General features: G+C 41.7%; 41 protein-coding genes (1 of these 41 cut by a window edge). 11 read left to right on the top strand and 30 right to left on the bottom strand.

Going from position 1 to position 46,381, the window contains the following annotated elements; translation table 11 throughout:
• The 13 genes from J3P43_RS15240 to J3P43_RS15300 form a co-directional block, all read right to left on the bottom strand.
• On the bottom strand, nt 1-351 hold the 5' portion of the coding sequence (locus tag J3P43_RS15240; protein ID WP_255903942.1) for a hypothetical protein. The gene continues 78 nt to the left of window position 1, outside the view; only the first 351 of its 429 coding nucleotides appear in the window; the start codon lies at nt 349-351; the stop codon falls past the left edge of the window.
• Between the two features lie 3,841 nt (nt 352-4,192).
• The gene (locus J3P43_RS15245; RefSeq protein ID WP_255903944.1) at nt 4,193-5,335 is read right to left on the bottom strand and encodes a type II secretion system F family protein; all 1,143 of its coding nucleotides are present in this window, start codon (nt 5,333-5,335) and stop codon (nt 4,193-4,195) included.
• Nucleotides 5,336-5,356: 21 nt separating this feature from the next.
• A complete protein-coding gene (locus tag J3P43_RS15250; RefSeq protein ID WP_255903946.1) occupies nt 5,357-5,833 on the bottom strand; it encodes a PulJ/GspJ family protein in 477 nt (158 codons plus the stop codon).
• Nucleotides 5,823-6,185 (bottom strand): hypothetical protein, encoded by a 363-nt coding sequence (locus J3P43_RS15255; protein WP_255903948.1) that lies wholly within the window; start codon nt 6,183-6,185, stop codon nt 5,823-5,825. Before J3P43_RS15255 ends, J3P43_RS15250 begins: the two co-directional genes overlap by 11 nt.
• Entirely contained in the window at nt 6,173-7,414 is a 1,242-nt protein-coding gene (locus tag J3P43_RS15260) for a hypothetical protein (RefSeq protein WP_255903950.1), read from the bottom strand. The genes J3P43_RS15255 and J3P43_RS15260 overlap by 13 nt, the downstream gene beginning before the upstream one ends.
• A gap of 27 nt (nt 7,415-7,441) precedes the next feature.
• The gene (locus tag J3P43_RS15265) at nt 7,442-8,122 is read right to left on the bottom strand and encodes a toxin-antitoxin system YwqK family antitoxin (protein WP_255903952.1); all 681 of its coding nucleotides are present in this window, start codon (nt 8,120-8,122) and stop codon (nt 7,442-7,444) included.
• A 3-nt stretch (nt 8,123-8,125) separates the two neighbouring features.
• Complete coding sequence (locus J3P43_RS15270; protein WP_255903954.1) at nt 8,126-8,629, bottom strand: hypothetical protein; 504 nt, start codon at nt 8,627-8,629, stop codon at nt 8,126-8,128.
• A complete protein-coding gene (locus J3P43_RS15275; RefSeq protein WP_255903956.1) occupies nt 8,630-9,586 on the bottom strand; it encodes a fibronectin type III domain-containing protein in 957 nt (318 codons plus the stop codon).
• A 77-nt stretch (nt 9,587-9,663) separates the two neighbouring features.
• On the bottom strand, nt 9,664-10,122 hold the full coding sequence (locus J3P43_RS15280) for an immunity 26/phosphotriesterase HocA family protein (RefSeq protein ID WP_255903958.1): 459 nt from the start codon (nt 10,120-10,122) through the stop codon (nt 9,664-9,666).
• 336 nt (nt 10,123-10,458) lie between these two features.
• Nucleotides 10,459-10,836 (bottom strand): hypothetical protein, encoded by a 378-nt coding sequence (locus J3P43_RS15285; RefSeq protein ID WP_255903960.1) that lies wholly within the window; start codon nt 10,834-10,836, stop codon nt 10,459-10,461.
• Nucleotides 10,837-11,292 carry a hypothetical protein gene (locus J3P43_RS15290; protein ID WP_255903962.1) on the bottom strand — a complete coding sequence of 152 codons (456 nt, stop codon included), beginning with the start codon at nt 11,290-11,292 and terminating at the stop codon, nt 10,837-10,839.
• A gap of 106 nt (nt 11,293-11,398) precedes the next feature.
• A complete protein-coding gene (locus J3P43_RS15295) occupies nt 11,399-12,046 on the bottom strand; it encodes a hypothetical protein (protein WP_255903964.1) in 648 nt (215 codons plus the stop codon).
• Nucleotides 12,047-12,276: 230 nt separating this feature from the next.
• Nucleotides 12,277-12,699: a hypothetical protein gene (locus tag J3P43_RS15300; protein ID WP_255903966.1), complete on the bottom strand. Its 423-nt coding sequence runs from the start codon at nt 12,697-12,699 to the stop codon at nt 12,277-12,279.
• Between the two features lie 452 nt (nt 12,700-13,151).
• Here J3P43_RS15300 and J3P43_RS15305 point away from each other — a divergent pair, with 452 nt between their 5' ends.
• On the top strand, nt 13,152-13,535 hold the full coding sequence (locus tag J3P43_RS15305; protein WP_255903968.1) for a hypothetical protein: 384 nt from the start codon (nt 13,152-13,154) through the stop codon (nt 13,533-13,535).
• A gap of 54 nt (nt 13,536-13,589) precedes the next feature.
• Here J3P43_RS15305 and J3P43_RS15310 read toward each other — a convergent pair whose 3' ends face one another.
• From J3P43_RS15310 to J3P43_RS15345, 8 genes are all read right to left on the bottom strand, one after another.
• A complete protein-coding gene (locus J3P43_RS15310; RefSeq protein WP_255903970.1) occupies nt 13,590-13,949 on the bottom strand; it encodes a hypothetical protein in 360 nt (119 codons plus the stop codon).
• Entirely contained in the window at nt 13,946-17,170 is a 3,225-nt protein-coding gene (locus J3P43_RS15315; RefSeq protein ID WP_255903972.1) for a DUF6443 domain-containing protein, read from the bottom strand. The genes J3P43_RS15310 and J3P43_RS15315 overlap by 4 nt, the downstream gene beginning before the upstream one ends.
• A gap of 32 nt (nt 17,171-17,202) precedes the next feature.
• The gene (locus tag J3P43_RS15320) at nt 17,203-17,838 is read right to left on the bottom strand and encodes a hypothetical protein (protein WP_255903974.1); all 636 of its coding nucleotides are present in this window, start codon (nt 17,836-17,838) and stop codon (nt 17,203-17,205) included.
• Nucleotides 17,839-17,852: 14 nt separating this feature from the next.
• On the bottom strand, nt 17,853-18,281 hold the full coding sequence (locus J3P43_RS15325) for a hypothetical protein (protein ID WP_255903976.1): 429 nt from the start codon (nt 18,279-18,281) through the stop codon (nt 17,853-17,855).
• A gap of 19 nt (nt 18,282-18,300) precedes the next feature.
• Nucleotides 18,301-21,675 carry an RHS repeat domain-containing protein gene (locus tag J3P43_RS15330; RefSeq protein WP_255903978.1) on the bottom strand — a complete coding sequence of 1,125 codons (3,375 nt, stop codon included), beginning with the start codon at nt 21,673-21,675 and terminating at the stop codon, nt 18,301-18,303.
• 30 nt (nt 21,676-21,705) lie between these two features.
• The gene (locus J3P43_RS15335) at nt 21,706-22,134 is read right to left on the bottom strand and encodes a hypothetical protein (RefSeq protein ID WP_255903980.1); all 429 of its coding nucleotides are present in this window, start codon (nt 22,132-22,134) and stop codon (nt 21,706-21,708) included.
• A gap of 19 nt (nt 22,135-22,153) precedes the next feature.
• Nucleotides 22,154-25,516 (bottom strand): hypothetical protein, encoded by a 3,363-nt coding sequence (locus tag J3P43_RS15340; protein ID WP_255903982.1) that lies wholly within the window; start codon nt 25,514-25,516, stop codon nt 22,154-22,156.
• Nucleotides 25,517-26,263: 747 nt separating this feature from the next.
• Complete coding sequence (locus tag J3P43_RS15345) at nt 26,264-26,443, bottom strand: BF3379 family histone-like protein (RefSeq protein WP_255903984.1); 180 nt, start codon at nt 26,441-26,443, stop codon at nt 26,264-26,266.
• A 501-nt stretch (nt 26,444-26,944) separates the two neighbouring features.
• Here J3P43_RS15345 and J3P43_RS15350 point away from each other — a divergent pair.
• The 3 genes from J3P43_RS15350 to J3P43_RS15360 all read left to right on the top strand — a co-directional run bounded on the left by J3P43_RS15350 (nt 26,945) and on the right by J3P43_RS15360 (nt 29,465).
• On the top strand, nt 26,945-28,105 hold the full coding sequence (locus J3P43_RS15350) for a hypothetical protein (RefSeq protein ID WP_255903986.1): 1,161 nt from the start codon (nt 26,945-26,947) through the stop codon (nt 28,103-28,105).
• A 96-nt stretch (nt 28,106-28,201) separates the two neighbouring features.
• A complete protein-coding gene (locus J3P43_RS15355) occupies nt 28,202-28,852 on the top strand; it encodes a hypothetical protein (RefSeq protein WP_255903988.1) in 651 nt (216 codons plus the stop codon).
• Entirely contained in the window at nt 28,839-29,465 is a 627-nt protein-coding gene (locus J3P43_RS15360) for an AAA family ATPase (RefSeq protein WP_255903990.1), read from the top strand. Before J3P43_RS15355 ends, J3P43_RS15360 begins: the two co-directional genes overlap by 14 nt.
• Nucleotides 29,466-29,774: 309 nt before the next feature.
• On the opposite strand, the gene J3P43_RS15365 is transcribed toward J3P43_RS15360, so the two are convergent.
• A complete protein-coding gene (locus J3P43_RS15365) occupies nt 29,775-30,125 on the bottom strand; it encodes a hypothetical protein (protein ID WP_255903992.1) in 351 nt (116 codons plus the stop codon).
• 81 nt (nt 30,126-30,206) lie between these two features.
• On the opposite strand from J3P43_RS15365, the gene J3P43_RS15370 reads away from it, so the two are divergent.
• On the top strand, nt 30,207-30,434 hold the full coding sequence (locus tag J3P43_RS15370) for a helix-turn-helix domain-containing protein (RefSeq protein ID WP_255903994.1): 228 nt from the start codon (nt 30,207-30,209) through the stop codon (nt 30,432-30,434).
• 133 nt (nt 30,435-30,567) lie between these two features.
• On the opposite strand, the gene J3P43_RS15375 is transcribed toward J3P43_RS15370, so the two are convergent.
• From J3P43_RS15375 to J3P43_RS15385, 3 genes are all read right to left on the bottom strand, one after another.
• Nucleotides 30,568-31,023, bottom strand: a complete 456-nt coding sequence (locus tag J3P43_RS15375; RefSeq protein ID WP_255903996.1) for a carboxymuconolactone decarboxylase family protein — start codon at nt 31,021-31,023, stop codon at nt 30,568-30,570.
• A 56-nt stretch (nt 31,024-31,079) separates the two neighbouring features.
• Complete coding sequence (locus J3P43_RS15380) at nt 31,080-31,940, bottom strand: sigma-70 family RNA polymerase sigma factor (protein WP_255903998.1); 861 nt, start codon at nt 31,938-31,940, stop codon at nt 31,080-31,082.
• A 62-nt stretch (nt 31,941-32,002) separates the two neighbouring features.
• A complete protein-coding gene (locus tag J3P43_RS15385) occupies nt 32,003-32,209 on the bottom strand; it encodes a hypothetical protein (RefSeq protein WP_255904000.1) in 207 nt (68 codons plus the stop codon).
• Nucleotides 32,210-32,318: 109 nt separating this feature from the next.
• Between J3P43_RS15385 and J3P43_RS15390 the strand changes: the two genes are divergently transcribed.
• Together J3P43_RS15390 and J3P43_RS15395 are read left to right on the top strand one after the other, a co-directional pair.
• The gene (locus J3P43_RS15390; protein ID WP_255904002.1) at nt 32,319-33,092 is read left to right on the top strand and encodes a hypothetical protein; all 774 of its coding nucleotides are present in this window, start codon (nt 32,319-32,321) and stop codon (nt 33,090-33,092) included.
• Nucleotides 33,082-34,833 carry a DnaA ATPase domain-containing protein gene (locus J3P43_RS15395; protein ID WP_255904004.1) on the top strand — a complete coding sequence of 584 codons (1,752 nt, stop codon included), beginning with the start codon at nt 33,082-33,084 and terminating at the stop codon, nt 34,831-34,833. Before J3P43_RS15390 ends, J3P43_RS15395 begins: the two co-directional genes overlap by 11 nt.
• Before the next feature lie 16 nt (nt 34,834-34,849).
• Here the strand turns inward: J3P43_RS15395 and J3P43_RS15400 are convergent, their stop codons facing one another.
• From J3P43_RS15400 to J3P43_RS15420, 5 genes are all read right to left on the bottom strand, one after another.
• The gene (locus J3P43_RS15400; protein ID WP_255904006.1) at nt 34,850-35,410 is read right to left on the bottom strand and encodes a hypothetical protein; all 561 of its coding nucleotides are present in this window, start codon (nt 35,408-35,410) and stop codon (nt 34,850-34,852) included.
• A complete protein-coding gene (locus J3P43_RS15405; RefSeq protein WP_255904008.1) occupies nt 35,395-35,718 on the bottom strand; it encodes an STAS-like domain-containing protein in 324 nt (107 codons plus the stop codon). Before J3P43_RS15405 ends, J3P43_RS15400 begins: the two co-directional genes overlap by 16 nt.
• Complete coding sequence (locus J3P43_RS15410; RefSeq protein WP_255904010.1) at nt 35,700-36,560, bottom strand: hypothetical protein; 861 nt, start codon at nt 36,558-36,560, stop codon at nt 35,700-35,702. The genes J3P43_RS15405 and J3P43_RS15410 overlap by 19 nt, the downstream gene beginning before the upstream one ends.
• 48 nt (nt 36,561-36,608) lie before the next feature.
• Nucleotides 36,609-38,867 carry a hypothetical protein gene (locus tag J3P43_RS15415; protein WP_255904012.1) on the bottom strand — a complete coding sequence of 753 codons (2,259 nt, stop codon included), beginning with the start codon at nt 38,865-38,867 and terminating at the stop codon, nt 36,609-36,611.
• Between the two features lie 671 nt (nt 38,868-39,538).
• A complete protein-coding gene (locus J3P43_RS15420; RefSeq protein WP_255904014.1) occupies nt 39,539-40,300 on the bottom strand; it encodes a hypothetical protein in 762 nt (253 codons plus the stop codon).
• Nucleotides 40,301-40,594: 294 nt separating this feature from the next.
• Between J3P43_RS15420 and J3P43_RS15425 the strand changes: the two genes are divergently transcribed.
• From J3P43_RS15425 to J3P43_RS19720, 4 genes are all read left to right on the top strand, one after another.
• Nucleotides 40,595-40,768: a hypothetical protein gene (locus tag J3P43_RS15425; protein ID WP_255904016.1), complete on the top strand. Its 174-nt coding sequence runs from the start codon at nt 40,595-40,597 to the stop codon at nt 40,766-40,768.
• 54 nt (nt 40,769-40,822) lie between these two features.
• On the top strand, nt 40,823-43,744 hold the full coding sequence (gene ligD, locus J3P43_RS15430) for a DNA ligase D (protein WP_255904018.1): 2,922 nt from the start codon (nt 40,823-40,825) through the stop codon (nt 43,742-43,744).
• A gap of 800 nt (nt 43,745-44,544) precedes the next feature.
• A complete protein-coding gene (locus J3P43_RS15435) occupies nt 44,545-44,973 on the top strand; it encodes a S24 family peptidase (RefSeq protein WP_255904020.1) in 429 nt (142 codons plus the stop codon).
• A gap of 31 nt (nt 44,974-45,004) precedes the next feature.
• Nucleotides 45,005-46,201 (top strand): Y-family DNA polymerase, encoded by a 1,197-nt coding sequence (locus tag J3P43_RS19720; protein WP_369414803.1) that lies wholly within the window; start codon nt 45,005-45,007, stop codon nt 46,199-46,201.
• Nucleotides 46,202-46,381 lie beyond the last annotated feature (180 nt).

A 46,381-nucleotide genomic window follows, 5' to 3' on the forward strand; every position in this document is an offset into this window, starting at 1 on the left:
CTGCTCCATCTTTGCTCTCTGCGCCTGCTGCTTCTCGGCTATCTTGGCCTGCATCATCGCCAACTGTTCTGGTGTAAGGATGGCCTTAATTTTAGCCTGCCGTTCCTCATGCAACTGCTTCATCAGCGCCTGTCTGGCCTGGGGCTTCAGGCTGGTATCTCTGGCAGTACTTCTGATCTTCTCGATGTTATAATCCAGCGCTCCTGCTATTTCTTCTGCTCGTTTCTTATCTACCGACAACGTTTTAGACAGGTTGCTTATGCGCTCTTCTTTGGAAGGCTGTGCGAGTTGTTGGGCCTGGCTGCTTAGTGCAAAGGCTATCATCAGTAGTATCATATATAGTCTTTTCATATCTTCCTTTTTTTAATTCTCAATAATGATTGATAGTCGATTCAGATTGATAGCCTGTATTTGAAGTGATATATACATAATAAGTGTATTGATCATATAGATATCCCCAATCATCATCCCAGGCGTATTCCTCGTAATAAGAGGTTTCCACATTCCCGAAATAGAAGCTGTTAGTACCCGAGGGAACCTGAATGCTGGAAGAAAACGTGCTCGGACTGGACCCGCCGTTGTAGTAGTATCCCATTTCATTTGTGTAATGAACATCCAGATTGCTGGTGAGCGTATAGGGCTGGGTGCAAGCCGCATCCGAATAAAACCGAAAATACAAGTCTGCCCACCAGTAACTATGGTAGAACTCTCCAATATAACCATAATCACCAGTCCTGTCCTGATACTCAGCCCGGGCATAAATAGTTTGCGTACCTCCGCCACCAGTGTTAATCACCAGAGGAATGCCAATAGAGTAGCACGTAGTTTGCTGGCCAGCATAGTTATAACAGTACTCTTTCAGTATATTCCCGTTATGGTCTTTTATCCTGGCTAGCCGCTGGAAATTATCGTATTCATAATAGCTCGTTTGCCCACGAGGGTCGGTTTCACTGCTCATCCCTAATCCTATTTTANAGGTATAGGTACTTATTTGGGCCGAAGGAAGGCCCCCGCGTAAAGAAGACAGGTGGCTGCGGATTGCTGATTCTGTATTACTACCGTCATCCAGGAAGGCCTGGTTCACTAACGATATAGCCGTATTATAATCGGCTCCAACAATTTTAGCGACCGGATAAAGTTGGCCGTACCCATAGATATAGCTGGTTTTTAATCCACCCTTCTCTGTTTGTTCTAATATATGACCACGACTGTCATAACGATCTGCTGTCACTTCTGTTTCAGGCGTTGATCCGCCCACCGATGCACGAATTGCACTCAACTGAGCCTGGATGGGGGTATTTATGAGAGCATAATCACGGTTAATCTTCTTTATTTCCTTACTAAGCGTTTGGTTAGTGGAAGTTTCTTCAACAGGCGTAGAAATGCGGTTCTGGAGAGTAAGTTCCTGGTAAGCCGGGTCAGAAGGATAATCGTACGGGTACTTATAAGTAGTCCGTATCAGCCGTCCCTTGCTATCGGTGGTAGTCATTGCTGTTTTCTGAAGAGGATAAGCAGTGCTTCCATATTCGTATTCTTCATCAATAGTGATCTCCTGGCCATTTGACCACTTCTCTGTGATGGAAGTTCCGATCTGGCGCTTTAACCCAGAGTGATGGTAGCGATTAGCAAAGGCGTAAAGGCTATAGCGGCTGTGGAAGTCCTGTTCCATCAACTCTTGATCACCGTAGTATCCGCCAGTCCTGATGGGAAAGAGACGTTGCGTCATCACCAGATCGTGAATCGAATTTAAAAGGGAGTCCTGATAGTGATATAGCTCTACCCGCTCATAGCCAGGCGAAAAGATATGTTTTGACGTGAGTGTTCCATAAGTCCATGGCTTGTAATTATTTGCAAACAGCTTGAACTTCGGGTTGGACTCACCGGTGATAGAATAGTATGGATAATCTAAGCTTTCGTACGTGTAGGCATCATTAGTGTCGTACGTATATGTGGTTGTCTTGTCTCCTTCACTTTCTGTTACCTGGTTATAAGTGACGGAGGATCCTTTAGGCGACATAGGGATAGCTGAGTGCTCCGAGATGGTTGTACGCCGGCCCTCATAGTGTTCAGTCGTCACGGCATCATGCTGTAAGTAAAGATCCGTACTTGGATAGTATTCGCAGTGACCGCCACCATAAGTATAACTCTTATGCGACGCGATTTCATTTTGAGCGGTATAGCTTACAATATCTTTGATTCGAATACCACCCGTTGGACGATTAGCGTTATCCCTATTCCCTTCGTAGAAAAATTCGGTATATCCTTTAGTGGGATAGGTAATGGTTTTCAACATCATGGACATAGCCGCCAAAGCGTTGGGTTCCCTATCGGCTGTGCCCCCTGCGGTATAAATCTGATTATGTTGACTGAGATCTGCCCAGAAAGAATGAAAATTTGGTATACCAATTAGATTTCCATTTCCATCTCGCGGACGTCCATTATAAAAGCCCCAGTGATCTTTGCTAAGGGAGAAGCCGGTTCCCGCGGAGTAATATGTGAAGCTGTAACGTTCTTGTTCTATATTATTAGCATCTTTAAACACTACATCATTTAATATCCGCGAATTAAACTGACCAGGAGTAAATGCCGACTCTGTGGCAAGAAATTCCACCTTCTTTAACAACTCATTCTTGCTGTTGAAAATTTCTATACGATCAAGGTATTTCAGGCTGTTTAAAAAGAAAAGCAGATATCCTCCTGAAAATGTTATTCTCTGGGGGACCCGTGTACTATACGTTCTCCCGGATGAGGTCGAGAGGTATTGATTACCGTTATAGTGAGAATAAGGGAAATATGGCGATATATTGCATGATTGAGGATCGTGCGAGCACTCTGAAAGGGCATTATAATAATCATCCAGTCTATACTGCCATGAATATTCTCCAAGATTATAAGAAGGGCCATCCTGATACTGATAATTGACCCCCATTCCCGGATGGCGTGAGGAGATGAGGGATTTTAAATGCCAAGTGGATACTGCATCATAATCCCACTCGCGCTTGTAGTCGTACCAGGTCTGATATTCTTCATATCCCGGACCTCCAAAAGAGTATATAATTCCGTTCTCGTCTGTGTTTGTTTCGGGATTAAAGGTGTCTTTCTGCAAAACAAACATCTCATTTAGATTGGGGTAGAGGTCGCGTGCGTTGTTAATAAACTTGCCCGACCGTCCGAGAACATTGTAACTCCAGATATCCAACTCATGATCAATCCACGTTTTGGAGTAAGTATCTTTCATTTCCTGATAACGGGTATCGTAGTTATAGGTGAAATCTGCCGGGAGATACAATTGATACGGACCACCATCTGGAAGCCCATTAATTACGCGAGACTGCATACCTCCTGTGTGTAATGTCCATCCCGGGCCGATAAGTCCACGATTGTCGTTAAGGTTCAATCCGGACGCATGAAAGCTGAGATAAATCGGCACCTCAATATCTCCTTCCCGTATCGTGTAAATTGGCACTTTAATATCCGGAACTCCAGTGAAATGGCTCACGGGAAAATCCCCATACTTTTGCATTTGCATGGTTAATGGGGAGGGTGGAATCTGACTAGGGAGCCTGTCTTGAGAAATAGCGTGTAGGCTAAACAGCAAAAAGGCCAACTGCAAGATCACTTTCTTGATTCGCGCTGTTGCTCTCTTAATCGTTGGACTCGCTGACGTTAAACGTTTGATTTGGGCAGGGAACATCAAAGTTGAGAAAATCATAAGAAATACAAGTAGGTTTTAGTTGAGCTGTAAATAAAGTAGTCACCATGATATTAGGAGTATGCTGGCATTCTGATAAATCGATTGTTTGCAGTTCTGGATCTAATAGTGTTGAGAAAGAAATTCAGATTCGACATGATTAATACTTGTTAAGTTGGTATCATCAAAAATAAAGAGGCTCACTGCAGCCAAACTGCAGTGTAAAAAACAATAATGGGTTTATTTATTAATGTGCTGTTATATTTAAGTGCATTAGAAAGGATTATAACTCTGATTATCCAAGCACGCTATCAGAAAGCAGAGACATGATAATGGCTTCACCAAAAAAGCCAAGGTTCCGTTCTGAAATAGGCAATTCCTCTAAGTTGAAGCCGGTAATAGAGATCAACACTCTAACAAGGCAATAGCCCGGTTGGCCAAGTGATTTAAGTTTTGGTAGTCTTTATGTAATTTGTAAAGATGCGCTCCAAACCATGTCCATTAAAAACCATTACTCATCTGAAACATCGGCAAATACATCGCAATCAAAATCACCCCCACTACCAAACCCAGAAAAATTATAATCAATGGCTCTAGAAAACTGCTTATAGTACCGGTCCGGTACTCTACTTCTTCGGTATACTGATTAGCTATTTTTTCAAAGAAGTAATCCAAGCGGTTTACTTCTTCGCCTACTTTTATCAGTTGGACAAGCTTAGGTGGATAAAAGCTGAATTTCGAAAGGCTCTTATGCAATGATTCGCCCTTAAGGATAGATTGCTCCACTTCGGCTAAAGAAAGTTCAATAGGATAAAACCCTATCATCTGCCTAACCAATGCAATAGAACGAAGAAGAGGAGTGTCCGTGCTTACCAGCAGGCGCATAGTATTGGCAAAGCGTGCCAGGTAAATCTTTCTTACGATCTCCCCGATTACAGGAAGTCTAAGAATTAAGGCAGATGAAAGTTGTCTAAACCAAGGTTTAGTCCGGCTCATCACAACAAAACCGATCAGCAAGCACAAGCCAGCCAAGCCATATAAGAAAAATTGGTCAAACCATCCCGAAACCTTTAAAATCAGTGCGGTAATAAATGGCAATTCGCCCCCAAAGCGCTGAAATACATCGGCAAACATGGGCACCACAAATTTGAGCATAAAGAACACTGCCCCCATAGAAGTCGTTAACACAATGGCGGGATACGTTACCGCGCTGATCACTTTGCGCCGCTGAGAGATCTTGCTCTTAAAATACTTGGCCAGATTGGTAAGCACTTCACCGATCCTGCCGGTTTCTTCCCCGATGCGAATGCTGTAAAAGTCATAATCACTGAATTTGCCCGTGCTTCTGATGGCTTCAGACAACGGACTGCCCGTTAACACCTTGTCTTTTATCTCTGTAAAGAACACTTTGTCTTTAGCTTTATCCTGGTCAACGAGGATCAGCTCTAAAGCAGTTTTCAGGTCGATGCCCGAAAGCAACAAAGTACTTAACTCTAAATAGAAAGCCTCCTTCTTCCGGTCGGGCACCTGCGGCTTACCAAAGGAGATCTCCTTGTTCAAAACCTCTGCCCATGAGAAGGCATTACCCGATACAGGCTTCTTCTTTTTAGGACTTTTATAAGAGGATAAATCTATCGATGGCATGACTAATCATCTTTATCTATTTCATTCAAACAACTCTTCCGCGCTATACTTCTTAGTATAACTTAAAGGTATTGTTTTATCTTCCAGAGCGATCTTAAAACTGATCTTGTCGACTAAGTCCCCTTCAAACACCTCCTTTTGCTCAAACACGCTTAGCAACTCAGAACTCCGGATAAATAAGGTATCTGTTCGCAGGTTGTATTGGTTACGCAAGATATAATCCGGCTGAAACTGGTACCGCACTTCCCCTTCCGGCATCGTTAACAAAAAACCATCGGTTGCTCTCAGCACTTTTGTACTAAGAGAGATATCCCTCTTCAGCATTTTATCGGTAAGTGTAAATTCAGATATCGTCTTATTCTTCTTATCAAACTGGCGGTAAGAATTGCTTACTACCCGGTACGCGGTATAAGCAATCACAATACTAATGGTCGCCAGCAACATCGAAACGGTCACCTCTATAATCGTAAAAGCGTTCAGCTTACTATTAATTCTCATCCTCCTGCTTTTTGATAATCTGCTTTAGTTCAGCAAGCCTCTGACCGTTCTGACTGGCTTCGATCTTTACATAAAGCAGATCAGAATAGCCTGCGTAGGCTGTAACTGTTTTGGTATATTCAATACTGTCAACCTGAACAACCGCATCTTCGAAATCCTTATTTTCAATACTCTCCTGGAGGATCTTTTTCATTTGCTGTTGTGCGCCTGCCCTGCTGAAAGAAAAAGCTGATTGAGTAACCTTGGTGTAAATGCCTATGGCTACGGTAAACACCGCCATGATAATTACCATAGAAATGATTACTTCTAAAAGTGTAGAAGCTGCGACACGCTTTAACATTAGTTTAGCCATTTTAAAATTCTTCTTTCTGGTATACTCTGTGAAAACAACGATGAGCTCAGGTAATACTTACTCAGGTTTTTCCGGTTAAGGGTAATATCAATCAGGTAATTTTCATAGAGTGTGGTTGGAGTTTGAATAATAAAACGGTTACAGGAAACTTTCCCAAAAACAGTTACCGGTCTCTCCATTTTTATAAACCCTGATGCATATACTTCACCTTTCACACGACAGTTCTTTCCCATGGAGATTTGAGTTTGCAAATCGCTGCGGCTTTTCTCGAAAGCAAACAAAATCCCCGAGAATACCGAGCCGCTTCCTAAAGCTATTTTCGATTGAATTTTAGAAGATGAGGATTTAATGATTCCCATGCAAGAGGGATAATTAAACACGGTATTCTTTCCCGCGACTATAGAATCGCGGGCAAAAAGCTGACAAGTTCCATTAAAGCCTTCTTCAATCACAATAGCGGGAGCAAATACCAGCACATTGTGTAGAGCTGCACTGCGAGAAATCCTTAAAGTGGTGTCGCACAAAAGGATGATCTTCCCCCCGATGCTGGTATTGGAAACCGAAGCAGCTGATTTAGAAATACGAATAACCTGCGCTTCATGGAAGAAAGAGTTGAATACGGAATCCGTCAGGTTGGAAGCATTGCCCCTCGTGTCATTGAGCCAGCGTTCTATAAAAGAAAGCCGCTCAGCACTTAAAGGAGGCAACGATCTTGAACTGCTTCTGATCACGCCATTTACTAATTCTTTCCCTCCCGAATAAGGCTTACCCTCCACATAAGCCTGCTTAATGCCGGCTTTAGGCACTATTGCATCTCCGGTGATCCGGGTGCTGCCGCTTACCGAGATAGGTCTATCCTCATCACTTACATACATTGCTGATAAATCATTGTAATTTTCTGCGATAAAGAAGGCCTTTTTAACGGTATCGCTGAGTGTGAAGGACTTCACAGAGGCCAGGTCGTAAAGCCCCCATTTCTCCTTGCGAAGAATGATACTGTCTGAATTATCTCCCGGCATTGCAGTAAGCATATCACTCTCATACTGGTTATAATCTTTCGACAGAAGAATGGCTGTACCGGAGTTCAGATTAGTAAGTAATCTGTCATAGCGCATATTTTTTTGAAGCTCCAGCCTGTAAAAATAGGCCGTGCTGATCAGCGAGGCAGAGAAAATCGCAATCACTACTGCGATTACGATAACGATATAGAGGGCTGATGCTTTAAGCATTATTTCTTTGAGGCCGCAAATCCTGGGCTATTCCTTGCTCCTTCTTTTTTTGGTTTCGGAAGACTCCGCTGGAATTGTATCGCTATCCTTTTTTCTGAAGATGACCTTAAAAAACCCATTCACTTTCCTTTTGACTTTAGATACAGTGCCGGCAACTTTCTTTTCCTTCGTCGGTTTAACAACAAGTTCTCCGTCATCGTACTTCAACACCTGCACACTATCCTTACCGGTGTATGTGGTAACCTTGCCTTGTAATTTCCCTTGCCGGTAACGGCCAGTCCGGCTAACCCCACCCTGCTCGTTATATTCTCTTAAAGGTCCGGTCTTTAATCCTGAACGCCATTTCACAATCTCCTTTAGCTGCCCGTTCTCATGCCAGGTTTTCCAGTCCCCATGCTGCAATCCCTTCTTAAATTCACCCTGCTCCTTGAGGTTCTTGTTCGTGTAAAAAGCCGTATACGGGCCGTTGAGCAATTTTCCACTATAGCCTCCCTGAGTACGGTTCACCTGGTTAGCGCTATACCAGTAATAAAACAGTTCCGGGTCGGCATGCACCTCTTCGTTAACAGGATACAGATGAGCCACAATAGTTTGCTCTGTGCTGTTGAGCATGACCTTCTGACTGACGGCGGTTACCTCCTTAAGATAGCTTTGTGAAAACACTTTGGAGAAACAAGAAATGAAAACTAGGATGTAGATGTAACGCATAGCTTATTGTATTCGAATGAATTTGGTCTTACCCTGATATATTACTTTAACAGAATCTTTAAGGTTCTTCAGCAGCTTAAGTCCTGCAACGTCCTGCCCTTCGCTTAGCATGTATTCCTTTCCATTCAAAGTCATAATTGCGGTTACCCGCTTATCAGAAGAATTCAACACATAACCAGTATATTTTACCGCATCCCAGTTCACCTGGGGCGCGATCGGCTGAGGGTTATGGATTGCTATTGCAACAGCAGTATTTTGAGATGCCGGTTCATTTGCTTTTATGGCTTCGCTTGAGTTTTCGAGAAATGGATCGCCATAGTTAAGTGCGAGCGTAAAAGTATCTTTCAGTTTGTAATCATCGAGCGATTCGTTAACGAAGGTAGATTTCTGCAGAGGTCCTGATACCACTTCATCGCTATCTGTTGCACTAAACACCCTGTAGAAGATTATTCCCCAAACAGCGGATACCGACAGGATCAGCAGGTAAGTTAAGGCTTTGTTCTTCATCTACTGCACCGTAAAGCTTCTCACTTCGCTAAAGGCGCCGTAATTACCCGCCGCGTCTACCGCCCTCACTTTCCAGTAAAGGGTCTCATTAAATTGTCCCTCATTGAAACTAAAACTTGTCCCGTTTAATAACATGGGGTAAGATGAATTATAATTGGTTCCGCCATCAGCCTTATAAACCACCAGTTGATATTTCGATGCGCCTTCCACACCTGCCCATTGCAGCGTTACAGGTTTGTTTACCACCTGACCGTTAGACGGCAAACTCAGGTTAACTTTATCAGGGGCGGTAGCATCCAGGGTAAACTGAAATATGGGCGACCATTTAGAAACCTCATCGGCACCGGCTTCTGCTCGTATCCGCCATTGGTATGATTGATCTTTAGTAAGCGAAACTGCATGAGAAAGGCTTGGCGTGGCCGAATCAAAAACCAACTTAGCTGGGTCTGAAAAATTATTGGTGTCAATCTGTATCCGGTACATCTCAGAGCCAAATAAGCCGTACCAATTGAACGTTATATTTTTTTGATTGGTGATATATCCGCTGCCGGGGCCCTTAACTTGTATCTGCTGGGCGGCAATTGACGACTCGTGGACAACCAGACTACGTGTGGAGTACAAGCCACTGGTGCCCGAGTTTTCGGCACGTACACGCCATTCATATTCGCCCGGATCAAGCGTAATACTAAATTTATTATTGCCTTTTATTAAGGTATCAATAAGCAGTTCTGCAATGTTTGTGAACGACGGTGATGCAATCTGAAGCCTGTAAGAAGCATTATCAATCGGCTCCCACCAGAAAGTTTGATTGTACTTGTTTGTCTCGTGATTATCTCCTGGCGAGGTTAGAAATACTTTCGAATCGTCCAGATCTTTTTCGATAAACTCACTGCATGAGGATAAAAGGAGCAAACAAAAAAGGACCGCGCCGGATTTTAAGGTAAGGTTTAGTTTCATCAGGATTAGAAATTGGATTAAATGTATTGTTTTTTATAAAAGCATCCAAACTTCTTTGAGCAACAACAAAGAATCATTTATTTCGCCTTCATCTCTTCAACCCACCTGTTAGGTCTGCCTTCGTAATGATCGACTATTCTCTCCTCAACATGTTCGGCTTCCCATACCGCAGCTCTTTCTAAACCTAGACAATCTTCTTTATTGGCTGCTGTTATATCTCCAGAGTTAGGGTCGTATAAGGAAAACTTATCTGGATTCTGTGCATCCTGAATAAACTTCATTGGAAGTCCAAAAAATTGTTCTTCTAACGGACGTTTGCCAATCTTCTCCCATCGACCCGACGTAACAACATCATCATAAACAGCTACAAAAAAGAGCACATTATGCTTAGCTATTTCATTTACATCAACTACCTCATAGGTTGTAAGATCATAGATGGCATATGATGCCTCCTTTAATATCCTTGCATAACCAAACTTTCCGTTAGGCAAATTAATTTTTAAAAATGCGCCTACTGTTCTCTGTTGCCTTGCCATAAATTTTAAAGTTTGTTTGCTTCTTTTTCATATTGATCCTTTCTAGGATTTTTGGACTTACTGATCTAATTGGGTTACCGGACGTTCCACCCCTCTGACTTCGCTTTGCCATTTACACTTGCGGTTGGTGTTCCACCATACCGCAGCTTATTGACTAGACAGATCGTTGTGGTACGGTGAAAACACCGACCACAGGTTAAAATCACCTTTACAGACTTCTCAACATTATCAGAATAGTCCACTTGCCTTCTTTTACAACCACATATTCTTGTATATCTATGTCTATTTGTCCTAAGCCAAATTTCAGTCTCTGGAGAACACCAACGGCTTAAATTATTAAGAACTTAGAAGACTAGTTCTATTATCCAGCATCCTACTAATCTCTTTTGCTTTTTGTGTAATTTCTATCCAAGGGGGGTCTTCTAATATTTGCTCGTCTGTTTTTCCTGAAGCATCATATTCATTTATCTTTTCATCTAATTCTGAGAATAATATATATAGAGCATCTTTACCTTTCACTTGCTCATAATATTTAACATATTGCTCGAAATCGAAATCATCGTATAAGATATTTATAACTTCAGAAAATGACGAAATATAATGCGGATCTTTTCCTAACCAAGTTTTTTTCTGAGAATCAATGTCTGCAACGTCTTTAATTGCGTTAAAAATACTTCCTTCCCAATTCTTAAGATTTTCATTTTCTTCTATCATTTAAATTTTACGATATACTTCAACTTCTAGATACTCTATACCCTCCTCCTCATAAAAATCCAAGAGAATTTTTTGTGATAAATCCTCAGAAATCAAACTAATTAGACCAGCATGTTCATCACTAAAAGAAAAATCAATATTAAACTCTTTTAATGATTTGATTTTAAGAGTGCCGCAATCACCCGAATAAGAGGTAAATAAAAAATATTCAGTATCTTTTTGAGAACGAAGGTCTTCAAGTAATTTCTCTAATTCAGCCTTGTCTTCGAATTTGAGCCTAATCGTACAAATAGGTGTATTTTGAAATTTAACGTCGTAAAGCTCATCAGTATCGACTATTGTAAGTAAATCACTAGCCGCAACTTGCCTTTTGGTAATTTTATTAAGCTCTTTTAAATAAGATGGCAAATATTGCTTCCCAAAGAGTCGCCTCTTTTTTTGATCTGTAGTTTCCATTAGTGGTTAACGTCATTACCATTTCTGGCGAAGACTTGCGTTACTAAGGGGTCGTTATAAAAGAACCCTGTGGTTATGCTATTTGCACCAAAGTTCACTTAATACTCTATCTGGAGGCTTTGTGAATATTAGTGTTTAACAACTCTATTAACCGTTCATAATTTGGCAAATAAAATCCCGCCTCAAAATTTTGGTAATACTTTTTATAAACGTTTTTCAGATCGGTATAACTTTCTGATTCTACTAGATACGCTATAATTAATCCTTTGAAGCCTTTAAATATCGGACCTGTCAGAGATGTATCCTCGGGTCTAGTATTAAGAGCGGTATGTATTGTACTAAGAGGTTCATATTTATTAAAAAACTGTAAAGCAACTTCCTTAAATGAATCGATCAAACTATTAACTACGATATCAATTTCCGTCTCGTCGGTAATCGTAAGCCGATTTTCTATTGTAGCAGACAAAAGAGCTTCTATCGAGCTACCGATTGTTGGAGTACCTTTCTTATACTTATCTTCAAAGTCTGATATCTGATGAAAGATATCTTCGACAGCATTTTTTCGCACTAATACGGTAGGGTGCAATTGCCAGCCATAATCTTTTTGAAGAAAGATAATTTGATATTTCTCCCACCCATCTACCGTTTTTCTAGATAACTCCCCTAGTGATTTATTCAGAGTAAAACCAAATGGCTTCGCAAAATATGCAACGCCTTTCAAAACCTCTTGCTTTAAAAACTCTCTTTTAGTCATTGTAATCATAAATCACCTGGACGAACCACATTTACCTTTGTTGGAGGGATCTTGGTTCCAGCCGGATATCCTTGAGCAGCCCCTTTATTACCGACTACAGTACCCCCGTTCTTTTCTATTGAAGGATGGGCAGCCTTTTGATTTTTTGTCAATCTTGCTGTAGCAGACCCTTTAGCTTCTGTTAGCTCAATATTACCATTTTTTGTACTTACATTATCCCCTCCAGAAAACTATCCCCAGTTACTCCAGTCTGAATCAAGTGAATCTCTCCATAGTCCCTTACCGATGTCGAGATTAGTCGCTGGCGAAACTGTAGGGTCAATGCCCAATATTGTTCCCAATGATACTACCCGCATATCTTTTTCCTCTACATCAGGCCCAGCACCAGCAAACATTTCCCACGCATCATTTTTCCAACGCATCACTTCTGTAATTGTGTGGCCTAATAAAGCATTGATGTTAGTGACAACCGTTGAGTCTTCTGGAACGGAATAATCCCATTTACGATCTAGCCATTGCCAAACTGGTTCTGAAGAGACATTAAATTTTTTAGACATATCAGGAATATTAAGGGTATATTGTTCTCGATCAGGTAAGATTTGTAAAGCTTCAACTTCTTCTTGTTTGTAAAAATCAAATACACCCAACATCATTAATTTACTCCAAGAAGGATCTACCTTTGAAAGCGAAAAAAGTCCCTAAAGTATCGACAGTAATTTTTCGATCATGTTCATCCTTTTCTTTTTTCAACCCTTTAATGATATTATCAAAGACAACAAGCAATTCATCTTCCAGATAATATATTCCACCCGCAAAAATCAGTTCAAAACCAAACACATTGCCTAGCCCAACGGTATATGCATACCTGGGCTCTAAATACTACCTACTATAGTTATGTGATAGCCGTATTTATCTATATTTGACTTAATTAAATCTTTAAATTGGTCTTTTTCGTTCATAGTTTTTTCTGGTGTAACCCTTTATGAAATCTTTACAAACAGCAGCATATTTCGACTCTCTAGCGAACCAGTGCACAGAGAGTAGAGGTATGGTAATCTTTTATCTATTCTTGTAACCTATTAAAGTCTCCAAAACCTTCAACTAAATGGAACATGAAGCGGCACTTATACAATCATTTATAAAAAAAGATAAGCAAGAACGATATCTTACTCTCTTAGCTTACAACAAAGGAAGAGATAAATTCCGTTTGTCTCTCTCCCATTTAGAGTTGAATTATGAGAGAGCCCATAAAATTCTACCCAGCGAACAATATTCTGCTTCTATTATAGACTTATTAAAGCGCAATAATGCTCCAGAGCGCTGTTACATAATTTGCGAACATTCCGAGTTTGACAGGAAAGTAACAACCATCGAACAGGCCCTTAGTCTTCTTTTCGCCCAAAGGCTAGTTTTTTTTATATCCTGTATCCCTGGAAAGTTAGTGTACTTCGAAAACGAAGGATTAGGAGAAAGATATCTTTTATACTAGTCACAATAGCTTGGTAAGACCTAAGGGGCATATGAAATTTGAGTCTCGACATCGTTACTTAACATTGTCGTAGGGAAATATTCTGTCGCTTATTTTAAATACGAAATCTGATTTAAGTAGCCAGTCAGCTTCTTTTATTACCATTTCATCAACCTCCTTAGCTTCAACAAGAGACATAAAATTTTCAATTTTATCGATAAACACAAGTTCAAACCTCAATTCACTCAACCCTTGGCTAATTATATCTATAGCCTCAGGTATGGATTCGCTTTTTACCAATATATTTGCCCATGCACCAATATATTTTCGGTCAGTAGGCTCTTCTATATCAATAAGGCTGTTAAACTCAATCCCATCTTTTGCCTTGACGTTAACAAAGCTGAGCCATATCATTTCATATTTATTTTTTCTCATTCCGGGTTTTTCTTTGATGATCTATCAACATAATGAACATTATCTTTTCCTTTGAGCTTTTCATTATCCTTGGTAGAATGATAGTGAGTCTTTTGACCTTTATCACTTGAATGCTTTGTAGGCGCAGTGTTTGACTTAGGATTGTTCCTTGCAGCGTCTTTAGCAGATTTTAAATTCGATTTTTCAACAGTGTGTATCTTTGGTTTACCACTTGGCCCCAATTGCTTTTGAGGTATTCCTTTAGACGCCGCTTCTGCGCGATTCTCCTTCGCCTTCTCCACCACCCTCTTAGCAGTAGTAGCAGTCTTAGCTACAACCTTTTGGGCAGTGGTAACTTTCGGTATGGCACGTGCAGCCCGTGCACCTACTATCACGGTCGCTTTGGCTCCTCCTACACCTAAGGCTGAGGCACCCGAAGTAATACCTCCTAATACTGCAGAGGCTGCAATAGATCTCCCATCTACCTGGGTTAAAGACTGGCTCAGGCTCTTCCCTGCCACCATATTGCCCGCTACCTGTGTACCGTAATCTACCGCTGCACCGATTGCAGCGCCAATTACTACATTCCAGAGCTCTCCGTCTGGGTCGTTATAAAGAACGGGGTTATTGCGTACATAGTTGTAGGGGCTCCATTCATCGTCTTCTTCTACCCTGGGGTCTACCGAATGCCAGCGCCCTATAGCAGGATCGTAAAAGCGTGCACCGTAATCGTACATGCCTATCTCATCCTGCAGCTCTTTACCGTTATAAAGGTAACGGTTATTCGATGCATAATCATAACGTCCTCTCCGCAATCCGAAAGAATAATATTCATCTTCCTGGATCACTCTCGCCTGGCCTCCGGATTCATCAATGTATACCCGGGCATTACCGAGGTGATCTTCTAAAGCATATTCGTACTTAAAGGTTCCGGCTGAAGAATTATATACTGCCCGGCCTTCTTCGTTATTAATAAACTTTAGCTGATTATTCTGATAATGTATCCCATCCAGGTAATCCCAGGTACCTGTACTGCCGGTACTTTGCAATTTATTACGCTCTGCATCATAAGTATAGGTCAATATGGTACCTCCGCCCTGGTGCTGCACAAGGCTGGGCAGATTCAGAATATTGTAGAAGTATTGCTTGGTACCATCGGCTCTCATATTACCGTTGGCGTCGTAGTCACTATATGTTTTATTTAAGTAACCGCTTACAGATGACAACTGGTTACCATTATAGGTATAACTCAGGTTCCCATAATTACCTCTTTCAAGATATTGTATGTTTCCCATCAAATCATACTGAATATTATCTTCGGTAAGTACTCCTTGAGCATGCACCGAACGGATCAGTCTGTTGGCTTTATCATATTCGTAACGAATCTGGTTGGTACCTGAATGATCTGTTGTATACCTTGCTTCGGTAATATTTCCGTTAAAAGAAGGAGTGGCTCCGGTTAAAATATCAGTATCGTAGGCTAAGGTGAGATTAAATTTACTTCCTGCAATAGTCCTTTTCCAGCCCCGTTCATTATATGAGTACTGCGTGTTATGGATATACGCGCTGTTATTTGCAGAATGAAGCTCTTTGGTTTTGAGCTGGCCTGCCTCATTATAATCGCTATTGGACAGGGTAACTTCAGTGCCGCCAATTTGTTGAAAGGATTTCTTTTTTCTACCTGCATGATCGTATTCATATCTGTCAGCAATAGTGGTAGTGTTGCCATTTACCGTATGAATTCTTGTAGAGGTAAGCAACTCATCGGTAAAGCTGTATGTGTTGTTGACGATATCCGTTCCCCCGAGATGGTTTTCCGATTTCTTTTGTATGACCCTGCCATCACCATCATAATAGCTTACTGTGAGGAGCATGGTTGAGCTGCCAAGTATGGCTGTTTTAGTACCGGTGAGCAGCGTAGTTACATTGGGACTTTGACCGACAGAACTGCCTCCAAAACTATTGCCCGGAAAATTATAATCGTCGTAGTAGCTTAATGTCAACGTGGTGTTTATGGTCTGAGGATACGTTCTGTATTCTGATAGTGAATTTGTATATCCGTTGCCGCCAGACTGTCTGATATCCCATTGATAGGCTTGATTGTCAACATTACTCTGCAAGCCAGTACGATAGGACCCGTTCGCCGTGCTTCCATTATGCACCCATATCCCTGTGAACACCTCTCTTCCGTGTGCATCATATTTGGTTACTAACCAGTCTTGATTTGCATGGCTCCGCTGATTGGCATCCTGGCTCATCACTACCTGGTCGAGCTTATTGTAAACCATATACTCCCAACCTTTAGCCGGTATCTTCTTTTCTACCACCCGATTCCTATGGTCGTAATGATAAGCATAGATATACTGATTAAAGATGGCATCACCTTCTGTAAAGCTGGCAGGGCTGGCTCCAGGGGGAATCACATAGACCAGATTATCCAGATCGTCATAAATATAATAAGTAGAAAGAGTTTGAAGGGCATTGTCTTTAACGTTATAGGTCCGCTTTAAAACAGTTTGACCACTTTTATCTTTAAACTCTTCGCTGATACCAGCCAGTGGAAATACTTGATTCGATGTCCAATTCTCGTCCTTAATGGTAGTTTTATACAAAGAGTTTGCTGGATAGTAAGCGCCGTTTGTTGTGGCGCCATTGCTGGTCACACTCCAAAGTTGTACCTCATTGGTGGTATTGGCCCCATATTCTGTTTTTATGGTATGGCCACTAGCCAACTGCCAGGGACCGCCTGGTGCGCCCTGTTCTACTACCCGGTTGAGCGGGGAAGGCTCAAATTTGGTCTCTGCAAAGGATGGTGTGATGCCTCCCGCTGAGGGGATGGTAACGACACCGTGGTTCGCTCCATTGTTATAAAAGCTGCTCTGACTGCTTAATGCATTGCTCCTGTAGGTTCCATAACTTGTTCCTTCGGTATAGGGGAGATACTTTTTGGCTTCTCTCCCATAAGCGTCATAAGTTATGTGTTGGATAATATCCTTTTTGCCGGGACTCGCAAAGGTTTCTACGGTTTGCATCGGCCTGCCCAGGCCGTCGAAGTATTGAACGTTTTGGTTTACTTCGTTGGCTGGCTTACCGCTTATCTGCGAGGGAATGGTAATGCCTTCTACCCTCGGGGTATAGGTAACTACATAATTCTTGTCTCCACTCAAGCTGCTGGTCTGGCCATAACTAGCGGCAACAATGCTTACCAGGAAGGTAGTAAGGAACCCTAATGTTTTTTTCATTTTGACAGGTTTATAGTGTAAAATAGATGTCTTTATAGTTTCTTATCTTGTTTTATCCCCTTCTGCGCTTTCCCTTTCGGTTGTAACCTTTGTATCTGTTCTCTCCGGTGCTGCTCGGCTTTGTATAAAGCATTAATACTGAGCTGTTGCTCGTCCAGCAGTGCCTGTATTTTTTTTTGCTTCGTTTTTGAATCCAGGTTTAGGTTTTTGACCACGGCACTAAGTTCTGAGCGGTACTCCTGTTGCAGGGCCGACACACGTCGGCTAAGACTATCGCCTTTGTACTTAAGGTGCACACTTTCTGAGGACTTCTGTTGCTGAGCTTTGCTTGATAAGCGCGACAACTGTGCGCTATTTAAGGTTGTGCTGAATTTCTGTTGATGCTCCTGTTCCAGCTTTTTTAGGGCCTGTGCCCGTGCAGGAATGTCCATTGAAACGTCATTGAATAGCTTATCCATTTCAATTTGCTTTTCTTCATCAGCTTTTACCAGACGCATGGCAGCTAAGGAGTCTATGCCCAGCCTTTTCTGATAAAACACCCTTTTAAACCGGTATTGAACCTCTTGGTGGCTTTCACTTGCTTGTCGCTGATTCGATTGATTAAATTGGGCTACGGTCATCAGGCTGACTTGCATCAGCATTAACAGCAGGAAGGTTGTTCTTCTCATGGTTGTGACTTTGGTTATGGTTTCTTGTCCCTATTTAGCTCCTTCTGCTCCTTTTCCTTCTTTTCTAATTTTTTGGCTCGTTCGGCTCTATGTGCCTCTGCCTTAGCTTTGCGATCGGCTATTATAGACGCTATCTTAGCGTGCATGGCTGACAGCTGCTCTTGAGTGAGAGTGGCTTTTATCTTAGCCTGCCGCTCTTCATGAAGCTTTTTCATCAGCTCTTGTTTGGCAGGGCCTTTTAAATTGGTATCGCGGGCTGTACTCCGTATCTTCTCTACATTATAATCCAGCGCGGCTACTATCTCTTCTGCTTTCTGCTTATCCACTAAAAGGGTTTTCGATATATTGTTCAACCGCTCTTCTTTGGATGGTTTTTGTGGCTGCTGGGCACTACCGCTCAGACCAAAGCCTGTCATCAGTAGTATCAGATATAGTGGTTTCATGTTTGATTTTTTTTAAATGCTAAAATATAGATATAGTCGGCTGAGGTTCATAGCCTGCGCCTGGAGTGAGATAATCATAATAAGTGTAAGAATCATATAAATACCCCCAATCAGGGTCCCAAGCGTATTCCTCGTAATAGGAGGTTTCAACATTCCCAAAATAGAAACTGTTACTACCAGAAGGAACCTGAATGCTGGAAGAATAGGTACTCTGACTGGAGCCTCCGTTATAGTTGTATTCTGATGTATTCGAATAATAAACATTCACACTGCTGGCGAGGGTATAGGGTTGGGTACATGCCGCGTCCGAATAGAACCGAAAATACAGATCGGAAGACCAATAACTATAATAGAGATCTCCATTATAACCATAATCACCGGTTTGACCGTCATATTCAGCCCGGGCATAAATCGTTTGGGGACCAGTACCTCCTGTATTGCTCACACCCGGAAGAGAAACAGAATAACAGGTGGTCTGCTGGCCTGCATAGTTATAACAGTACTGCTTTACTATACTTCCACTATGGTCTTTGATAGTAGACAGACGCTGAAAGCTGTCATACTCATAGGTTGTGGTCTGACCGCGGGCGTTCGTCATGCTTGTCATGCCTATTAAGGGCTTGTAAGTATAGGTCGTAGTCTGGGCAGAGGGAAGCCCCGTACGCAAAGCCGATAAAGCATTACGCATATCCTCATCACTTGTGTTTAGTGAATTAATGATGGTAGAATTAACCAGGGAGCTGGCTGTTGTATGATCTGCATTCTTCACAACAGCAACCAAAAGCTGCGACTGGTAACCATAGATGAAGCTCGTTACGCCTCCCCCTTCATCCGTTTGCTGAAGAATATGGCCATTCGCGTCATATTTATCGGCTACCTCCCTAATTTCCAGTGGATTTCCACCGACAGATTTTTTTATCTGCGTAACCTGGGCTGTTCCTGTGGCGTTCGCAGGATTGAAAAAGTCATACTCAGATTTTACACGGCTGATTTCTTTATTATTCTGCGTTTCATTGATTACTACCTGCTCAATCGGCTCGCCGACCCTGTTCTGTTCGACGAGTTTATCATATACTGGTCCTGAATAGTTATTCGCATAAGTCAGATTTTTCCTTATCGCCTCCTGCTTACTGTTCGTTTGAAGGGTACTAGTCACCTGCATTGGGCGATTCGGGTTACTGTAAGTATAGGCCTCGCTCGTCCATACGGCCAAACCATCGGCCCCTTGCTCTGAAACCAGCTTCTCTCTCAAACGTTTAACTCCCGAATGGTGGTAACGATTAGCGAAATTATAGAAGCATGAAACATTTCTATGAAAATAATCTGAGGAGTTCCCCCCGATGTCGATATGAAACACACTCTGATTCATCACTACATCATGAACGGTATCTTTTTCAAAAGATTCATAATCAAACAGTTCGGTCTTATGATAACCCGGACCAGTGGTCACCTTTGATATCAGGTCTCCAAAGTTCCAGGGCCGGTAATGATGGGCGAAGGTTCGGTATTCTTCATATCCATCTCCGGGAAAACTGTTTGACTGATTGCCTAGTTCCTCATATTCGTATGCCTGATAATCATCAAAATAATAATCAGTGGATATTTCCCCCTCCGATTCAGTGATATGGTAATACCCAACTGGTGCTCCTTTTGGAAATAGTGTCACAGGAGCAGACCCAGAAATCGTTCTTCTTCGGGATGATACGGATCCTCCTCCGGAGATACCCACCAATATGCCCGAATGCTCAAGAAAAAGTTGCGGCGTTACATCCAGTTCTATCCATGGTGAACTATAGGTGTAGGTCTTGTGTTTTGCTAGATGTCCATCCTTGGCATAGCTTCGAATATCTTTAATCCTCAATCCGCCATAGGTTTTTCCGTTTCCCGCATTGCCTTCGTAATCAAAATCGGTAAATCCACCCGTAGGATAAGTAATGCGTTGAAGCATATACGTCTGAGCCGACCAGGCATTAACCTGTCTGTAATTCAAATCAGGGTGGAAATAAATGGGACTAAAACTGCCATCTAAATTTATCGTCCAGAGCTGCGTAAGGTTTGGTATGGGTACGGTATAGTCACCCGTCCAACTCCGGCCATTATAAAACCCCCAAAGGTCTTTACCCCATGTCACCGCTTGCCCCGCGTTATGGTAAGTGAAACTATAGCGTTCCTGTTCAATAGAGTTAGCATCTTTAAAGACCACCGCATCTAACCTACGGAAAGGTCGGCCACTGTCTTCTGTAGTAGAAAAGTTCCCTCCAAGGAGTTCCACCTTACGTAACAATTGGTTTTTGTTATCATATATCTCGATTCGTTCAAGATATTTGAAGCTGTTGAGAAAAAACAGCAAATAGCCAGATGAAAAACTAATTCGCTGTGGAAAAACAGTATAATGTCTATTATACCTATTGGTTAGTGGAAATCTCTCTCCTGTGTGGGAGTGCGGTAAGATACCCGACATTAGGAAATGTGGGGCACCATATGGATCATACTCGTCGTTATAAAAATCATCCATCACCCATTTTCTAGACTCTTGAAAGGGGTACAACCAACCATTCTGATAGGTATACGATATTGCTCTACCCGGCTGTCGCGAAGATAAAATTTGAGTCAGATGCCACGTGGAAGCTGCGGAATACTGCCAACCGAGGGGGCCAGCGGTAAAATCTTGCATTTCTGTAGCAGCATTGCCCCCAAAAAAGTATTCGACTCCATTCTCATCCACCATGTGTCCAATCGATTTTATCCACACATCATCTTCCTTCAGTTTAAAAGGGTCATATGGCTGCAATCCATCAGGATCTTGCAAAAAATGGGCATAAGGTATAAATTTCCCTGATTTTCCGAGGAAATTGTAACTATAAACATCCAGTTCGTGGTCGCTATAATAATTGTTGTAGTCATCGTACATATCTTGGTACCGATATTTATAGTTTCGATAGTCGTTAGGATGATAATCTTTACTCCAGTCTGGTATAACAAAATTGCCAAAATGTTCATCTGCCACGCCATTAATGGTTCTGGAAACCATTCCCCCTGTGTGGAGCGTCCACCCCGGACCAACATTACCTTGCCGCTCGTCCAGATTCAATCCACTGGCGTGGAAGCTAAGATAAATTGGTACGGTAATATCTCCTTCCTGTATAGTATAGATAGGCACTTTGATATCGGGTATGCCAGTGTAATAACTCACCGGGTAATCACCATATTTCTGAAACATCATGGTACTTGGAGATGGCGGGGCTTGATCGGGCAGATTTTGGCCATATAGCAATGCAAATTGAAAAAGCAGGAATACTACACCCAACATTTCTTTAAGTTTAAAAGGCACTCTTTTAGATCTAAATTTCATGAAGTGATAAGTTAGCAGCAGGACGCCTATTAGTTTTTTCATCGTGACAGGTTTATCGTGTAAATAACTGTATTATGGTTTCTTGTCCTCTTTTGTCTCCTCCCGCCTTGCTCTCTCCTCTTGTATTTTTTGCTGCTGTGCCTGCCTCCGCTGCTCCATCTTTGCTCTCTGGGTCTGTTGATGCTCGGCTATCTTGGCCTGCATCATCGCCAGCTGTTCTGGTGTAAGGATGGCCTTAATTTTAGCCTGCCGCTCCTCATGCAACTGCTTCATCAGCGCCTGTCTGGCCTGGGGCTTCAGGCTGGTATCTCTGGCAGTACTTCTGATCTTCTCGATGTTATAATCCAGCGCTCCTGCTATTTCTTCTGCTCGTTTCTTATCTACCGACAACGTTTTAGACAGGTTGCTTATGCGCTCTTCTTTGGAAGGCTGTGCGAGTTGTTGGGCCTGGCTGCTTAGTGCAAAGGCTATCATCAGTAGTATCATATATAGTCTTTTCATATCTTCCTTTTTTTAATTCTCAATAATGATTGATAGTCGATTCAGATTGATAGCCTGTATTTGAAGTGATATATACATAATAAGTGTATTGATCATATAGATATCCCCAATCATCATCCCAGGCGTATTCCTCGTAATAAGAGGTTTCCACATTCCCGAAATAGAAGCTGTTAGTACCCGAGGGAACCTGAATGCTGGAAGAAAACGTGCTCGGACTGGACCCGCCGTTGTAGTAGTATCCCATTTCATTTGTGTAATGAACATCCAGATTGCTGGTGAGCGTATAGGGCTGGGTGCAAGCCGCATCCGAATAAAACCGAAAATACAAGTCTGCCCACCAGTAACTATGGTAGAACTCTCCAATATAACCATAATCACCAGTCCTGTCCTGATACTCAGCCCGGGCATAAATAGTTTGCGTACCTCCGCCACCAGTGTTAATCACCAGAGGAATGCCAATAGAGTAGCACGTAGTTTGCTGGCCAGCATAGTTATAACAGTACTCTTTCAGTATATTCCCGTTATGGTCTTTTATCCTGGCTAGCCGCTGGAAATTATCGTATTCATAATAGCTCGTTTGCCCACGAGGGTCGGTTTCACTGCTCATCCCTAATCCTATTTTATAGGTATAGGTACTTATTTGGGCCGAAGGAAGGCCCCCGCGTAAAGAAGACAGGTGGCTGCGGATTGCTGATTCTGTATTACTACCGTCATCCAGGAAGGCCTGGTTCACTAACGATATAGCCGTATTATAATCGGCTCCAACAATTTTAGCGACCGGATAAAGTTGGCCGTACCCATAGATATAGCTGGTTTTTAATCCACCCTTCTCTGTTTGTTCTAATATATGACCACGACTGTCATAACGATCTGCTGTCACTTCTGTTTCAGGCGTTGATCCGCCCACCGATGCACGAATTGCACTCAACTGAGCCTGGATGGGGGTATTTATGAGAGCATAATCACGGTTAATCTTCTTTATTTCCTTACTAAGCGTTTGGTTAGTGGAAGTTTCTTCAACAGGCGTAGAAATGCGGTTCTGGAGAGTAAGTTCCTGGTAAGCCGGGTCAGAAGGATAATCGTACGGGTACTTATAAGTAGTCCGTATCAGCCGTCCCTTGCTATCGGTGGTAGTCATTGCTGTTTTCTGAAGAGGATAAGCAGTGCTTCCATACTCGTATTCTTCAGTTGTAGTAAGCTCCCTGCCATTTGACCACTTTTCTGTGATTGAAGTTCCGATCTGGCGCTTTAGCCCTGAATGATGGTAGCGATTAGCGAAGGCGTAAAGGCCATAGCGACTGTGAATATCCTCTTCTAGAAATCGTTGATTTGCAGTAAGGCCATGAAAATTCGGAGTCCAGTAGGGAAAAATGCGCTGATTCATCACTAAGTCACGAATTGTATGCAACAGCGAGTCCTGATAGTTATAAAACTCTCGCCGTTCGTAGCCGGGAGAAAGAGTATGTTTTGCGATGAGCGTTCCGTAAGTCCATGGCTTATAATTGTTTTGAAACAATTTAAATTGCGGGTTCGACTCGCCCGGAATCGAGGAGTGGGATGGGTTATCTAACCGTTCATAAGTGTAGGCGTCACCGGTGTCGTATTGAAATATAGTTGTTTTATCACCATCGTATTCTGTCACGGAGCTATATGCAACAGAAGACCCTTTCGGCGATAGGTTTATTGGCGAAAACGCTGAGATGGCTGTACGCCGGCCAGGGACTTCTCCGACGATTACTTCGCTATGCTGCACGTAGAGTTCTGCGGTTGGATAATATTCGCATGCCCCTGGGCCATAAACATAGTTTTTTTGAGAAGCAACTTCATTTTGAGCGGTGTAGCTGACGATATTTTTAATCCGAACGCCGCCCGCGGGACGGCCTGCTGCATCCTCGTGCCCTTCGTAGATAAATTCGGTATAGCCCTTAGTGGGGTAAGTTATTCTTTGGAGCATCATCGACACGGCCTGGGAGGCGTCCGCCTGCCTGTCTGCCGTCCCACCCGCAGTATAAATCATTTGATACGGATGTGATAAATTTACATCCAGGTACGAGGTAAAAAAATTGGGTATCCCAATTAGATTGCCATTCCCGTCTCTGGTACGACCATTGTAAAAGCCCCAGTGATCTTTGCTAAGGGAGAAATTGGTTTGGGCGTTGTAATATGTGAAGCTGTATCGTTCCTGCTCAATATTATTGGCGTCTTTAAACACTATATGGTTCAATATCCGCGAACTGAAGTAATGAGGAATGGGGGTGGGCTCTGTCGCCTGCAATTCAACTTTCCTGAGCAACTCGTTCTTATTATTATAGATTTCTATCCGATCGAGGTATTTTGCGCTGTTCAAAAAAAATAGCAGATATCCTCCCGAAAAGGTTATTTTTTGAGGAACTCGGGTGCTGAACGTTCTTCCGAACGAGGTACCAATGTAAGAATTAGCCTTGGGGCGAGAGTGTGGTAAGATCTCTGAGACATCCCAGCCATCCGGACTTCCAATCCAGCTATCAAAGTAATAAAAATCATCAAGCGTATATTGCCAAGACAGCTCTCCAACCATGTATTGAGGACCATCTTGATACTGATAATCGACTGTCCTTCCCGGATGACGTGAGGATCTGATGTTTTTTAAATGCCAGGTAGATACTGTATTAAAATCCCATTCCAGTCTGGAATGATAGTATGTTGTATACTCTTCATATCCAGTACCACCAAAAACATACATGAGTCCGTTCTCGTCTGTGCCAGTGTTGACATTAAAATTGTCTTTCTGCAAAACAAACAATCCATTCAGGTTCGGGTCGTAGGCCGAGGGAATATACTTTCCAGACCGCCCTAATACATTATAACTGTGAATGTCGAATTCGTGATCGTTCAGTGTATTGTGATATGTATCCTTCATTTCCAGATACCTGGTGTCGTAATTGTAGGTGAAGTCCGCCGGAACATGAAATCCATAACCATACTCACTATATTCATCTGGCAGACCGTTAATAGCCCGCGAAACCAGTCCTCCGGTATGCAGGGTCCATCCTGGGCCAATAAGTCCCCGATTGTCATCCAGATTCAATCCGGAAGCATGAAAACTTAAATAAATTGGAACGTTAATATCTCCTTCCTGTATTGTATAAATCGGCACCTTAATGTCCGGAACTCCGGTAAAATGACTCACGGGAAAATCTCCATACTTTTGCATTTGCATTGTTAAGGGAGAAGGAGGAATCTGACTTGGAAGCCTGTCTTGAGAAGTAGCGTGCAGGCTAAACAGCAAAAAGGACAATTGCAAGACCACTTTCTTGATTCGCTCTGTTACTCTCTTAATTGAGCGACCCGCTGGCGCTAAACGATTAATTTGGATAGGGAACATAAAAATTGAAAAAATCATTAGAAATACAGATAGGTTTTAGTTCGGCCGCAAATAGTAAGTAGCGTTGATATTTAAGGGGTGTTGACATTCTAAAAAATGGTTCTTTGTTTTAGCGTTGAAAAACAATAATATTCGGCGCAGGTAATACTATTGGGCTCAACAATCATCAAACATAAAGAGTCAGACTGCAGTTAAACTGCAGTGGTGTAAAATAATATTGGGGTCTTTTTATTGATGCACTTTATATCTAAGTGTATTAGAAAACGGATATAAATCTTATTGTAGAGTCTAAGAACCAGACAGATGAAACTTTTCTAAACCAAGCTTAGTCCTGCTCGTTACAACAAAGCCGATCAACAGGCACAAGCCAGGCCATACAAGAAAAATTGGTCAATCATCCAGAAGTGCTGTTTGTTCAAATTATGCAATGGCATTTAGTTACCGAAGGACATCCATCAGATATGGAGCCCAGTCTTCTCTTCGACAAGTTGGAATGAATTTGTATTGGCTACTTTTTTTTAGCGAAGAATTGCTTTGTCAGGGAATTAGATGGCCTGATACTTTGTTCAGTGTACAGTTGGATGTCCTTGCCATATGTACCAGAAAAGCCAGATGAAAGACTTGATGAAAATAACGAGTTTTAGGACATTTAATACCTGTCAGTTATTTAGGAATGAAGAGACAGTGGAATCTGACAGGCCACCAGCAAATCGCCTGTCAGATGTTTTTACACAAATAAAAAGCTGCGTAATAGCAGCTCTTTATTTATTTGGCTTTGTCCTTAAGCTCTGTCACTTCTTTTCTCATATCTGAAGCTAGCGTCTTAATATCTTGCAATCCTTTGCGAACTCGTGTACCAGCAGCGCTGACACCTTTGTTGTAAAATTTGTCCGCATCTTCTTCAATTGATTTTAGCAGATCCTTTAATTGATTGTAGTTTTTCATCTTTTATTGTTTCAAACTAAGGTGCGAAAGTAAACCCACAATTTCAAGCGTTGATTTTTTAAGTACTTAGCATTTACACACCGTACCTCTTCAAAAATAATTACAGGGTTTTCAGTGGTAAACTTTCTGCGTGTATCATCTTCAATGGTCAATACAACCCTAAAAAGATTAGTGCCTAATTGTTTAGCGTCGGTGTTCTGGCCTACTTAAATCCACTAAGAATGTATTAGTTTCTAACCTATCGCCTCCATTTTTTTAAATAAGGCCCTTGTACGAAATCCTCAGCCACTAAAAACGCGAACAAATGCCGATTAACTAAATCAGTGTCAATCTGACAATTAAAACCATTTGCAATAACAAAACCTTTTTATATTTTCGCCTCGCCTAAAAACATTAATCTATCATTAAATTATGTAACAACATCACTAAACCCTAACATCTTCGAACCTTAACACAATTGTAAAACCCAGAGCACGCGCTGCTCGACATTAACTTAAAACATTGACCTACTTATTTCATGAACTGGATAAGTTATGTAGCGCCTTTAACTTTTCCACCAACTATCCGCAGGGACACGCCTGCCTGATGAAGAACTTCCGAAGTGAAACGGATAAGATCAGAACACAACTCAAAGACGTTTATTTTAAACCACACTGTCAGCATACCTTCGAAAAGTTCGTCAGCCTGCATCATACCGCTTTAGTAGAACGCCTCGATGATTTGTCATTACTGCTAAAAAACAGTAGCGAAGCACCTGGATTGTCGATGCCGACTACTTTGCACGAACATAAAGAAGCTATCCTCTCGGCTTATGCCCTGCTTAGCGACCTGCTTGAGTTCCTTCATACCTGTTTCAGTCTTTTCCTCCCAAAACACCTGCCTATTCCCAGGCAATCTCTTCAAGCCCCTGTTCAGGAAATCCGTGAGGCAAAAGAATTCGTCGAACTGGTGCTCAACACCTCCTGCGGCATTGAATTGAAACACTTAGTAATCAAACCCTTCGATAACTTCCTTTCCGGCGAAAACAACCATACCTGGCACCAGCTCTTTTATTGCAGAGCCCTGCATACCGAACTACAATGGCTTATTGAAAACGTTCAGCCCAATACCGAAAGCCTCATGTGGATGCTTTACCGGCTAAACTACAACGATCCATCCTTCTATCACCTTCTAACAACTTACATCCGCCAGCTTGATGGCGATAATTACCTCGAAACCCTCTATGATACCCGGCGGAAAATAAGGCAGCTTTTAATCGTTCCAAATCTTTTTTACAGGGAAGAGCAGGCATCGATAGGTAAATTAGTGGAGAACTGGCTCAGTGAAGAGATAGCATACATTATAAAAACGGCCAAACTGCCGATGAAGGTGGAGACTGTAAGCGGCTTGCCGGAAATCGTACCTGCCGAGAAATTGCAGGCAAACATGTCCGTTGCCGAACTTGCCTGCCTGTTCAAAGTCATGTCTGATAGCGGCCTGATCAAGATCCCCAACTACAAAGAATTCTTCCAATCTGTCGTAAGCACCTACCGCACAAAGCAGTCGCCAACCATTTCTGCCGAAAGCTTCCGCACTAAGTTCTATTCATCCGAGCCGGGTATCAAGAAAACCGTAAAACAATACATTATTACACTTATGAATCAAATAAATTTAAACCCGTAACACACTAATAATCAATGGGGTTGTTCGGGGTCCTGCAACCCCTGCAACTGGACAGGCATTGATTAAAAACTAATCTTTGCCTCCAAACCCCTAATCATGAATTACATTACTCAGCTTTCGCGCTTCTATCAAAAGGTGTATACCGACGAGCGCTTTACACCCCATCACATTAGTTTGTATTCGGGCATATTCCAGCTTTGGAACTCTGCCCATTTTCAAAACCCTATCCAGGTAAGCCGGCATGACCTGATGATACTTTCAAAAATCGGCTCGGTCAACACCTACATCCGCTGCATGCACCAGCTCGATCAGTGGCAGTACATCCAGTATTTCCCCAGCCGCAGCATCACCATCGGCAGCCGTATCCGTATTATCATTTTTGATAACAGTACTGATAACACACCTGAAACACCACTGCGACATTTGAATAAACAGAATAAAAACAATACAAACATACCAACTATAGACCAGGTCAATGTTTACTTTGAAAGCGAGAACTTCCCTGCAGAACAGGCTCTTCTCTTCTTCAACCACAACACCGCCAAAGGCTGGATGATCGGCAGCAGCCAAATCCGCAACTGGCAGGCCGCAGCCATCAACTGGGTCGCTAAACAGACTAAGTTCGAGCGCGGCGATAGCACCACAGCAAAAGCCCGCCATAGAACACCCTCCCGCCTGTCAGACCGACAGGCAAAACCCAACTACCTTTCTGTAAACACCACAAAAAACTACCATGAGCCTCTCTGAAAAATCACCCGTAGTAATCGACCTCGAAAACATCTTCCAATGGCTCGAAGAAAAGGGCCGCGCCAATTACGGCAAGAACTTTAAAATTCATCCACAGGATTACGAACTCATCTTTAAACTCATGGTATACCTCTACCGCGACGAGTACCATGCCAACAAATACGACATCGACCTCCGCAAGGGCCTGCTTCTAACAGGCCCAGTAGGCTGCGGCAAAACTACGCTCATGAGCCTTATCCGTCAACTCGACCTCCCCTCCTACAACTACGAACTCGTGTCCGCCCGCGAAATCTGCCTCCGCTTTATGGAAAGCGGCCACGCCGCAATTAAATACTATTCCTCCTTTTCCGCAAAGGCCCCGCAAGTCTTCTGCTTCGACGACATCGGCACAGAAACCGCCATGAAATATTTCGGCAACGAAACCAACGTCATGGGCGAGATCATGCTCCTCCGCTATGACCTCTTCATCCATCATGCCATCCCAACCCACATCACCACCAACCTCTCCGCCTCCGAACTCGAAAAACTCTACGGCAACCGCGTCCGCTCGCGCATGCGCGAAATGTTTAACCTCTTCGCTTTCGGTTCAGAGGCTGCTGATAAAAGAGCTTAACTTTGGTGAAAAGAGTTATGGCTTTAGTAAGCGCTCTACCTACGCAAAATGCAAAACGACCGCAGGGCCCATGAAACGTAACAGAACGTTATCACTCAATTGACCGAAGAGCGAGCGGTGGGCTGAACAGAAATGCGGCTGAGCTTATTTCTGTTCTTGAACTTTTGGTACTTTTCTTTCAAGAGAAAAGGACTAGGCCACCGCCCGGCTATGAGGGCGAAGACAGAACCTCCAGGCATGGACCTGAGTCTTCAAGGGCAGAACCTTCGGAATGAAGGTGGGTGGCGCGAAACACATTGGACTTAACTTTCACACCTCCCCCCACTCCCTATACCATTCCTCAAAAAACAACTTCAACACTTCCCTCCTCTCCTCCTCACTGCATTCGATCGAAGCCTTCAACAAACGCTCATACCGTGCAACCTTTCTATCTAAGAATTCTTGTTGCCCTTCCGAGTACTTCTCAACTTCATCCGAATACATCACCACATATTCAAGAAAATAATCAGTAGCCAACACCGATTGCTTATCCATCTCCAGATATTCTGAAGGAATAAAAACATGATTTAGCATGTGTTGCAGAAACCGTTTCGGGTGAACACCATATTTAAGGCAGGCAATTTGAAACTGAATTGGAAGGGTTAGATGTATAGTAGACATAGTATAATCAATAATTCCAAAGCTAACAAATAAGACATATATGTCCTAATTTATTAAGAATGCAATTACGTATTTGCTCTTGTGAAAAAACACTACAGGGACCATGAAGTAATTGACAAAGTAAGAGCCCGCATCCTGCAAATCAGGAAGGAGAAAGGCATTACCCAGGAAGACCTTGTACAACGGACAGGTTTCGAATTAAAGCAAATTGGTCGGATAGAACGTGGTGAGGTGAATCCTACGCTGAGTAGTATAGCGGCTATTGCTAGAGGTTTGGAAGTAGATTTGAAGCAGTTGTTTGAATTTTAAGGATCAGAATACTGTTCTGAACGAAACCTCTAATGGTCCTCGTTTTTAACGAGGACCATTAGAGTGATCAAGGGTGATGGCACCACACTATTTCATTGCCCTTCTCTCTTTTTCAAGTGCATAGATTAATCAACTAATGACTTCCCACTTTATACTTGCCAGGTATCGAGCCAAATGATCTCTTTAACCGGTTCCATGAATTAATCTGAATTACCGCGAGCGTGAGAAGCGCAATTTCCTGCTGGCTAAAATATTTCCTCAGCTTGTCATGAATATCGGCCGAATCTTCCTCAGGCCGCATTTGGGTTAGCCTCTCCGCAAATTCCAGCACTGCTCTTTCTTGCGGACTGTAATAAGGAGTTTCGCGCCAGGCAGACACCGAGATCAGGCGTATGGGATCTTCGCCTGCATGCACTGCTTCTTTAAAATGCATGTCGAGGCAGTAGGCGCAATCATTAATCTGCGAGACACGGGTGCGCATCAGTTCAAGCATACGATGATCGAGTCCACTCCTATCGATATAATCCTGAACTTGTTTCAATGCCGGGTAAAGGCCCTCCGGCCATTCGCTGTAAGTTATTCTTTCCATTTTGATGTTTTTTCGTAATGACAAGCGAACGCCCTTTGACGTGACATCTTCAACAATTACTGCAGTGCTATTAACTTTTCGGGGTTGCGAATGATGTGCACATACTTTAACAAACCGTTCTCAAATGTAAAGACATGGCAACCTGTAAGCACTCCTTCATCGAAATAGAATAGCGCAGGTTGATGATTGACCTCACCCGGATAGATGGGTTTATTTATATAAAATTTAGTATTTATACCATACAGGTAGGAAAGAGCCGCCTTACCTGTAACGGGGTTTAGAGCCGCCCTGGCTTTTCCTCCGCCATCAGAAATAACGATAATATCTTCCCGAAGTAACTCGCTCAACCGCTCAATTTCTGCACGTTGAATAGCCTGCAGATAACTATTCAATTTCTCCGTGGCAAATGTTTGGTTTATCTGGCTACCGGTGTCCTGAAGCTGCCGTTTTGCCCGGCGAAGCAATTGCCTGGAGTTTTCCTCCGTAACTCCAATTATCTCTCCGATTTCAGCATGATCATAATCAAAAGCCTCTTTGAGGATAAAAACCGCTCTTTGCCTGGCATTGAGCTTTTCAAGCAGCACCATTAAAGAATAGGATAGCACTTCTTTCCTTCTCAACGTTTCATCTGCATGATCTGTAGAAACGGGTTCCGGTAGCCATTCTCCCGGATAAGACCTGCGCATTTTCTTTTGACGGTTCTTCTGGTTGATCGAAAGATTGATCACCGTACGTGTGAGATAGGCCCGCATGTTCTCGATATGGCTAATGTCTCTGGTAATCACCTGCAGATAGGCATCCTGCACTACATCTTTTGCCTCCTGATAAGAGCCCAGAATGTTGTAAGCGTATGAGATGAGCACGGGCCGATGGGCCTCTATATGAGTTAAGCTTTGCGTGTGTAGGCTTGAAATCATTTCCTCTGTCTTAAAAAACCTAACAGACAAATAAGGTAGGGATTATGTGACAAAAATGAAAATTAGTAAGGAACCCCTGACCGGGATGGGTTACTCCGCTTTACCATTAATCTGATAATCAAAATGGATGACCTCTTCCGGCCGCCCTCCTGTTGATTGGTAGAATTTAATAGCATAGTCACTGCTACATCTGCTTGCACCATTACTCCTTCTGCACTGATACTCTTGCAATAATCATTATTATTTGAAATAAGGCTCTTACGATTCATTTCTATTGTGGTTGGGAAGTGGAAATACTTCGGATGGTGCAGTAGCCCCAAAAGTCAGAAACATTTTCTTTTACGTAAAAAGAATAATAACTTTAAAAAAACAGCAGGAATGTCGATGCAGTATTTTGATAACAGGTTTGTGGGTGGGGATAAAAATCCTCCTTTCTTACCATTTTTTCATTGCTGTGACGCTTTCTACCTGCAAAATATTATTAAGGATAGGCATCTAAAGCCGAGACCTTGTAAAGTATTCAACAACGAAGAATTATTGTATCTTTTCTACGGAAGACCAGCTTATAAATCTTCCGAGGTGCAAAATTCTAAAATGGCTAGTTTCATGCCCACTTGCTTTATATTAAAACCTGGAGCAGTTGCGGAAATCAGACGAATACTACCGTTCGACTCCGGGGGCTTCTCATTATACAAAGAATGCATGCACCCGGGAATGACGTTAGAAAGCTTCTTAATGACCCCGAGTTTAGAATCGATATCTAAAACGATCGGATACTTTTATAAAGGAAATCAGGAGTACTTACTTGCTAAACCTAATGAAAGTATTGTGTATGATCCACTAGAATTTCAAGTAGAATCATATCACACACTCATTTCTGGAAAGTTCCTCACAAACGCAGACGATAGAAAAGCGAGTATTGAGGTGCAGGTTAATCAACCAATACCATTAACGAAAGACAGTCTGGATGCTGTAATATTGCCGTCCTATCTAATGTCCTCCCAAACAGTACAGGATTTTTTTATCAATGAACTAGATACAACAGTTATTACTATTGAAAATTTCGGGGTCGCATCATCGCGCTATTATATTCATCTGTTAGAGAAAGTTCAAGAATTTTTAACGAAAAAATATTTACTCAATGTTAACTGAAGAGACATATCAACTTTGCGGTTACATTGATTATGTTCCGCAAGAACAAGGATTTATTACACCTGTATTTTCGATGGGATATGCCTATTTTTTGCAAACTACATCTGATGATAATACTATTAGTCATTTCGAAGTCTTACCTGATATCTCCATAACCGACTTGACGGTTAATTCACAACCGATATATCGAAAAGAGGGAGATAGTTGCATTTTCGGGTTTAAAGACAGCGAAACTGTATATTATGACGAAGGTCAGAACCTTGCAAATTATCTGCGAAATGTCGAGTTTGATAAATTTAAAAACGAATATTTGATTAAAAATATCAAATCATTCATCCATCATTATTCAACGGAAAAAATTGAGCGGAAGAATTTAGATTTAAATGATTGCTGGAGTCTGTGCAACTCTGTTGTTAAAGCGCAATTTAGTTTTGAGTTTTGTCGGCAATTTCAGGAGTTTGTCATCCCTATCAAGTTTGAAAGTAACATCTTGACCCTTTCGTTTTCGAACCGTAGCTTCAAGACTTTGTTTGACAACTCTTTGAAATCTGATTTAGTTACTGCGATTCAATCAGTTTATGAGGTTGATATACATATCGAAAGTATAGAAAGTCCGAACGATTTAATAAACTGGAGAATTGGAGAGATCAATGAACCTGGCTTTAGTCAAGGATCATTTGTTATTCATACACATATTCAGCCAAGACATACTTACGACTTTGAAAGCTTTTTCATTGGCGAAAATAATTCAAATGCATATGAGACAAGTATAAAGATAGCATCTTCTGGAGTTTATATGGATCCGGCGGGATTAATAATTTATGGTGACAGAGGTTCAGGTAAAACACATTTACTTAGAGCTATTGCAAATTACTTAAATCGTCATAACTGGGATAATATTCCAATATTCACCATGGATAGAAGAACTCCCCAAGTTAGTGGCATACCGTTGAGAAACATTAGCGAATTCGAAATAATTATAAATGAAGCCAAAATGATTCTTATCGATGATGCACACTTGTTTGATGAAGGAATTCCTTTCCAAGGTAAGTATTGGGATCTGATAAAATCGCAAAGTAGAAACGGCAAAAAGGTTATATGTACTTACAATATTAGTTATGCTCACGAAGAATTGAATCACAGTTTTTCTAGTTTCATCGAAGATTTTGAGAAGGTAAGCTTGAATCGTCCTGACTTCAGAGATAAAATTAATTTAATCAAATATAAATCTCGGTTTAAAAATCTTTGGATAGACGATGGTAATATATCTAGTCTTGCGCAAATACTACCCGACAACGTTGCTGGTATTGAACGTGGCTTGACTTGGGTGTATTTAGATTGCTTGGCATCAGAAAGAAACCTAATAGATTGCAAATACTCTTTTTGGGGGAATGATAGGGGTACATTAAAACACCATAGGAGAGACATAGTGTCAAGATTACCTTTATTAAAGGACTTGGTCTCGAAGTTTATAGACCTTCAAACTTTTCATTCGAGATATACTGATATTGTCTATAACGAGAAAGTTCGTGCAGTTAATGATTTAACTATATTCTTGATTGAACTATACTACTACGACATGACAATGGATGACGCTTTAAATAAACACATGAAAGTTTCAAAGGATTACTCTTTTCATTATTTTCAACATCTCTTATATAGCAATTTGGGATTTAAGAACTCCATAGTTAGTATACACAAAGAGTATTTGAGAAATTTAGAGACTAAGGAGAATAATTGAAGGGACACTGAAACAATCACCTCTTATTAATTTCGAAAACCATCTTCCTTGCGGTTAAAACGAACTCTGAACAAAGTTGATTTATTTCATGACGATTTACATCATTAATGAGCAAGTATTCTCCGTCCACGTCAGTTAGTAAAGTAAATAGTCTGTTATAACATTTCCTTAAAGGCTGGACTTCAAAGTTTTGAACTTCAAAGGCGTCCATAGTTTTGGAAAACCGAGTAATATTAGAGTATAGTCGATTTAAATTGTTTAAGAGTTTCTGCAACTCAATTGATTCGTCTTCAGTGGTACTGTCTTCAATTTTATTTATATCCTCTTCAATGATTTTCAAATCGGAGATTAGATACTCCTTTTCGTATCGTTGTTCGGTCAGTCTTTTAGTAATAAACCAAGCTAACCAAAACGTCAAGATTGATGAAACTATGAGTGAAAATACATCGAAAGGAACTAATTCTTTAGAAACAGTCAGCACAGAAAACCAAGACTTTTCATATAAAAACCGTGAAAAAATCACGCATAATAACATGGTGATAACATACAGGGCGTAAAAAGTTATCTTTTTCCCCATATCTCCTCAACAATATATGAAATCGAATTGCTGAAATATTTGGAATGAAATATCAAAGTTTTATAAACTTCCTCAACACCAAATTCTCTGGATAGTTCTCCAAATGATTGATCAAGAAAGGAACTACCATACCCTTTGGTCCCATCCAAATAAATATGCAATTTTTCATTTTCCTGCATGGCCGATTGATATTTTTCCTTCAAAACTTCATTGTAAAACAACTCCCCCGAAAATGGACCTAACTTAATCCACCTTCCCCCAAGCTTATCATTAAAATCCTTTGCAATCTCTATCTTGAATCTTTCCATTTTTGAAAATTGTTGAAGTCTATAGTCCAACTATAATATGTGCCGACAAAATTTGGATTTTTAGTTGCCACGTACTCGCCATTATTAAAGTGTAAAGATATTGTATTTGTTATTAATACAATATTTGAGAAATATCCACTATTTATCATTTTTTGTAACTCTGGTAATCCTCTACCTCTATTAGTAAGTTTTGTCGAGGAGCCTAACCTCCCATGTAGAGAATCCAGGACTACATATTTAGCTCCTAGAAACCAATACTTTAAGGGGAGTCCTGCTTGCTTATGAGATTCAATAATACCTTTACCCATATCAACAAAGGTATACTTGATTGACCTTGTATTACGATCAATTTCATGAGTTAGCCACCAATTAATGTTTTTTTCTCGTATCCCATGCTCTACCGCGTTGCCGATAAGCTCTGTTAAAAATACATTAAAGGGGGAATAATATTCCTTGATCCCTATTTTAGTTAACTCTTTGACAATGGTATCAATTAAAGTTGGATTTACCAATCGTTCTTTTTCAGCTTCATTAATCTCTAGTGAAGTAATTTTATGGTTTTGATGGAAGACCTTATTATCCTTTAGCTTGAACATCTTATGGATAAGTTTCAAGCAAGGAAAAGCTCCTTTTCGAAAAAAGACATTCCTATTAAATATGACTGATTTTTCAATCTGCGCTGCAAATACGATCCAATCACCTTTCGTAATGTCGCGCAGATTTGAAAAGTCTATTGCTATAAATTTATCTTTTGTTGAAGTTACTTCTTTCAGAACTGTTACCGTAGATTTTATGTGATTATGTTGTAATAAAAAAGATATGGGCAACTTTATAATTCGCATCGGTTATTCAAATTGTAGTCAAAATATTTCAATCAATGATTCCTTAGGTTATTCAAATGCATTTAAATATTGACTTTGTTTCTCCTTATTGAAGAACCGCTGGATGATTATTCGAGCTGGAAAAATCACCAATAACGTGAAAGCAAAGGTGGCTATACCTTTAAAAAAATCCTGTTCAATAGGAGCTAATTCGTTGGCAAACTTCAAAACTCCTGCTATATAATTCCAACTACTTGCTTGCCAAAAGAAGATCAATGGAACTTGTAAAACAATAATGACTATAGGGATTAATAACCATAAAGACTTATTCTTCCAGGCTTTTAGTTTTCGTGAACTCTCTATTGCATTTAATCGACCAGTCAAATTAGAGTTTTCTATTTTCAATATTGTAACTTCATTCTCTTCTTCCTTGACTTTTACCTCATCATCTAAGCTCAACTGAACATTTGAAATGCGGGCAGAAGGTTTTTGAACCTTCATCTTTCGTAACGTCTTTTCGTATAATTGAATCGAACCGCTTAGATCACGAAGCTGGTTTTCCAACTTTTTGTTCTGGTAGTTAGTTTCTGATAGGTCGCCACTCAGCTCAGTTAAAGTTGAAGATTGTCTGTTTAACTCTTCCTGTGCAGCCTTATACTCTTCCTCTAGGTAAACATATTGTCTTTGAATTTCAGATTCAACAAATTCAGCTAACTCCTCCTGCTTAGTTTCTAAATCTTTAAATTTATTTAGAAAAAGTTCATCTTTCAAACAGTTAAGGATCATCTTCTCGTCTGATATACCCATGTTATGGAAGTATTTTACACTTCTTATCGCAATCTTTGAAGAAACAGTATTACTTACTAACGCAGGAGTGGAGATTGTACTTACAAATGCTCGACGATAATCTTCTGTTACAACGGGACTGTATTTTAAAACTTTTCGTAATAAGATGGAAGGAGAGAAGAAAGCCGGAATGCTCACACCGACCCCTTTTTTCAAAGTTTCGAAACTGTCAAACTTCAATAAGGTTTTGTCCTCTGTAACGCCAAAGTATTTGACGTCGGCAATACTATTAATTCTAGAAGATCTTAAAAATAATATGGCTTCTCTGAGAAAAATGTCATGTGATATTTGGTTAATATCCTTCACACCTTTAATTTTTAATCCTTTCTCTTGTCTAAGGTCATCTAGATAGGCGAGGTGCTGAGAGTATTTACTCTCCTGAATCCTTAGGTATTCTTCACTGCTCGATAGTTGTTCAAAGCTTGATCTAAATATTTCTAGCTTTCTTGTTTTTAGGTTATTTTGCGCATGACTAATTACCTCTGATGGATGGGGTGTATTGTCCATATCCTCAAGCTTCTTTTCGAAATATCGCTGCGCGAAACTGTCAAGTTTGTCAGATTTTACTAATGCATTAATTTGTGAATAGCTCAAATTGCTGGGAATCACACTCTCAAAATCCTTACTCTTGGTCTGAAGTTCTTTAAGGGTCTGGGGTAAATATTTAAAGGAGATATTTAATTGTGTACCCACTTCAATCAACGCCTTTGCGATATTGTATTCGGTATGTGAGTGGAGGTTAAGTATCGAGTATAAAAAATTAGTATCTACTAAAACGGTCCAGTCGAAAGTGATATCTTGATATATAAGATCATATTCCTCTTTTGATAACCCAAGAGCAAAGAAAGCTTCGGCTTTCGACGATAGGCTGATCAAATAATCAAGAGTTTCTACACTAATAACGTTGGCAAAATCTTCAATATATCTTTTAAAAGAAGTTGATAGTTCCCGGTCTGTAAGTTTTTCACAATACTTCTTAAGTAAACTAATAAGATCTGCATCTTCGTCTGAAGAACCATCCACTTTAGGTTTAAAGAAGTTTAATGCACTCTTACCTTGAAGAAGAAAGCACTCATAAATATACTCTGTCAGTATATTCCATAGCTGTTCGATTTCTATTTCATTCAGTTTGCGAGACGAATAACCGCAAATTTGTGTCCTAAATTGTTCAAAACGGTGTAATCTAGCAGCGTCGTTTCCACGGTCAATTTTCCGAATTTCAGCTTCTCTTTCTAGCGTTAATGAATATTTTTTGTTCTCTACCTTAACAAAGTTAAAATCAACAAGAGTAACTAAGGACGATTGTAATTCCTCTTCATGTAGTTCAATTGAAAACTCCAAGTTGATGTATTCTTTCAACGCCCTAACATCTATATTTTCCTTAACCGAATATAGAATGTATTCTATAATACAGTCTATAGTCTTGTCGCGCGCGTCAGATTTTGCTAAATCTAACGATCTAATGATTTTATTCAATTTCATATGTACAGATCGAGATCTACTTAAGGTAGATTTTCCATTTTCTCATCACACTGATACCTTCTGATAGTCAAGATACTACATAGGTCAATTATCAAATTTACGGATAACCATCGAAATAGATTTAACTGTGGAAAAAATCATTACCCTTCTGATTTAAGAGTTCAGCGCAGCGCTCTTAAATCCTCTTGGAAAATCAGGCTCCGCCCGGCGATGTAGAAAAACCTTTATTTCCGACCGGCCCTTGCTGACGCGAGCGTTTCGCTCGTGGCCACGATGATATGCCGTTTAGAGGATGCCTATATCCCTCTCTGGTTTAAGAGTTCAGCGCAGCGCTCGTAAATCATCTTGAAAAATCAGGACTCCGTCCGGCGATGTATAGAAACCTCTTGCTGACGCGAGCCTTTCGCTAGTTGCCACGATGATATGCCGTTTAGAGAATGCCTATATCAAAAAGATTCTCCCTTGCTGACGAGAGCGTTCCGCTCGTGTCCACGATAGTCTGTGGTCTATAGAAGATTATCTAATACTCCCATCTGTATTTGAGTCATGCTTAGATTTTTCATTATTTGGTGCAGTGCTAATATTTAAGCCGTAGCGAGATGCTAAGACCAGTAGTGAATACATCATTATTCAAGCACGTAACCGGCATATTTGATTCTTCGTTGTGAAAGTCATTCATTAGGCCTAGGGAATTGATTTATTATTGCTAAAAACCTCGCTTGACAGTTTTCATTGTAGACTTCTTCATTCCCCATTATCCATTTATATGTATTGGGATATAAAAATTCTAAAATTTTATATGATGACAACCAAAATGCACTCTCAAAAAGTTGAATTTGAAGTTGGCTTTTTTCTGTGTCTATAGAAAGCAAGAAATCCCCAGCTTCGACAAAAGTCTCTTGCTTATATTTATTATAAACTACAGTCAAAGCTTTCTTTGATTTGTTGCTCCGGTGGGCAATATAATTTCTCAACACATAGTAATCGTCAATTCTTTTAGAAGTCTCTTTGTCAAAATTTAAAAATGGATTTCGATTGTCCACTAAGATCTTTTTAGAAACTGACTTCAAGTTACTGGCGCTCCTTATATCGAAATAACCAAGGCCATTTAAATAAGCGACACACTCATCTGTCGTTATTTCTTTAGGTAGTTTCAAAGACAGTTGACCTCCTAACGCGCTTGTGTCTTTTTGCAAACACTCACATATTATTTTTTCAATATACCATTCCCAATCGCAAACAGTTTTGATGGTGAAGGCCTCGAAAACTTGAATGACTTCGTATTTCGAAAACACTTTACCTGTCAGTGCCATAATTTTATAAGCAAGAAAATCGGCTTGAGAAAACAAGCGCGACATATACATGATCGTATACTGACAGCCAATAGACTTTAGTTCTAAATTAGCCGCATTCCGGATTTCTTCTTCAGTCATTCATTTATTATAATTTTGCAAAACGTTTAGGGCTTTAAATTTAGCAGTTTATTCAACGTCACTCTGCCTCAGCACTAATTAAATAGAAAGAACCTCCCCCTTCTGGTTTAAAAGTTCAGCCCAGCGATGTTAAATTATCTTGAAAAATCAGTACTCCGTCCGGCAATGTAGAAAAACCCCTTGCTGACGCGAGCGTTTCGCCCGTGGCCACAATGCTATTCCGTTTAGAGGATACCTATATAAAACAGATTCCGAAATTCTGATGTTCCTTAATCATCATCTAAATTAAAAGACATGGCAAAACGAGGAACAAAAGTGGAGCGCAATTCCGTATCGGAACAACCCCACGAATTAGCATACGAAGCAAAAAAGCAAGGCACAACCCCAAAGGAAGTATCGTCAGCAAAAAAATCAGCTGGCTCGAATCAACGTAAGGCTGTCGAGAAAAAACTCTCGGCGAAGAAATAACAAATATTTAATATAAACATTCAGCCCCGAAAGGGGCTTTGTTGTCTCCGGCAGATGAAAATAGCAACGTACAATATCAATGGTATAAACGGCAGATTAGAGATCTTGCTGCGCTGGTTGAAAGAAGCCCGGCCGGATATTGTATGCTTGCAGGAGCTCAAATCTGAAACCAGTAAATTTCCGGAGCAAGCCATCGCGGATGCCGGTTACCAGGCCATCTGGCATGGCCAGAAAAGCTGGAACGGCGTGGCTATTCTTTCGAAAACAGACATCCGGGAAATGCGCAGAGATTTGCCAGGCAGCGACAACGAGTTCACACACAGTCGCTACATAGAAGCATTTATCAACGGCATCGTCATCGGCTGCATCTATCTTCCAAATGGCAATCCATACCCGGGACCAAAGTTTGATTATAAATTACGCTGGTTCGAGCGGCTTGCCGCTCACGCAAAAGACCTGGCTGATTTAGATTTTCCGGTTATTCTCATAGGCGACTACAATGTAATGCCAACCGAACTGGACACCTACAAGCCAGAAAAATATCTGGAGAACGCGCTCTACCGTCCTGAAACCCGGAAGGCATACAAAGACCTGGTAGATCAGGGCTGGACCGATGCAATCAGAACCCTTTTCCCTAACGAACGCATTTACACTTTTTGGGACTACCTCCGCGATGCCTACGGCAGAAATGCCGGATTACGTCTCGATCATTTCTTACTTAATAAAAAAGTAGCCGGCCGGCTGGCCGCTGCTGCCGTTGATAAGCACGTCCGTGGATGGAAAGGCTCCAGCGACCACGCACCGGTCTGGATAGAATTGGCAGATCAGGATGTTCCACAAACCAAGCGTTCATCTAATAAGTCAAAACCTTTAGAAACCAAAATTGAGGAGGCGGAAACTCACAGACAGGAAAACGAGATTCCAATAGCTGATTTACAAACCTTATTGAAGGACGCGCCCAAATCTGAGATACCATTAAAAATTAAGCCGATGAAGGCAACGCTGGTCGACGCCCCTTTCGACGACCCTGGCTGGATCTACGAAATCAAATGGGATGGCTACCGTGCTGTGGCTACGGTTCAAAATGGACAAGCTGAATTGGTTTCGCGCAACAATCTCACCTTCGACCAATTTGCTCCCATCAACAAAGTACTGGAAAGCTGGAAGCTCGACCTTGTTTTGGATGGCGAAATAGTCGCACTTGACGAACAAGGCAACGCCAACTTCGGCGCGCTGCAGAACTGGCGCAATACTAAAAACACCACGCTGGCTTATTTCGTATTTGATATCCTTTGGTACAATGGAAGGCTGCTCACAGCATTTCCACTCTACCAAAGAAGGGAAATATTGAAGGCCCTCCTACCCGAAAACGACTTGGTTCGTTTAAGCCAGGCATTCGAAGTCGACGGTATCGAGTTTTTCGAAGCAGCAAAAAAGATGAAGCTCGAAGGCATTATCGCAAAACGAGCCGACAGTCTCTACACGTCGGATACTCGCTCTCGCGACTGGCTGAAAATTAAAGCGAAGCTCCGGCAGGAAGTGGTGATTGCAGGATTCACTAAAAATGATGGTACAGTAAAGTATTTCAGCGCATTGGCTATTGGTGTATATGACCAGAAAGGCGTGTTGCGCTACATCGGCAAAGTGGGAACGGGCTTCAATACTATCACCCAAAAGGATATGATGGAGCAGTTCAAACCACTGATTACTACCGAATGTCCCTTCGACATTGAACCTGATGTAGACGAGCCCTCCACATTTCGCCCGAGACGGTTGGGAGCAAAAGCTACCTGGCTAAAGCCAGAGCTGATTTGCGAGGTCGAGTACGCCGAAATCACACACGACGGTAAGGTTAGGCAAGCTTCCTTCAAAGGTATGCGCTATGATAAAAAACCTCTGGATGTCGTCATGGAAATTGAAGCGGATACTGACGATATAGTTGAGGAAGCAAATCTTCATGCTGATATGGAGATCGTAAAGAATGAGGAACCCAAAGCAAAAAAGTCCAAAGCCGCCAAACCCAAATCTTCTGCACCAGTTACAGACCTCCTAATCTCCTCAACCAACGACATCGAAGAGAAAAAGATTGACGGCCACCTGCTTAAGTTTACAAACCTGAACAAACTATACTGGCCCGAGGATAAGATTACCAAACGCGACATGTTTAATTACTATCACCAGGTTGCTCCCTTCATGGTCCCTTATCTCAAGGACCGGCCAATGTCACTTAACCGTTTCCCTGGTGGAATCCACAGCAAAAGCTTCTACCAAAAGAATGTAAGAGACTCTGCTCCCGACTGGGCCGAAACCATGCCTCATACCAACGAAACCGGCGAAGAAAAAGACTATTTGCTAGGAAATAACGAAGCCACCTTATTGTGGATGGCAACTTTAGGATGCATTGAAATGAACCCATGGTTCAGCCGTGCACAATCTCCCGACCACCCCGATTACTGTGTAATCGACCTCGACCCGGATAAACAAACCTTCGACCAGGTGATACAAGCAGCACAGGAAGTCAGGAAAGTCCTCGATGCGATCGATGTTCCCAGTTATCCAAAAACATCGGGCTCAACAGGTATACATATCTACATTCCCCTCGGCGCAAAATACACCTACGATCAAAGCCAGCTCTTCGCCAACATTATAGTCAAACTGGTCCAAAAACAAATTCCGGAATTCACCACACTCGAGCGAATGGTTGCAAATCGCAAAGGAAAAATGTATCTCGACTACATGCAAAACCGGCCGGGAGCTACAATCGCAGGCGTCTATTCCCTACGACCCAAACCCGGCGCAACCGTATCAATGCCACTAAGCTGGGATGAAGTCAGGCCAGGACTCACAATGCGCGATTTCACTATTCATAGTGCGCTTGACAGGCTGAAAGAGACAGGCGATTTGTTCACCGGGGTGTTAGGTGAAGGGATCGACCTGAAAACCACTATTCAGAAAGCTCAAAGTGTGTTTGGTTGAAATGGCAACCCCACCACCCTTCACCAACCTCCCCTACGAAGACCATGAATCCCGCAGTGCCGGGTAAAGTTTTGCCATCAGCGAGCCATGTGTGAAAGCAAAGGGCATTGGCTGGTGACCTTAAGCTCGGCCTCAGCGCTTGGGGGAGCCAGACGTAGCCCGCGCGCTGATGGCTGAACTGTGTGAGGGCTTTGAGCAAAAAGCACCTCGGGATTCATAAGGCGTTTTGGTCCTTTTGCGCCGTCAAAAGGACTAGGCCTCTCCGCGGCCATGAGCGGATCCGAGACAGGTGTTCATCAAACTCTCTCTAAGATAAACACTTCAAAACCACTTACCTTATTATCCTCCCCAACTCCTCCACCCATGCTGGCGCGAGCGTGTCGCTCGTGTCCGATGACTGTGACGTTTAGAAGATTATTACCTGCCACTAGGTTTACACTTGTTCGTTGTCAAAAGTAGTATTAACGCCGTGTGCCCGGAGGGATTCGAACCCGTTCTATTCTAGCGTGCAGTAAGATTTTATTCCTGCTAATATCCAAGTCTTCACGAGACGCTAAAACCAGTATGGAAATCCTTTTGCAAGCATTTAACTACCATAAAATCCCCATTTTAATAACGGCGCCTCCTTACCTATCCAGTGCTGTATTTTTTCTGTAATTGACTTCCTGTGAGCAGCACCCAATAGCAATACGGCTGTTCTATAATTCATCGTGAAGTTATAAGGTTTCAAATCCCCCACCAAAATATCAACACCCTCAAATTGCTAATATTTTTAGCATTATATTTGCTCTGATTCAATTATGATTAGAGGAATTCAACAACGGGCAGAGCAAAAGATTTCAGGGTTTCAGTCACCCGCAGACGACTATTTAGAAGGTCGATTGAATATTACAGATGTACTGGTAGTCGATCCCGAGTGCACCTTCTACTTTCAAATGGATAGCAACATGATGGTTAATCATGGTTTAAGGTCAGGAGATCTCCTGGTGATTGACCGCTCGCTAAAGCCGGTAAAAGATGCCATTGTGATAGCTTTTGTGGATGGTTGTTTTTATTGCAGACGCTATGATGTGGTGAATCAAAAACCGGCTCTCATTGGAGATGAAGACAGGATTGAAACAACAGACGGCCAGGTCTTGCAAATCTGGGGAGTGGTTACCTCCATCTGCAGAAATACACTTCCATTAAGTTTAAGAAAAGGAAAATACAGACGTGTTTGCACTTTGTGATTGCAATAACTTTTATGTCTCTGCCGAAAGGATGTTCAAACCAGAGCTAAACGGACAGCCTGTGGTGGTGCTCTCCAATAATGATGGTTGTGTAATAGCCAGAAGCGAAGAAGCAAAAGCGTTCGGAATCAAAATGGGTGATCCCGAATTCCTTGTCCGCGACCTTATCAAGACGTACGACATTAAGGTATTCTCCAGTAACTATGTGTTATACGGCGACATGTCTGGCCGTGTAATGTCAAATTTGGCCAGATGGTTTCCTAAACTGGATGTCTACTCCATTGATGAAGCCTTTGGCCTCTTGGATGGGGTCACAAACCTTGATACCTACATTCCCAAAGTTCGGGAATCTGTAGTGTTAAATACCGGTATTCCCGTTTCAATAGGCGTAGCGCCCAGTAAAACCTTAGCCAAACTAGCCAATAAACTCGCGAAGAAAAACGGGGGCACTTTGGTACTCGACACTGATGATAAGATAAGCAAGGCGGTGAAAGATTATCCTGTAGAAGATCTTTGGGGAGTAGGCCGGCAATACCTGAAGAAGTTTAAAGAACTGAACATTGAAACGGTTGGACAATTGCGGGAGATGCCCGAAATGTGGTTCAAGCAGCATATGACCATCATGGGTCAGCGTATGTGGAACGAGCTATGGGGACGCTCAGCTATCAATATCGACGACGCTCCGGTCACAAGAAAAGGCGTCAGTGTGAGCAGGTCTTTCAGGAATTATATTGAAGATGCCGATGTCCTTTCGGAAGCCCTTACCATGTACGCAAGCAGATTAGGCGAAAAGCTTCGAAAGGAGAAACTCTGCTGCCTTTATTTACAAGTATTCCTGTATACCAATGTTCACCGGGAAGACCACCCGCAGCATTACCCGAGCCAAACCCATAAGCTTGTGATAGCGTCTAACAACACCCATGATCTGGTGAAAATTGCGACTAAGGTTTCGCGAATGCTTTTCAAACCCGGGATAAAGTACCGGAAGGCAGGCGTAATTGCAACCGGACTGATACCAGAGAACGAACTTCAGTATAACATATTCGACGAGCACGATGGCGGTGAAAAAGACGGTATTTCCAAAGCTATCGACACGATCAACTTAGCTTATGGGAGAGGCACTATCCGTATGGCCAGTGAAGGCTATGAGAAGTCATGGAAGCTGAGACACGAATATCTGAGTAAAGGATACACTACCCGGTGGAATGATATTATAAAAGTAAAATAAGTTTGTTATGCCGATAGTCAGAATCAGATTCAATGGAAAGATCCATACCAGGAGAGTGACGTAGCACTGATACACCAAATGCACCCAGTCGGACCGGCCTCAGAGGATTGAGCGTTTAAAAAGGTTGAAAGAAAGTTTTTAGAAAAAGAACATAATTAGCTGCAAGAAAGCAATCCGGAG

The sequence above is a fragment of the Paradesertivirga mongoliensis genome, assembly GCF_024436395.1.
GTDB classification, from domain to species: Bacteria; Bacteroidota; Bacteroidia; order Sphingobacteriales; family Sphingobacteriaceae; genus Paradesertivirga; species Paradesertivirga mongoliensis.

What these genes read in the sequence shown, in the direction of transcription:
- J3P43_RS15245 (WP_255903944.1), bottom strand. Translation starts at nt 5,335, where the DNA reads ATGCCATCGATAGATTTATCCTCTTATAAAAGTCCTAAAAAGAAGAAG.
- J3P43_RS15250 (WP_255903946.1), bottom strand. Translation starts at nt 5,833, where the DNA reads ATGAGAATTAATAGTAAGCTGAACGCTTTTACGATTATAGAGGTGACC.
- J3P43_RS15255 (WP_255903948.1), bottom strand. Translation starts at nt 6,185, where the DNA reads ATGGCTAAACTAATGTTAAAGCGTGTCGCAGCTTCTACACTTTTAGAA.
- J3P43_RS15260 (WP_255903950.1), bottom strand. Translation starts at nt 7,414, where the DNA reads ATGCTTAAAGCATCAGCCCTCTATATCGTTATCGTAATCGCAGTAGTG.
- J3P43_RS15265 (WP_255903952.1), bottom strand. Translation starts at nt 8,122, where the DNA reads ATGCGTTACATCTACATCCTAGTTTTCATTTCTTGTTTCTCCAAAGTG.
- J3P43_RS15270 (WP_255903954.1), bottom strand. Translation starts at nt 8,629, where the DNA reads ATGAAGAACAAAGCCTTAACTTACCTGCTGATCCTGTCGGTATCCGCT.
- J3P43_RS15275 (WP_255903956.1), bottom strand. Translation starts at nt 9,586, where the DNA reads ATGAAACTAAACCTTACCTTAAAATCCGGCGCGGTCCTTTTTTGTTTG.
- J3P43_RS15280 (WP_255903958.1), bottom strand. Translation starts at nt 10,122, where the DNA reads ATGGCAAGGCAACAGAGAACAGTAGGCGCATTTTTAAAAATTAATTTG.
- J3P43_RS15285 (WP_255903960.1), bottom strand. Translation starts at nt 10,836, where the DNA reads ATGATAGAAGAAAATGAAAATCTTAAGAATTGGGAAGGAAGTATTTTT.
- J3P43_RS15290 (WP_255903962.1), bottom strand. Translation starts at nt 11,292, where the DNA reads ATGGAAACTACAGATCAAAAAAAGAGGCGACTCTTTGGGAAGCAATAT.
- J3P43_RS15295 (WP_255903964.1), bottom strand. Translation starts at nt 12,046, where the DNA reads ATGACTAAAAGAGAGTTTTTAAAGCAAGAGGTTTTGAAAGGCGTTGCA.
- J3P43_RS15300 (WP_255903966.1), bottom strand. Translation starts at nt 12,699, where the DNA reads ATGATGTTGGGTGTATTTGATTTTTACAAACAAGAAGAAGTTGAAGCT.
- J3P43_RS15305 (WP_255903968.1), top strand. Translation starts at nt 13,152, where the DNA reads ATGGAACATGAAGCGGCACTTATACAATCATTTATAAAAAAAGATAAG.
- J3P43_RS15310 (WP_255903970.1), bottom strand. Translation starts at nt 13,949, where the DNA reads ATGAGAAAAAATAAATATGAAATGATATGGCTCAGCTTTGTTAACGTC.
- J3P43_RS15315 (WP_255903972.1), bottom strand. Translation starts at nt 17,170, where the DNA reads ATGAAAAAAACATTAGGGTTCCTTACTACCTTCCTGGTAAGCATTGTT.
- J3P43_RS15320 (WP_255903974.1), bottom strand. Translation starts at nt 17,838, where the DNA reads ATGAGAAGAACAACCTTCCTGCTGTTAATGCTGATGCAAGTCAGCCTG.
- J3P43_RS15325 (WP_255903976.1), bottom strand. Translation starts at nt 18,281, where the DNA reads ATGAAACCACTATATCTGATACTACTGATGACAGGCTTTGGTCTGAGC.
- J3P43_RS15330 (WP_255903978.1), bottom strand. Translation starts at nt 21,675, where the DNA reads ATGAAAAAACTAATAGGCGTCCTGCTGCTAACTTATCACTTCATGAAA.
- J3P43_RS15335 (WP_255903980.1), bottom strand. Translation starts at nt 22,134, where the DNA reads ATGAAAAGACTATATATGATACTACTGATGATAGCCTTTGCACTAAGC.
- J3P43_RS15340 (WP_255903982.1), bottom strand. Translation starts at nt 25,516, where the DNA reads ATGATTTTTTCAATTTTTATGTTCCCTATCCAAATTAATCGTTTAGCG.
- J3P43_RS15345 (WP_255903984.1), bottom strand. Translation starts at nt 26,443, where the DNA reads ATGAAAAACTACAATCAATTAAAGGATCTGCTAAAATCAATTGAAGAA.
- J3P43_RS15355 (WP_255903988.1), top strand. Translation starts at nt 28,202, where the DNA reads ATGAATTACATTACTCAGCTTTCGCGCTTCTATCAAAAGGTGTATACC.
- J3P43_RS15360 (WP_255903990.1), top strand. Translation starts at nt 28,839, where the DNA reads ATGAGCCTCTCTGAAAAATCACCCGTAGTAATCGACCTCGAAAACATC.
- J3P43_RS15365 (WP_255903992.1), bottom strand. Translation starts at nt 30,125, where the DNA reads ATGTCTACTATACATCTAACCCTTCCAATTCAGTTTCAAATTGCCTGC.
- J3P43_RS15375 (WP_255903996.1), bottom strand. Translation starts at nt 31,023, where the DNA reads ATGGAAAGAATAACTTACAGCGAATGGCCGGAGGGCCTTTACCCGGCA.
- J3P43_RS15380 (WP_255903998.1), bottom strand. Translation starts at nt 31,940, where the DNA reads ATGATTTCAAGCCTACACACGCAAAGCTTAACTCATATAGAGGCCCAT.
- J3P43_RS15385 (WP_255904000.1), bottom strand. Translation starts at nt 32,209, where the DNA reads ATGAATCGTAAGAGCCTTATTTCAAATAATAATGATTATTGCAAGAGT.
- J3P43_RS15390 (WP_255904002.1), top strand. Translation starts at nt 32,319, where the DNA reads ATGTCGATGCAGTATTTTGATAACAGGTTTGTGGGTGGGGATAAAAAT.
- J3P43_RS15395 (WP_255904004.1), top strand. Translation starts at nt 33,082, where the DNA reads ATGTTAACTGAAGAGACATATCAACTTTGCGGTTACATTGATTATGTT.
- J3P43_RS15400 (WP_255904006.1), bottom strand. Translation starts at nt 35,410, where the DNA reads ATGGGGAAAAAGATAACTTTTTACGCCCTGTATGTTATCACCATGTTA.
- J3P43_RS15405 (WP_255904008.1), bottom strand. Translation starts at nt 35,718, where the DNA reads ATGGAAAGATTCAAGATAGAGATTGCAAAGGATTTTAATGATAAGCTT.
- J3P43_RS15410 (WP_255904010.1), bottom strand. Translation starts at nt 36,560, where the DNA reads ATGCGAATTATAAAGTTGCCCATATCTTTTTTATTACAACATAATCAC.
- J3P43_RS15415 (WP_255904012.1), bottom strand. Translation starts at nt 38,867, where the DNA reads ATGAAATTGAATAAAATCATTAGATCGTTAGATTTAGCAAAATCTGAC.
- J3P43_RS15420 (WP_255904014.1), bottom strand. Translation starts at nt 40,300, where the DNA reads ATGACTGAAGAAGAAATCCGGAATGCGGCTAATTTAGAACTAAAGTCT.
- J3P43_RS15425 (WP_255904016.1), top strand. Translation starts at nt 40,595, where the DNA reads ATGGCAAAACGAGGAACAAAAGTGGAGCGCAATTCCGTATCGGAACAA.
- ligD (WP_255904018.1), top strand. Translation starts at nt 40,823, where the DNA reads ATGAAAATAGCAACGTACAATATCAATGGTATAAACGGCAGATTAGAG.
- J3P43_RS15435 (WP_255904020.1), top strand. Translation starts at nt 44,545, where the DNA reads ATGATTAGAGGAATTCAACAACGGGCAGAGCAAAAGATTTCAGGGTTT.
- J3P43_RS19720 (WP_369414803.1), top strand. Translation starts at nt 45,005, where the DNA reads ATGTTCAAACCAGAGCTAAACGGACAGCCTGTGGTGGTGCTCTCCAAT.